Raw genomic sequence first — 56,124 nt, forward strand, 5'->3', positions numbered from 1 at the left:
ATTTGTGCAAATAAACACCGCCTCCCGGTGGTGTGTCAGTAGGGAGACGGTTAAACTGTCGGCCGATTCTAGCAGCATTCTTTTCATTCTGACAGTTCCAGAGGCCTCGTCTTGAGTAAGAAATTGATCAAATCCGGCATGATAGTGTCCGGAATGACGCTGGCATCCCGCGTAATGGGCTTGGTTCGCGATGTGGTCATCGCAAATCTGCTCGGTGCCGGGGTGGCCGCCGACGTCTTCTTTTTTGCCAATCGCATTCCCAACTTTCTGCGTCGTCTGTTCGCCGAAGGTGCCTTCAACCAGGCCTTTGTTCCCGTGATGACGGAGTACAAGAAAAATGGCGACGAGGGGGAAGTGCGTGAATTGCTGGCGGCGGTTGCGGGCACGCTGGGGGGCATAGTGACTGTGGTCACCCTGCTTGGTGTGCTGGGGTCGGGTGTACTGACCGCGCTGTTTGGCTGGGGCTGGTTCTGGGACTGGCTGCATGGCGGCCCTGCGGCCGAGAAGTTCGAGCTCGCCAGTCTGATGCTCAAAATCACCTTCCCCTACCTCTGGTTTATCACTTTTACCGCCATGGCGGGGGCCATCCTCAACACCTTCGGCCGCTTTGCGGTCTCGTCGTTTACGCCGGTGTTTCTCAACATCACCATGATTGCGGCGGCCTGGTGGATTGCACCGCTGATGGACAAACCGGAGATCTCGCTGGCGATTGGTGTCTTTTTGGGCGGTTTGGTGCAGTTTCTGTTCCAGTACCCCTTTTTGCGCCAAATCAACATGCTGGTATGGCCCAAGTGGGGATGGAATCACCCGGGGGTGGTGAAGATCCGCACCCTGATGATCCCGGCCCTGTTCGGGGTCTCGGTCAGCCAGATCAACCTGCTGGTCAACACCATGCTGGCTTCCTTCCTGGCGACTGGTGCCATCAGCTATCTCTACTACTCGGATCGCCTGCTGGAGTTCCCCCTCGGGCTGTTTGCGGTGGCCATCAGTACCGTGATCCTGCCAGCGCTGGCCAAGAAGCATGTGGATGCCGATCCGGCGGACTTCTCCCGCACCATGGATTGGGGCGTGCGGATGGTGATGCTGCTCGGCCTGCCCGCCATGATAGGCATTGCGGTGATGCGCGAGCCCATTTTGCGAGTGCTGTTCATGCGCGGCGAATTTGGCCTGCATGAAGTGAGCATGTCGAGCGCCAGCCTGCTGGCCTCCACTACCGGTCTGCTCTCCCTGATGCTGATCAAGGTGCTGGCGCCCGGTTACTACGCCCGTCAGGACACCAAGACGCCGGTGCGGATCGGGGTGATGTCGATGATTGCCAACATGGTCTGCAACCTCATCTTCATCTACCCGCTCGGTTACGTGGGGTTGGCGCTCTCGACCGCCTGTTCGGGTACCCTGAATGCGGCTTTGCTGTTCAAGGGGTTGTATCAGCAGAGCGTCTATCGTCCTTCCCGCCATACCGGCGTGTTCTGCCTCAAGCTGCTGGTCGCCAGCGTGCTGATGGGGGGCGTGCTCGCCTATCTGTCGCCGGATCTGACCCAGTGGGGGGCATGGAACATGGGTAAGGCCAGTTTGCAGCTGACCATGCTGCTGTCGCTGGGGGCTGCGGTCTATGCCGTAGTGTTGCTACTGCTGGGCATTCGGCCGCGTCACCTTAAATCGGGGCAGCAGTAGTCGTGATCCTGCGGTGCCATGGGGATAGTGCCTCATGGCGCCGCAGATGGGCGGGCTTGGGCCCGGATAGTTGAAATCAGGCTATGAGGGCTGACCCTGCCTGCTGCCTGATATATAATCCGCCGATTTCCATGGCAGCAACGCACAAGGCACTGATGGAGCTTATTCGCGGCATTCACAATCTCAAGCCCCGTCACCGGGGATGTGTATTAACCATTGGCAACTTTGATGGGGTTCATCAGGGGCACCATGCGGTATTGGCACGTCTCAAGGAGAAAGCGGCCCAGCTGGGATTGCCCGCCTGCGTCATGCTGTTCGAACCGCAGCCGCTGGAGCTGTTTGCCGGCACGGCAGCGCCCGCCCGGCTGAGCCGGTTGCGGGAAAAGTACGAAGCGCTGCAGGGGCTGCATATCGACCGCATGCTCTGCGTGCGCTTCAGCCACCGCTTTGCCGAGCAGGCGGCCTCGACCTTCATCGAGCAGTTGCTGGTGGAAAAGCTCGGGGTGCGCTACCTGGTGGTCGGCGACGATTTTCGCTTCGGCAAGGGGCGGGAAGGGGATTTCCACCTGCTGGAGGAGGCGGGTCATCGCTTCGGCTTCGAGGTGATCAGTACCCAGAGCTTCCAGCTTGAACGGCAGCGGGTCAGCAGCACCCTGGTGCGTGAAGCCCTCAAAGCGGGCCGGATGGCGGAAGTGGAGCTGATGCTTGGCCGCCCCTATACCATCAGCGGCCGGGTGGCCCACGGCGACAAGCTGGGGCGCACCATAGGTTTTCCCACTGCCAATCTGGCCCTCAAGCGCCAGGTGATCCCGGTCGGTGGCGTGTTTGCGGTGGAAGTGATATGTTCCGGCAAGACCTTCCCCGGTGTAGCCAATGTGGGTGTACGGCCGACCTTGAGCGGTACACAAGCCAGATTGGAAGTACATCTATTTGATTTTTCTGGTGATCTATATGGTCAGCAGGTCAAGGTGCTGCTTCGCCACAAGCTGCGCGCAGAGCAGAAGTTTGCCTCTTTCACTGCCTTGAAAGAGCAGATCGAACGAGATGCCCTGGCGGCCCGAGCCTGGTTCGGGCTGCCACAATTCAATTTACCCAGCACTCTTTTAGAAAAGAAGGGAACCCAGGACTGATGAGCGACTATAAACACACCCTGAATCTTCCGGAAACCGAGTTTCCGATGCGTGGCGATCTGGCCAAGCGCGAACCCAACATGCTGAAACGTTGGTACGATCAGGATCTCTACGGCGCTATTCGCCGCGCCAAAGCGGGCAAGCCTTCTTTCATTCTGCATGATGGCCCCCCCTATGCGAACGGCAACATTCACATCGGTCACTCGGTCAACAAGATCCTCAAAGACATCATCATCAAGTCCAAGGGCCTCTCCGGTTTCGATTCCCCCTATGTGCCGGGTTGGGATTGCCACGGTCTGCCTATCGAACTGAAAGTAGAAGGTATGGTCGGCAAGCCGGGCGAGAAGGTCTCCGCTGCCGAATTCCGCGCCGAGTGCCGCAAATACGCCAAAACCCAGATCGAAGCGCAGAAGACCGATTTCATCCGTCTGGGTGTGCTGGGCGACTGGGAACACCCCTACCTGACCATGGATTTTGGCACCGAAGCCAACATCATCCGCTCCATGGCCAACATCGTTGAAAACGGCCACCTGCACAAAGGCTCCAAGCCGGTGCACTGGTGTACCGATTGTGGCTCCGCGCTGGCTGAAGCCGAGGTTGAGTACTACGACAAGAACTCCCCCTCCATCGATGTGCGCTTCAAGGCCGCTGATGAGGCAACCGTTGCCGCCAAGTTTGACTGCGCCGAAGGCCACACCGGCAAGGGCCCGATCTCTGCGGTGATCTGGACCACCACTCCGTGGACCCTGCCAGCCAACCGTGCCATCGCCATGCACGCCGATCTGGATTACGCACTGGTGCAGGTTGAAGGGGAGCACCCCGAGCGTCTGATCCTGGCCGCAGAGCTGGTCAAGGATGTGATGGATCGCGCCGGTATCGAGAAGTTCCACAATCTGGGTTACGCCAAGGGCGCCGCGCTCGAGCTGCTGCGCTTCAACCACCCCTTCTACAGCTTCGACGTGCCGGTGGTACTGGGTGATCACGTCACCTTGGATGCCGGTACCGGTGCCGTTCACACCGCACCTGGCCACGGTCAGGAAGACTTCGTGGTCGGTCAGAAGTACGGTCTGGAAGTGGCCAACCCGGTTGGCAGCAACGGCGTCTATCTGCCGGATACCGAACTGTTTGCCGGCCAGCATGTGTTCAAGGCCAATGCCTCCGTGATCGAAGTGCTGACCGAACGCGGCGCCCTGCTGCACCACAAGGTGTTCAACCACTCCTATCCGCACTGCTGGCGTCACAAGACCCCGATCATCTTCCGTGCTACCCCGCAGTGGTTCATCAGCATGGAGCAGAAGGGTCTGCGCAAGCGCGCACTGGAGGAGATCGAGCGCATCGAGAAGGACGGTATTGCCCAGCAAGGCCAGAGCGGCTGGGTACCGGCCTGGGGTAAAAACCGCATTCAGGCGATGGTTGAGAACCGTCCTGACTGGTGTATCTCTCGTCAGCGTACCTGGGGTGTACCTATCTCCCTGTTCGTCCATAAAGAGACCCAGGAACTGCATCCGGAATCCGTGCGCCTGATGCATGAAGTAGCCAAGCGGGTCGAGCAGTCCGGCATTCAGGCATGGTGGGATCTGGACAAGGCTGAGCTGCTGGGTGCCGATGCCGACATGTACGACAAGGTGCCTGACACCCTCGACGTCTGGTTTGACTCCGGTTCTACCCACGCCTCCGTGGTCGATGCCCGTCCCGAGTTCAACGGCAAGCCGGCCGACATGTATCTGGAAGGTTCTGACCAGCACCGTGGCTGGTTCATGTCCTCCCTGATGATCGGTGTGGCCATGAAAGACAAGGCTCCCTACAACCAGGTGCTGACTCACGGCTTCACCGTGGATGGTCAGGGTCGCAAGATGTCCAAGTCCATCGGCAACGTGGTCAGCCCGCAAGACGTAATGAACAAGCTGGGTGCCGACATCCTGCGTCTGTGGGTAGCGAGCACTGACTACACCGGCGAGATGACTGTCTCCGACGAGATCCTCAAGCGCTCTGCCGATGCTTATCGTCGTATTCGCAACACTGCCCGCTTCCTGCTGGCCAACCTGAACGGCTTCAATCCGGCGACCGACATGGTGGCACCTGCCGACATGGTGGTGGTGGATCGCTGGGCTGTGGGTCGTGCCAAAGCGGTACAGGCCGAGATCATGGCGGCATTCGACGAGTACAACTTCCACGGTGTAACCCAGAAGCTGATGCAGTTCTGCTCCATCGAGATGGGCTCCTTCTATCTGGATGTCATCAAGGATCGTCAGTACACCGCCAAGGCTGACAGCCTGGCCCGTCGTTCTTGCCAGACCGCCCTCTATCACATCGCCGAGGCCATGGTGCGCTGGATGGCGCCGATCATGAGCTTCACCGCTGATGAAATCTGGGCCCTGCTGCCGGGTGAGCGCGGCGAGTTCGTCTTCACCGAAGAGTGGTACGACGGCCTGTTCGGGCTGGAAGCGGGTGAAACCCTCAACGACGAGTTCTGGGCCGAGATCCTCACAGTGCGCGGTGAAGTGAACAAGGCGCTGGAAGTGGCTCGTGGTGAGAAGCGCATCGGCGGCTCCCTGCAGGCCGAGCTGACCCTGTTCGCCAAGCCGGAGCTGGCTGCACGCCTGAATGCCCTGGCTGATGAGCTGCGCTTCGTGCTGCTCACCTCCAAAGCCAAGGTTGTGGAGGCTGACATTGCGCCGGAAGGCTCTGTGGCGACCGAGCGTGATGACCTGTGGTTGAGCGTGGCCCAGTCTGCTGCCGCCAAGTGCGACCGCTGCTGGCACCATGTAGAAGATGTGGGCACCATCGCGGGTCACGAAGAGATCTGTGGTCGCTGTGTGACCAACGTTGAGGGTGACGGCGAAACTCGTCAATTTGCCTGATGAACATGACTCAACATAAAAGCGGCCTGCGTTGGCTGTGGCTGGCAGTGCTGGCCTTTGTACTGGACCAGGCGAGCAAGCTCGCCGTGGTCAAGTTGCTGCCATTTGGTTACCCGGGGGTGGAGATCACCCCCTTCTTCAATCTGGTTCACGTCTACAACAAGGGGGCCGCATTCAGCTTTCTGGCTGATCAGGGGGGCTGGCAGCGCTGGTTCTTCGCGGTGCTGGCTTTTGCCATCTGTGGATTGCTGATCCACTGGCTGCGCAAGCAGTCGGTGACCCAGCGTTGGAGCGGTATCGCCTATTCACTCATCATCGGCGGCGCCCTCGGCAACGTCTTTGATCGACTGGTGTTGGGCCATGTGGTCGATTTCCTCGACTTCTACTGGCAGCGTGCGCACTGGCCGGCATTCAATCTGGCCGACAGCTTTATCTTTATCGGGGCCGCCATGATCGTGCTGGACGGTGTCCGTGGTGAGAAAAAGGAGCAGGCATGAGCCAGCAGATCACCGCTAACAGCAGCGTGCTGTTCCACTTCTCCATCAAGCTGGAAGATGGCTCGGTTGCCGACAGCACGGCGCTGCACGGCAAACCTGCCCGCCTGCGGATGGGCGATGGCAGCCTGACCCCCACCTTCGAGCAGTGTCTGCTGGGGCTGAGCGAAGGGGAGAGCAAGAGTTTTACTCTGGCGCCGGAAGAGGCCTTTGGTCTCTCCAATCCCGACAACATCTACCATCTCGACCGTGCCAAATTTGGCGCCGATGTGGAGCCAAAAGTCGGCACCATCATCCTGTTCGATCAGCCTAACGGCAGCGAGCTGCCGGGCATCATCCGGGCGGTAGCAGGGATGTCGGTCACAGTCGATTTCAACCACCCGCTGGCCGGTCATACCGTCACCTTCGAGGTGGAGATCCTGGGTGTTGATGATGAGGAGAAGGTGCATTAATGGATATTCTGCTTGCTAACCCTCGCGGTTTTTGCGCCGGTGTCGATCGCGCCATCAGCATTGTCGAGAGCGCGCTGGAGAAGTTCGGTGCCCCCATCTATGTCCGCCACGAAGTGGTGCATAACCGGTATGTGGTGAACAAGTTGAAAGATGCGGGCGCTGTCTTCGTCGAGGAGCTGGATGAGGTGCCTGACGACAGCATCGTCATCTTTTCTGCTCACGGCGTGGCCAAGACAGTGCGCGAGATGGCCAAGTCCCGCGCCCTCAAGGTATTCGATGCCACCTGTCCGCTGGTGACCAAGGTGCACATGGAGGTGCATCGTGCCAGCCGCAAGGGCTCCGAGGCTGTGCTCATCGGCCACGCCGGTCACCCCGAGGTGATCGGGACCATGGGGCAGTACGAGAATCGCGAAGGCGGCATGTATCTGGTGGAGACGCCTGAAGATGTGGCCAAGCTCAAGGTGAAGAATCCGGATGACCTCTGCTTCGTCACCCAGACTACCCTGAGCGTGGATGAGACCTCTGACGTGATCGATGCGCTGCGCAAGCACTTCCCCAAGATCCAGGGGCCGCGCAAGGATGACATCTGCTATGCCACCCAGAACCGTCAGGATGCGGTGCGGGAGATGGCGGGGCTGGTGGACGCCATGCTGGTGGTGGGGTCTCGCAACTCCTCCAACTCCAACCGTCTGCGCGAGCTGGCCGAGAAGGTGGGCGCCAGAGCCTATCTTATCGACGATGCGTCGATGATCGAGGCGAGCTGGCTAGAGGGTGTGAAGGCGATCGGCGTCACTGCCGGTGCGTCCGCTCCCGAGGTGCTGGTGCAGTCCGTGATTGCACGCCTGCGGGAGTTGGGTGGCAAGGTCGTCGCCGAGCATCCTGGCCGTGAAGAGAACGTGGTGTTTGAGGTACCACCCGAGCTGCGGATCCTCTGATCCCTCTCATCTCGCTAGATGTCGGTTTATTGCCAAAGCCACCTCGTTGAGGTGGCTTTTTTGGTCCCAACGAGTCCTTTGTGCATGTTCGCAACCAGATCGCAGCAAAAATTGATGATGTAGCTCGAACTTTTGCATTGCCGGGATTGAAACCCCAAGTGCCCGGCATAGACTGCCAGCAAGCCCTTATTCTGGCTTAGCACACATGGAGTGTGTCTGTCCTCCTGGAACAAATCAGAGCGAAACAGGATGTTTTTGCGTTCAGGTTTTAGCCTTATCGAGCTTATGGTCACCATAGCGCTCGTCTCTTTGTTACTCACGTTGGGGGTTCCTTCCTTCAACGCTTTGCTGCGCACTATTTCTCTCAATACTCAGGCTAACAACTTTGTTGCGGCCATCAACCTTGCCCGCTCAGAAGCCATTCGCCGCAACACGGTAGTGACCCTCTCCGCCTCTGCCGATAACCTGACCCAGCATCACTGGGAGGCTGGCTGGCAGATCTGGGTCGATGGCAACGGTAACGGCATACTGGATAATGGTGAGTTGTTGCGAGGCTTTCCCGATATGGGGAGTGGAGTCCTGAGCAGCAATACCTCCCTGCTGCGTTTCAATAGCGAGGGTTTTCTTGATGGTCGTACTCCCTTGGCCCGGGTATTTTCTCTGCGTCCCGATGAGTGCAGAAATGAGGCCTCCCGTGATATCAACATCACAGTCGCTGGTCGCCCCTCCATTACCGAGGCTAGTTGCCCATGATGCGAGAACGGGGTTTGTCACTGCTTGAAATCATGATCTCGGTACTGGTGCTCTCCATCGGTATTCTGGGCATGGCGACTCTGCAACTGCAGGCTCTCAAGAGTAACCAGTCGGCGCTGACGCGTACCGAGGCGACCCAGTATGCATACATGATCAACGACATGATGCGGGCTAATCGCAGCGCGGCTCTGAACGGGCAATACAATATCGACTTGGGCGAAACTGTCTCGGGTAGCTCTATGGCGGTTCAGGATCTGCAACACTGGAAGCGGGTCGTAGCCGAGCTACCAGGTGGCGATGGCGCCGTATCGGTCAGTGCCGGAAGGGCCACCATCACTATTCAGTGGGATAGCAGTCGGCTGTCGACTGATCCTGCGTCGCGCAGCATGATCCTGAGGACGGACCTATGAGCAGGAGCGGTTTGCCGCTACACCAGCACGGGATCGGCTTGGTCGAGGTGATGATCGCCTTGGTGCTCTCGCTGATAACGGTGGGGGTCATGATTCAGGTGTTTCTCGGCAATCACAAAACCTATCTCACTGGCGAGGCCATTGCCCGGGTGCGGGAAGATAGCGGATTTGCCACCAATCTGCTGCAAAAAGAGCTGCGTATGGTGGGCTATCAGGGGTGTCTCAGCAAACAGGGGGTCAATATCACCAATACCCTCAATAACAGTACGGCACTGCCCTACAACTTCACCACCTTTTTGCGTGGTTACGACAATGTGACGTCCACTTTGCCAGCCGAGCTGTCTGCTCTGTTCAGCGGTTCCGAGCCCAGACCCATGCCGGGTAGCGATATCCTGTTGGTTCAGGGGCCGGTTGGGGTTGGGGTTCCGCTCAGTCGTGATAATCATAACAGTGCCGCCCAGCTGTTTGTGCAGCAGCTATCCAGCAAGGCCGACTATTGTGGTTCCGGCGCACAGGGTTATAGCGATCTGTGCGAGGGAGATATCGTCATGGTCTCCGACTGTCAGAAGGCCAGAATATTTCAGGTCACCAAAGTACAGGGCGTGGCAGGGGGGCGTGAGGTCAATATCGTCCACTCCAATGACAACAAATATACGCCAGGCAATGCCAGCAGTTCCTGGGGGGGGGCCAGCAGCCCACCCGAGGAGTGGTTTGGTCTTGGCTCGGTCGTGAACAGGGTGGAAACCCGTCTCTACTATATCGCCCGCCCCTCAGCCAGCAGCCCCTATGCGCTTTATCGCAAGAACGGGGTGGCTGCAGGTATGCCCCTTATCGAAGGGGTGGCCAATATGCAACTTACATTCGGCGAGGATCAGAACCGGGATCGGGCGGCAGATCGCTATGTGAGCGCCGCCAGCAATCCAAACTGGAACAATGTACTGGGGATTGGAGTACAGCTTCTTATGCGCAGTAACCAAGGCAATGTGGTGTCGTCTCCGCAGGCCCTTAGCTTTGCCGGAGCCACCTTCCGGGCGACCGATCGCAACTGGTACTGGGTCGCCGAAACCACAGTTGCGCTGCGCAATCGGCTACCTTGAGGAGCCCAGTCATGATGGATCGACAGCAGGGGATGGCGCTGGTGATCAGCCTGATTTTTCTGGTCATGGTGAGCCTGCTGGGTATGGCCAGCATGCGTGGGGCGCAGTTGCAAGAGAAGATGGCGGGTAACCAGAAAGAGGCACTGCAGGCATTGCAGGCGGCAGAAGCGGGCCTGCGCGCTGCCGAGCGCTATATCGAGGCTGGCAACTCGGGTCCCTATGACAACAGCGCGGGCCTGTATGAATTTATCGACACCGCGGTGGATCCTGCCTCCCCTTCGACCGCCTGGCGTACCTATACCAACAGTGGTCTGGCGGGGCGCGCTCCCGAATACTTTATCGAACGGTTGCCCTATACCCAGGGGGGGAGCGAGGATCTGGCAGTCGATGAGCCCATCAGTGAGCGTCGTCTATATCGTATTACTGCAAGGGGATTTGGTCTCTCTGACGAGAGCCGGGTGCTGTTGCAATCGACCTATAGTCGCTAGGAGGCGGTGTATGGGCAAACTTGGTTTTGGCCTTTCAGTGATGCTCTGCTGTGCTTCGGCACAGGCGGCGCTCGATATTGCCCAGGTTCCCCTCTATCTCGGCACCCGGGCCGATCCCAATATCATGTTTACCCTGGATGATTCAGGCTCGATGCATTTCGAGTTGATGCCGGAGGGGTTGATCGAGAACAGCGCTCGCTACGTCTACCCCAGAGCCGACAATGTCTATGGCAGCGAGGATTATGACAACCGGACCGTGACCTTCACCAGCAATAACGACCGCAATGCCTATACCCGCTCAAGCAACAACAACAAACTCTACTACAACCCGCAGCAGAGCTATCGGCCCTGGGCCAAGGCGGATGGTACCCCGATGGCGAATGCCAGCATCAGCTGTGCACCGCACAACCCCTTCAATACCGCCGCCGGCTGTCGTGACCTGACCAAGAACAACCGCTCCAAGTCCCTGCGTTACTACACCGGATTCTCTTCCACCGATTACAACGATGACGAGACCTTCTGGCCAGCCGTCTACTTTGCCTACAAGGGCAGTGGTGACGTGAAGAAAGTGAGCAGTTATACCCGGGTCGAGATAAAGTCCGGCAGCACCTATGGCGGGCGGTCCAATCGCAGTGATTGTAAGAGCGCCCCCGTTTGTACCTATGACGAGGAGATCCAGAACTTTGCCAACTGGTATACCTACTACCGCTCCCGGATCCTAGCGGCTCGTGCCGGGGTCGGCCGTGCCTTTGCCAGCCAAGGGCAGGCCCTGCGGGTGGGGTTTGCCACCATCAACGCTAGCGGCAGTGTGATCCGCGGGGTGGCGCCTTTCTCCGGAACCGATCGCAGCGCCTTTTTCAGCGACCTTTACAGCCGCGATATTCCGGCCGCCGGCACGCCGCTGCGCACCAGTCTGAAGGACGTGGGGGAGTACTTCTCCCGCACCGACAAAAACGGCCCCTGGGCGGCCAGTGCCGGCAGCACCTTGCCCCACCTCACCTGCCGGCAGAGCTACAACATCCTGATGACTGATGGCTACTGGAACGGAAATTCTCCCTGGGTCGGCGATCAGGACAAAGATAGCATCGAGAATACGCTGGCCGATGTGGCCTACCAGTACTGGAAGACCGATCTGCGCCCCGATCTCGCCAACAAGGTGCCGACCAGCACGGCGGATCCGGCCAATTGGCAGCATCTGGTCAACTTTACCGTCGGACTCGGCGTCAACGGTTCCCTCAATCCTGCCAACGGTATCCCGAGCCGTTGGCCCAATCCCCATGATCCGGATGACAAGGAGTACAAGAATGCGACCTACATTCCGGAGTACAAGATTGATGACCTGTGGCACGCGGCACTCAACAGCAAGGGCAGTTTTTTCAGCGCGGGTGACCCCGACATCTTTGCCGCAGCTCTGAGCAGTACCCTTGCCCAGATCGCAGCGCGCAACAGCTCCGCCAGCTCGGTAACCGCCAACGCAACCCGGCTGGACAGCAATACCCACATCTACCAAGCCCGCTACAACAGCGGCGACTGGTCGGGGCAACTGGTCTCGATCCCGCTTAACAGCGATGGCACCCTTGGGGAGATCGCTTGGGATGCCGCTACCTTGATCCCCGAGCCTTCGGCACGCAATATCTTCACCCGGCAAGATGGTGTCGGCATCCCCTTTCGTTGGGATACGCTGAATGTGACCAACCGGGCTCTATTCAATGTCGCTGGTGACAACCAGGGAGAAAGCCGTGTCGCCTATCTGCGCGGTGATCGCAGTGGTGAGCAGCGCAATGGTGGTGCGTTTCGTAATCGTAGTGATCTGCTCGGCGACATCATCAATTCTGATCCCGTCTACGTGGGCAAGCGTGATTACGGTTACAGCAGTGCAGCCGGTCTGACCCAGACCGAGCGGGAGGGTTACCAAGCTTTTCTAAGCTCGACGGCGATTACCCGGCGCCCACCCATGCTCTATGTCGGTGCCAATGACGGTATGCTGCACGGATTTCGAGTCGCCGACGGTGTCGAGCGACTGGCCTATATCCCGTCCAGCCTGCTGGGCGAGCTGAATCAGTTGACCAGACCGAATTACAGCCATCGCTACTATGTGGATGGGACGCCCAGGGTAGGCGATGCCTATCTGGGCAGTCGCTGGAAGAGCATCTTGCTGGGATCCACCGGTGCCGGTGGCAAGGCGGTATTTGCCATCGATGTGACGGCCCCGGATAACTTCACCGCCGACAAGATGCTGTGGGAGTTCACCGATAGCGAAATGGGGGTTGCACTGGCGGCACCCACTCTGGTGCGGGTCAAAGCCGACAACAAATGGGTTGCTCTGGTTGCGAATGGTTACAACAGCACCAGTCAGACTGCGAGGCTGTTTGTGCTGGATCTGGCGACTGGCGCCATCATCAAAGAGATTGATACCGAGGTAGGGTCTTCCAGCGAGCCCAACGGTCTATCTTCCCCCTTGCCGGTAGATCAAGACGGGGACAGGGTTGTCGACTATGTCTATGCCGGTGACCTGCACGGCAATCTGTGGAAATTCGATCTGACTGACAAAAACAGTGCCCAGTGGGGAAGTGCTTTGAAAACGGGCAACAAGCCCAAGCCGCTGTTCCAGGCTTGTAATGGCAGCTGCAGTGCCGGTACGCGTCAGCCGATCACCATGCGTCCTTTGGCTATTCGGCACCCTAAAGGGGGGGTTATGGTGATGATGGGGACTGGCAGTTATTTTACCAATGATGACAAACTGGTTCCCGCCACGCCGAGGCTGGAAGCGGTGTACGGTATCTGGGATACGGGGGCTACCGTGCTCAGTAGCCAGCTGTTGCAGCAGAGCATCACCCATGAGTTTGTGGCCAACGGCACCACTATCAAGTTCAACGTGAGGGTTGTCTCCAACCGGAATGTCAATTACACCAGCCAAAAGGGTTGGTATCTGCTATTGAAATCGCCAAGCTTGAGCAAGGGGGTCGGTGAGCGGGCCGTCTCCGAGATGCTCTATCGGCATAAGCGATTGATCTTCAATACCTTGATCCCGTCGGCGGATGCCTGTGACTTTGGTGGCCGCTCCTGGCTGATGGAGCTGGATCCCATCTCGGGGGCCAGACTCACCTACTCGGTGTTTGATGTTAACGGCGACGGGGCCGTCAACGATGATGATTACGTCGCGATCGAGGATGAAGCCGGCAATGACATCAAGGTGCCGGTCAGCGGCAAGCAATTTGATGAGCTCACCACGACGCCAAGCGTAGTGGAAGATGCCGAGATGGAGCGCAAATATATCAGCGGCTCCAGCGGAAATATCTCGGTCACGCTGGAAGAGGGGGCTGGCGATCTGGGTGGCCGCCAGTCCTGGTTGCAACTGGAGTAGAGGTTGGCATGGAACGTGGTTTTACCCTGATTGAGTTGATGATAGTGGTCGCAGTGGTCGCCATTCTGGCCGCGATCGCGTATCCCAGTTACAACAACTACATGGCGGCTGCCAAGCGGGCCGAAGCCAAGGCAGTGTTGCTGGAAGCGGCGCAATATCTGGAGCGGGAGTTTACTGCCAATGGCAATTACGACGCCGGTAACCTAGCCTCTGCCGGCTTGGCGACCCTGCCGAGGGATGGGGGGGCTGCGTATTACAATGTAGCGCTCAATGCCAGTGGGGCCCGTTATACCCTGACCGCCATTCCGACCGGTGTGATGAATGGCGATCCCTGTGGATTGTTGACTCTCGATCAGAGCGGACTGCAGGGGGTATCACGAGCCACCATGACAGCCACCGAATGCTGGTAGCGTTCAGTTCCAGCACTCGGCAGGCGTCTTGATGTCGGCCTTGTTGATAGTCAGGGTATCACAGGCCGTATTGCCGGCCTTGTCGCCGACCTGGGCCCCCTTGCTGGTGGCCACCAGTGTGTAGGCGGTGGCGCTGGCGCCAGAAATGCTAAAGGTGTAGTAATCGCTGGTTGGGTTGCCCACACTGGCTATCGCACTGCTGTAACTGGCATTGGAGATGCGAAATTCTTCTTGTTTGAGCTGCATGGTCAGCAAGCCCTTGATGGCATCGGCTCGACGAGATTTACGCAGACCGTCAGTAAAGCTCGGGTAGGCGACAGCGGCAATGATGGCAACGATGGCAACGACCACCATCAATTCCAGCAGGGTGATTCCGGATTGTTTGATTCTCATGGGCGCGGCAGGGTTCGTTAAACAGATAGATACTATAGGATAGTACTGACATCATACTCTACTGGCATGTGCGAAAAGAAAGGAGTCTTTAGCCAATGGAATTCGCAGAGGGGCGCTCAGCCGGTTTTACCATGATTGAATTGATGATCGCCATGGCTCTGGTCGCCCTGCTGCTAACCGTAGCCATCCCCAGTTATCAGTCATTGCGCCAGGAGCAGATAGTCAAGGCGGCTACCCAAGCCGTTTACACGGATATCATGCTGCTCAAGTCTGAGGCTATCAAACGTAATAAACCGATAATCTTCAAGATATTCAATGCGGGGCAGGCCAATTGGTGCTATCGCATCGCTCTTGATTCGGCATGTAATAGCTGCTCGGATTCATGTTCTGCTATTGAAGGTCGCAAGGGCGTTGATGCCAGCGAGTTTAACGGCATTACTCTGACGACAAACTATGAATTATCCGGTTCTGAAAATGCTCTTGAAATCAATAACCGTAGAGGCTCATTCAAAGATCTTCACGGCAGTGGCGGTTTGGGCAATGGTTCTATTTGTCTGAAGAACGGGACCTCTGAGCACAGGGTTATTATTGCCACAAATGGGCGAGTGAGAACCGAGCCAGTCACGGGGAGCTCTCCATGCGATTAGGTCTAGCACGAGGCTTTAACATCGTCGAGTTAATGGTGGCCATGGTCGCAGGTCTGTTTTTGGTTGCAGCTGTAACATCCTTGTTCGCCACTATTCTCAAGGCCAATCAAACATCGATGCAGGTAAGTCGTCTAAATCAGGAGTTGCAAAGTATCACGGACATGATTGCCCGTGATGTACAGCGAACTGGTTACGATCAGGGAGCTACTGTGTTTCTCAATGCTGCATCAGGCTCCAGATCCCCCTTCTATTTTGATACTGGCAGCGACCTGATGAATGAGACGATCACTGGTTCCAAGATTTATCGCTGTATCCGGCTGAAATACGATGATGATAACAATGGAACCCTCGGTGCCAATGAGATCTTTATTTACAGCTACGACAGTACCGACAAAGGGGTGCAGCTCGGTACCAGTTGCAGCACGGGGAATTTACTCAGTACCGATGACACCATTGAGGTGACTGACCTCACTTTTTCGCTGCTTGGAAGCAGTGCGTCGGCTGGCGCGAGAACGGTGCGCTTGGCCATATCGGGTCAGTTAAAGGCAAATAGTGCACTTAAACTCACCTTGCAGCGTGATATCAAGCTGCGTAACGACGGGTATTGATGCCATGAAACGTTATCTTGGCTTTACCACATTCACTATTACGCTGCTGCTTATTGTGATCCTGCTTGGCATCTCTTTGCTGGTGGGCAAGCTGATGGTTGCTGACCGTCGTGTCAGTCTTAATGAAGTACAGTACCGGCAGGCGTTGGCACTGGCCGAGCTGGGTCTCTCGGATGGGGTCGGACGGCTTGCGCAGGATGCAGCTTGGCGCACCCCCAGTAGCGGTATATCTATCACTGTTTCGGCTGGCAATTATACCCTGTGGGCTCTGGATGAACCGACCGTGATTGTCGGTGGGGCGAACGTAGTTCCGGTTAAAGTGCGCACTATGGCAACCCTGGTGGACAGTACCGCCAATGCAGAGGTTGAGGTGAAGGCCATCAAGATAAGCGTGTTGGCCGGCACTCCCGCAGCCCCCCTGACAGTTGCCGGTGGTATGGCAGTATCCGGCAACTTCACTGTGGTGGCCAACCCTAACGGTGGGGGGCCAGGGGTTCCGCTATCTGTCTGGACGAATGGCAATGTGGATTTGACCAATGGTTCTGGTCAGACTTGCCACCAGGGAGACTACAGCGGCGGGTGCAGTACCTACATTAGCCAGAAGGGTGATAAGCAGTCGGACATCAAAGATAATGATACGGCATTCCCCACAGACCTGGTCTGGTATCTGTTTAACGAGAATGATGACGCTACGGGGTGGGCCAATCTGGAGTCACGAGCAGTACAACGGTTGAATAATTGCGACTCGCTCTCGACCGCCTCAAGCGGCCTTATTATCGTCGATGGAGACTGCAAACCGGGTGGGTCTATCGGCTCGGTTGCTGCGCCCGTGGTACTCATCGTTCGCAATGGCAATCTGATGGTCAATGGAAGCGCTACCCTCTATGGGCTGGTGTTTGCCTATTCATCCACGCCTGCTACGGCGACTACTGATATCAGCTTGAAGGGGGGGGCTATCGTCAACGGTGCCGTGGTGGCCAACTATCAACTGGGCAAAACGGCTAACGGCACCTTTGATGCCAAGTATGATCAGGCGGTGTTGAGCAATATCGAAAATGGGGCTGCGTTTCAGAGCATCAATCTGGTGCCTGGTAGCTGGCGCGACTGGTAGGAGCATGTATGAAACCGCACAAGGGATTTGGGCTGTTAGAGATTTTGATCACCCTGGTTCTGCTGGGAGTGGGGGTCGCAGGACTGGTGGCTATGTCTCGTTCGTTGCTCAATACCTCCCAGGATAGCCGCCGTTATGAGGTAGCCATGCGTCTGGCGGAGTCAAAACTAGATGCGTTTCGTACCTTCAATGGAGTGGTAAGCGCGGTTTCACCGCTTACTGCTTATAACAGTATCGCGGCAGGTTCCAGTTCGGCGACACCTCCTGATGGCGGTGGGACTTATGCCCTTAGTTGGAGCGTCAGTAATCAGTACTGGAATGGCTCTGGCTGGCAGACGGCTATCCCGGCGGGTTATTTGCATGCCTATCCTGGCCGAAAGGTGGTCAATGTCACTGTCAGTTGGAGCGACAGCGTCGGGCAGTCCCATTCCTTGTTGCTTTCCGGTGCGGTATCGCCTGCTGAGTCATTAACCCAGAATCAGTTTAACGGGGGGTTGGATACCAGTCGTGAACCGCCCCATGTGGTTTATACCCCCGGGGTCGCGCCCGATGTCATTTCCATCCAGATTGACCAGGAAGGACGCAAGCAAGAGACCAGCAAGCCATTGCCCACCGTGACCTCCAAGGATGGTTCTGTTGGCAAACTGGTGCAATTCGAGACTGTTACCTATAAGCCAGACAATGGTGGCAATACCCAACAGGTGCTGCAGGATCTGGCATCGGTCTCCTGTTCCTGCAGTTATGGCTCGAGTGTCAATGCCTACCTGCCCGGTAAGGCCATTTTGACCAGCAGCAACCTGTTGTACTGGAATGTGGGCTCCCAGGTTACCAAGCAGACCGGGGTACTCAACAGCAGTGTCAGAGATCAGCCGAGTCTCTGCACCAGTTGCTGCAAGGATCATTTCGATGGCAGCGGCAGCAGTTTCGAACAGTTTTACGCTCCACTCAATACCAGTCGACTGCGTTACAACAGTGGCCTCTCATCGGTCAATAGTGGTGATTATGTGGATGCCTGCCGCTTTGTCAGACTTGATGGTTACTATCGTCCGCTGCCTGACTGGAACCTGATAAAAGTTGTCGTGACCAGCGCTGATTTTCTTGCCAAGCCCGCAAACCAGACCAGCTACCAGAACTACATCAAGTACGTGGTTACTACCTACATCACCTGGCAGAAAAACACCCTGAACTGGACCGCAAACCCCACGGCCACGCCGCCGACGATCACCGAATTTGCAGAGTGGTTGCCTGCCAATGCTGCGACAGGGGGAGATACCAGCACCAAGATCACCATGAATACGGGGACCGCCCAGTTGATTGCTAGAGGTATCTACGTGGATCTGCTCGCGCCGGACAGTCTCTCGAAGCTCGATCTGACTTCTCAGGATCTGTTGGCCAAGGTCCCGTTTCAGGACATCAATCTGACCATGCTGGCGGAGTGGAGCTTGGTGCCATTGAGTGGCCAGTTGACTGGCAGTGCCTCTGACTATGTCGGTGTGACCAACGAGCCGGTCAAGACAGTCGTTGATCTTGGCAGCTATTATTTTGGTAGCTACAGCCGTGGTTATCTGTCCGCCAAGAAGAGCACCAAGGATGCATCCAACGTGTTGCAAAGTGCATCGATCAAGGTGACGGCCTACCAAGGTAACTCGGGGATCACAGCTTCACTTATCTCACCGGTAGATCGAAGTGAGGCCAAGGTCGCCACCATGCCTATCTCGATCGATACCAGCTCCCAGACTGTGCCAACTCTCACTGTATCGGGACGCATAGAGTGTCTTGAGCAAGGGAATGGCAACAATACTGCGCCAGTATCTTGCGGCAAAAATACCTTCAGTGGCTTGAATGTCAGTACCACAACTTCGGGGGCTACTTGCCGTATTGATAAACCCCAGGCTAACAACCAGCCGGCTACCTATGTCTGTACGGCAGCGCAAAATAGTAGCTTGGTGGTGAACTTCTCCTACAGTGCACAGGGCAATAAAACTTACTTGTTGAAACCTGCTTCCCTCAGCATCGCCATGACGCCACCCGCCAACGGTCAGGTGATTAGTGGTCCTTGTGCCCTGCTGGTGGATAATGGTGTAACCAATGCAGCTAATCTAAGTTGTACCCCTTGAATCCGGGGCGCTGGCACAGCCAGCGCCTTTTCTTTATCATTCCCCATCATTTTCGAATACAAGATGCATCGCCATGGCAAAAGCCCTCTCTCTGATGCTTGCCCAGTTGAATCTGACGGTAGGCGCCATCGAAGATAACACTGACAAAGTGCTCGCTGCGGCGGCTCAGGCCGAGCAGCAAGGTGCCGATCTGCTGGTCTGCTCCGAGCTGGCCCTGACCGGCTATCCACCGGAAGATCTGCTGCTGCGCGCCGATCTGATGATCCGGGTCGAAGCCGCGTTGGCTCGTGTTGCCGAATGGCAGGGCAACTGTGCCATTTTGGTGGGGCATCCCTGGCGTGAAGGGGAGGCGCTCTACAACGCGGCGTCACTCTATGAGCAGGGCAAGCTGATTGCCCGTTACTTCAAGCAGGACTTGCCCAACTACGGCGTGTTTGATGAGAAGCGCTACTTCACCGCGGCAACCGAGACCTGCGTGGTGCCGTTCCGTGGTCACCAGCTGGGGCTGCTCATCTGTGAAGATCTGTGGCAGCCGGGTCCGGCGCTGGCTGCCAAGGCGGCGGGTGCCGAGCTGCTGCTCACCATCAATGCGTCGCCATACGATCAGGAAAAACCCTGGATCCGCCGCGAGCTGATGGCCGAGCGCTGCGATCAGACCGGTCTGCCGCTGGTTTACCTCAATCAGGTATGCGGTCAGGATGAGCTGATTTTCGACGGCTGCTCCAAGGTGTTCAACAGCCAGGGCGAGTTGACCCACAAACTGGCCCCGTTTGCCGAAGAGCTGGCGCTGGTACGTTTTGCCGATGGCCAGCCGGTGAAAGAACGGGAGCCCGCTGCGCCGCTGGAACCCTTGGCCGAGACCTATCAGGCGCTGGTGCTGGCGGTGCGCGACTATGTCACCAAGAACGGTTTCCATGGTGCCGTACTGGGTCTCTCCGGCGGTATCGACTCGGCGCTGACGCTGGCCATCGCGGCCGATGCCATCGGGGCCGACAAGGTGCAGGCGGTGATGATGCCGTTCCGCTATACCGCCCAGATGAGCGTGGAGGATGCCAAGGAGCAGGCCGAGCGGATGGGGGTTGAGTTCAACATCATCTCCATCGAGCCGATGTTCGAAGGATTTATGACCCAGCTGGCGCCGTTGTTTGAAGGTACCGCTCGCGATACGACCGAAGAGAATCTGCAGGCCCGCTGCCGCGGCGTGCTGCTGATGGCGCTCTCCAACAAACGTCGTCGTATCGTGCTGACCACTGGCAACAAGAGTGAAATGGCTGTTGGCTATGCCACGCTGTACGGTGACATGGCTGGCGGTTTTGACGTGCTGAAAGATGTGCCCAAGACGCTGGTCTTCAAGTTGTGCGAATATCGCAACTCGGTCGACTATGTGATCCCGCAGCGGGTTATCGACCGCCCCCCTTCAGCAGAGTTGGCGCCGGATCAGGTGGATCAGGACAGTCTGCCGCCATACGACATCCTCGATGCCATCCTCAAGCGTTATGTGGAAGAGGATGCGTCCGTGGCCGACATGGTGGCCGAGGGCTTCGAGGAAGCGGTGGTGCGCAAGGTGATCCGCCTGGTGGATCTCAACGAATACAAGCGCCGTCAGGCGGCGGTCGGGCCCCGCATTACGGCTCGCAACTTTGGTAAGGATCGCCGTTACCCCATTACATCCGGGTTCGGCAAACAGAACTGGTAAGGAGTCACCATGAAGAAGATTGAAGCCATCATCAAACCGTTCAAGCTGGACGATGTGCGCGAGGCCCTGGCCGAGATCGGCATCAACGGTATGACCGTATCCGAAGTCAAAGGCTTCGGCCGCCAGAAGGGCCATACCGAGCTCTATCGCGGCGCCGAATATATGGTCGACTTCCTGCCGAAAGTGAAGGTGGAGCTGGTGGTGCAGGACGAGGATCTCGATGCCTGTCTGGAAGCGATCCAGAACACCGCCCGTACCGGCAAGATTGGTGATGGCAAGATCTTCGTCTGCGAGGTGGAGCGTGTCATTCGTATCCGTACCGGCGAAGAGAACGAAGACGCTATCTGATGTCGTTTTTGCCTCGTTATGTTCAGGAGAGCAAATCAAGTTCTGCTCTGATGTCCCGAAAGCGCATCGTGGCGGTGGCAGGCCTGCTGGCAGTACTCACTGCGTGCAGTACCCGCCCGCCGGCTCAGCCGGAAAACCTGTGCCAGATCTTTCGCGAGAAGCCGGAGTGGCACAAGGCCGCGCTCAAGATGAACGAGAAGTGGGGGACGCCGATCCATGTGGTGATGGCCATGATGTATCAGGAGTCCTCGTACGTACATGATGCTCAGCCGCCGATGCAATATTTCCTCTTCATCCCGACCGGGCGGGCCAGTTCGGCTTATGGTTATGCTCAGGTCAAAGATGAAACTTGGGCGGATTACCAGCGGGAAACCGGCAACAGCTGGAGTGACCGCGATGATTTTGCCGACGCCATCGATTTTATGGGTTGGTACACTAACAAAGCCCAGCGGCTCAATGGCACCTCCAAGTGGGATGCCTATGGCCAGTACCTCAACTATCACGAAGGGTGGGGTGGCTACCGGCGTGGCAGCTATCGCAGCAAGGGGTGGTTGATGAAGACCTCTCGCAAGGTGGAAGCTCGCGCCCAGCGCTACGGCGCCCAGTACCGTCAATGCAAGGATCAGCTCTCCCGTGGGGGCTGGTTCTGGTAACCAAATCAGGAGTCAGAAATGCCGTTATTGGACAGTTTTACCGTTGACCACACCCGTATGGAAGCGCCAGCGGTGCGTGTGGCCAAGACCATGCAGACCCCGAACAAGGACACCATTACCGTGTTCGACCTGCGTTTCTGCGTGCCGAACCAGGAGATCCTCTCCGAGCGCGGCATCCACACCCTCGAGCACCTGTTTGCCGGCTTCATGCGTGATCACCTGAACGGCAACGGCGTGGAGATCATCGATATCTCCCCCATGGGTTGCCGTACCGGCTTCTACATGAGCCTGATCGGCGCACCAGACGAAGCCCGGGTTGGCGCCGCCTGGCAGGCCGCCATGAGCGACGTGCTGACCGTGCAGGAGCAGGGCAAGATCCCCGAGCTGAACGAATACCAGTGTGGTACCTACAGCATGCACTCGCTGGAAGAGGCCCACGCCATCGCCCGTCATGTGCTGGAGCGCGGTATCGGCGTCAACCACAACGACGAGCTGGCTCTGCCGGAAGAGAAACTGAAGAGCCTTTGAGGCGGATGAGCTATCGCTCATCTGATAACCTCTTCAGGGAATCTTAAAAGAGCCGGTCAGCCATGCTGACCGGCTCTTTCTATCTCGACCGACCGCAAAAATGGTGATGGCTTGCTCCCCTTGTCGACTCTGATTAGGATGGTTTTTGACCTGAACCTGTTGGCGGAGGTGTGATGATGAAAGGGGTATTGCTGCGTTGGCTGGCCCGTTACGATGCGTGGTGCGAGGAGTGGGGGCTCACTCAGGAGAACCGGCGCTGCTGCACACCGGTTCGTTATGATGAGGACTCAAGCAAAGAGCGAGCTTGCGCAGAAGAGGCTGAGCTCAATCAAAATTGCGGGTCACGGCACCGGTAACACTGTTGTACTCGAAGCTGAGGCCGTCGGGGTGCTCCGGGAAGCGGCCGATAGAATCACGCAGGATATAGCGGCAGTTGTGATGCTCTAACCCTCCGATCTCAGTTTGGTCATCTGCAATAATAAGTTCGGAACTATAGTCAGTTTCAGTGTTGTTATTGTCTAAGTCAGGAACAGTCTGCTCTGTATCAAGTAATCCAGTGAAGAGTAGCTTGCAGTCATCTTCGTTGTTAACAGAGATCTGGTTTTCGTTAGAGCCAGGTGGAAATGTTGTATCTGGCGCTTGGTTATAGTCCTCTTTCGTGCCTACAGGCCAACCATAGCGATTAATATCAAGATCGCCTTTGCCAAAGCTACTCAAGTTGTAGAGCCCGATAGACTCCCCCTTCACTTTCACCGACCAGCCGGCATTTGCCAGTTGAACTGCACTGGCAAAGCTGCCAGCAGTCGCCGAGACCGTGCTTTTCAGGGCATCATCCTTGATATTGATAAAGCGTGGCAGGGCGGTGACGGCCAGGATCCCCAGCACTATGATCACCAACACCAGTTCAATCAGGGTAAAGCCGTTGTTTCTGTTGTTCATCATGTTCAATGACCCATTAAATACCGCAAACAGGTGTGAGTGATATGCAGCTGATAGATACCCATTGCCATCTCGACTTTCCGGTGTTCGACCAGGACAGGGAGGCGCTGCTGGCCCGTTGCCGGGCATTAGGGGTGACGCAGTATATCATTCCTGCCATCGCAGAGGATAACTGGACTCGTGTGATGGCACTGGCAGATCAGCATGACGGACTTTTTTATGGTTTGGGCATTCATCCCTGGTATACCGGTGAGCAGCGGGAGGGGGTGATGGAACGGCTGCGAGCGTTGGTGATGAGTCAACCTGCCAGGCTGGTGGCCATTGGTGAGTGCGGGCTGGACCTCCGTTCTCACGTGCCGCAGGAGGGGCAGCTTGCGCTGTTTGAGGCTCAGATCCGGCTGGCTGCAGATGCCGGGCTCCCCCTGATGATCCACTCGGTGCGCGCTAATGACACTGTGGCCAAGCTGTTGCGCCGCTTCAAGCCGCCACGTGGCGGGGTGATCCATGCTTTCAGCGGTTCGTTGCAGCAGGCGGAGGCCTTCTGGCAACTGGGCTTTCGACTCGGGGTGGGCGGGGTAATCAGTTTTGAACGGGCGAACAAGACGCGAGAGGTATTTCGGGCCATGCCGCTCGAGGCCCTGGTGCTGGAAACCGATTCGCCCGATATACCCTTACAAGGCGCACAAGGCACCCGGAATACCCCGGAAGCGCTGCCGAAAATAGCGGAAATATTGATGACCTTGCGGGAGGAATCATCGGCGGATGTTACCAAGGTGTTATTTGAAACTGCCCGGCATATTTTCCATCACGACCAATAGCCACGAAACAAATTCGCAACACCTGATTTAGTTGTCAGAAAAAAAAATGAGCGTAAAAATCGTTTGCTGTCTAATTTTGTGACACTTGGACATTTTGATAACGATAAAATGTGACCAGCATTCTATTTTATCGGACTTTAATTAGTATAATGCGCTCCCCTTGATTAGTTGGGTTTAATAACAACTCGCTAACAAGCCAGGTGCTACTAGAGGAAGATAATAATGAATTTGTTCATGGGTCTGGTAGGGATGGCGACGCTCGTCCTTATCGCGGTGCTGTTCTCCAGCAATCGCAAGGCAATCAACGTCCGTACCGTTGTCGGTGCGTTCGCAATTCAAGCCGGTCTGGGGGCGTTTGTTCTCTATGTTCCGGTTGGTCGCGATATCCTGGTCGGCGTGTCCGACGCGGTATCCAGCGTGATCAGCTACGGCCAGAACGGGATCGACTTCCTGTTTGGCGGTCTGGTCAGCAACAAGATGTTTGAAGTGTTCGGTGGCGGCGGCTTTGTCTTTGCCTTCCGTGTTCTGCCGGTCATCATCTTCTTCTCTTCCCTGATTGCAGTGCTCTACTACCTGGGCATCATGCAGATGGTCATCAAGTTGCTGGGCGGTGGTCTGCAGAAAGTACTGGGTACTTCCCGCACCGAATCCCTCTCTGCAACTGCCAACATCTTCGTCGGTCAGACCGAAGCGCCGCTGGTGGTTCGTCCCTACATCTCCAAGATGACTGACTCCGAGCTGTTCGCCGTCATGTGTGGTGGTCTGGCTTCCGTTGCCGGTTCCGTACTGGCCGGTTACGCCTCCATGGGCGTGAAGATGGAGTACCTGATTGCCGCCTCCTTCATGGCTGCACCGGGTGGTCTGCTGTTCGCCAAGCTGCTGGTTCCCGAGACCGAGACCCCGAACTACGATGAAAGCTCTGCCGATGCCGAGCTGGATGACAAGCCTGCCAACGTCATTGACGCTGCTGCTGCTGGCGCTTCTGCCGGTATGCAACTGGCCCTGAACGTCGGCGCCATGCTGCTGGCCTTCATCGGTCTGATCGCCATGATCAACGGCATCTTCTCCGGTGTGGGTGGCTGGTTCGGTTATCCGCAACTCTCTCTGGAACTGCTGCTGGGCTGGATCTTCTCCCCGCTGGCCTTCCTGATCGGTGTGCCCTGGAATGAAGCAGTGGTTGCCGGTTCCTTCATCGGTCAGAAGCTGGTAGTGAACGAGTTCGTGGCTTACCTGAACTTTGCTCCGTACCTGAAAGACGAAGTGCTGATCAACGGTGTGGCCATGTCCGATCACACCAAGGCGATCATCTCCTTCGCGCTGTGTGGTTTTGCCAACCTCTCCTCTGTTGCCATCCTGCTGGGTGGTCTGGGGTCCATGGCGCCGAACCGCCGCGGCACCATTGCACGCTTTGGTCTGAAAGCCGTACTGGCTGGCTCTCTGTCCAACCTGATGTCTGCCACTATCGCAGGCTTCTTCCTGGCACTGTCCGGCATGTAATCGCCGCCTGACTGACAGGGTATAAACACGAACGCCACGGCATCTGCCGTGGCGTTCGTGTATGGAGCGGTGACAACCGTTTTCCTATCTAAACTAATAATAAAATGAGTCAAATCGGAGGTTATATGAATGAAGTGCTACTGGCGATGGTGGCCGGCTTTATAGTTGGTTTGTTGTTTTCTTTCCTCAAATTGCCGATCCCGGCGCCTCCCGTTTTATCCGGGGTAATGGGGATCGTCGGGGTCTATCTGGGGGGATTGGCCTACTCCTGGATCCTGACTCGTTTCTTTTCGTAAGGCTTTTATAGACCTGGATTTGCCAGATGTGAGGTACCTCTGAAATTGGCAAATCTGGCTTGCAAACAGGGGGTATCTCGGCTGAAATAGGCGTTGCCAGCAGGGTGCTGGCAATGACTAATACTCGATGAAATCGGGTGTTGGCGGTCAAATGGAATTGATTGGGAAGTCGGGTCAGATGTTGTCGGCCATTCTCAAGTCTTCATGGAACCAAGTCCGCACTTTTGTAAGAAAGTGACAGGGCTCTTGCCTTATTTACAGTCGCAGTGCCTGCAGGGTGTTTTGAATAGCATCCCGATAGTGCCGGTACCTTCGCACTGTAATTCCATTCCCGTATAGCTGGGGATTACTGCCTGTGCATCCATCGCTGGATGGTATGGTGGTGCCCGGTTATCTGGATTAAATCGAGACTTTGGAGAACAGAATGACTGATCTGAAAGTGGCCGCTCAGCGCGCCCTGAACCTGATGGACCTGACCACCCTGAACGATGACGACACCGATCAGAAGGTGATCGACCTGTGCCATAAGGCCAAGTCACCGGCTGGCCTGACCGCCGCCGTCTGCATCTACCCCCGTTTTATCCCTATCGCTCGCAAGACCCTGCGTGAGATCGGCGCTGCCGACGTACGCATTGCGACCGTGACCAACTTCCCGCACGGCAACGACGATATCGAGATCGCCGTGGCCGAGACCCGTGCCGCTGTCGCCTACGGTGCTGATGAAGTGGACGTAGTGTTCCCGTATCGCGCCTTCATGGCCGGTAATGAACAGATCGGTTTTGATCTGGTCAAAGCCTGTAAAGAGGCCTGCGGTGCCAACGTGCTGCTGAAAGTGATCATCGAAACCGGCGAGCTGAAAGAAGAGGCGCTGATCCGTCGCGCTTCCGAAATCTGTATCGATGCCGGTGCCGATTTCATCAAGACCTCCACCGGCAAGGTGCCGGTCAATGCGACCCCAGAAGCGGCACGCATCATGATGGAAGTGATCAAGGCCAAGAATCCGAAAGTCGGCTTCAAGCCTGCTGGTGGCGTGAAAGATGCCGCCGTTGCCGGTCAGTACCTGGCCATGGCCGAAGAGATCCTCGGCAACGACTGGGTATCCGCCCGAACCTTCCGCTTTGGTGCATCCAGCCTGCTGGCCAGTCTGCTGGCCACTCTGGGGCATGGCGACAAGCCAGCCAACACCAGCGGTTACTAATAGGTTGATGAGAGGGCGGACGGCTGTCCGCCCTGTTAGCCCCCACCATGCGGTGTGCGGGCAAGGATTCAGGCTTGTGTAACGCCAGCAATGGCGGAGGGAATGAAAGATGTTTTTGCCTCAAGAAATTATTCGCAAGAAGCGCAACGGTGAAGCGCTCAGTACCCAAGAAATTCAATTCTTCGTTCAGGGCATTACCAACAACACCATCGGCGAAGGGCAGATTGCCGCGCTGGCGATGGCGGTCTACTTCAAAGACATGACCATGGATGAGCGGGTTGCCCTGACCTGCGCCATGCGCGACTCCGGCATGGTATTGACCTGGGATCACCTCAATCTGGGTGGCCCGATTGTCGACAAGCACTCCACCGGCGGGGTGGGTGACGTTGTCTCCCTGATGCTTGGCCCGATGGTCGCTGCCTGCGGCGGTTTCGTGCCGATGATCTCCGGTCGTGGTCTGGGCCATACCGGCGGTACCCTCGACAAGCTGGATGCCATTCCCGGCTACCAGACCTCGGTCGACAACGACCGTTTCCTGAAAGTGGTGAAAGAGGCGGGCGTGGCCATCATCGGCCAGACCGGCGATCTTGCCCCTGCTGACAAGCGTATCTATGCAGTACGTGACATTACTGCAACCGTCGAATCCATCGCCATGATCACCGGCTCCATCCTCTCCAAGAAGCTCGCCTCCGGGCTCGAAGCGCTGGTGATGGATGTGAAAGTGGGCTCCGGCGCCTTTATGCCAACCTTCGAAGCCTCCGAAGAGCTGGCCAAGAGCATTGTGGCCGTGGCCAACGGTGCCGGTTGCCGCACCTCTGCGCTTTTGACCGATATGAACCAGGTGCTGGCCTCCAGCGCCGGTAACGCGGTGGAAGTACGTGAAGCGGTGCGTTACCTGACAGGTGAATACCGCAACCCGCGGATCCACGAAGTGACCATGGCGCTGTGCGCCGAGATGCTGATCTCTGCCGGTCTTGCCAGCGACGAGCGCGATGCCCGCACCAAGCTGCAGGCGGTGCTGGATAACGGCAAGGCAGCCGAGATCTTCGGTCGCATGGTGACTGGTCTCGGTGGCCCGGCCGATTTTATGGAGCGTTATGACGCTTACTTGCCCAAGGCTGCCATCGTGCGCCCGGTCTTCGCGGCCAACAGCGGTTTCGTGACCGCCATGGATACACGCGAGCTGGGTCTGGCCGTGGTGGCGATGGGCGGTGGTCGCCGCGCTGCCGGTGACAAACTTGATTATGCGGTCGGTCTGACCGACTTTATCCGCCTGGGTCAAAGTGTTGATGCTGACAAGCCGATCGCGATGATCCACGCTCAGACTGAAGAGCAATATGCTCAGGCTGCCAGCATGGTGCAGGCGGCTGTTCGGATTGGTGGCGAGCGGCCGGAAGCACAGCCTGAAGTGTACCGCCGTATCACCTTGGCCGATTTGTAACAAGGGGAAGACCCATGAAACGTACCTTTATTCTGATGATGGACTCTTTCGGTATTGGCGCTGCTGCCGACGCCGACAAGTTCGGAGATGTGGGCGCCAACACCCTTGGCCATATCGCCAAGGCGTGTGCGGCAGGTGAAATTGAAGGCCGTGGCGCCCTCAATCTGCCGAACCTCAACCAGCTGGGTCTGGGCCACGCCTGCGAGCAGGCCTCCGGCTACTTCCCGGAAGGGCTGAAGAAAGATATCGAGGTGGTCGGTGCCTACGGCTTTGCTCAGGAGCTCTCCTCCGGCAAGGATACCCCGTCCGGTCACTGGGAGATCGCCGGCGTGCCCGTGCTGTTCGAGTGGGGCTACTTCAAGGATCACCACAACAGCTTCCCGCAGGAGCTGCTGGACGCCATCGTCGAGAAGGCTGGTCTGCCGGGCTATCTCGGTAACTGCCACGCCTCCGGTACCCAGGTGCTGGACGATCTGGGCGAAGAGCACATGAAGACCGGCAAGCCGATCCTCTACACCTCTGCCGACTCCGTGTTCCAGATTGCCTGCCACGAAGAGACCTACGGCCTCGAGAAGCTCTATGAGCTGTGCCACATAGTGCGCGAGCTGCTGGAGCCCTACAACATCGGCCGCGTGATTGCGCGCCCGTTCGTGGGCACAGGCAAGGGCAACTTCAAGCGTACCGGCAACCGCCACGACTACTCAGTGCTGCCGCCGGCGCCGACCGTGCTGGATTACATGAAAGATGCGGGTGGCCAGGTTGTCTCCATCGGCAAGATTGCCGACATCTATGCCCAGCAGGGCATCACCAAGCAGGTGAAAGGGACCGGTCTGACCGAGCTGTGGGATCGCACGCTGGAAGAGGTGAAAGCGGCCGGTGACAACACCATCGTCTTCACCAACTTCGTCGACTTCGACTCCTCCTACGGCCACCGCCGTGATGTTGCCGGTTATGCCGGTGCGCTGGAGTATTTCGATTCCCGCCTGCCGGAGCTGTTTGAGCTGCTGCAAGATGGCGACGTGGTGGTGCTGACTGCCGACCACGGCTGTGACCCGACCTGGGGTGGTACCGACCACACCCGCGAATACATTCCGGTGCTGTTCTTCGGCAAGCCGGTCAAGGCTGGCTCTGTCGGTCGTCGCGAGACCTTTGCCGATATCGGCCAGAGCATCGCGGCTTACCACGGCCTGCCGAAACTGGCGTACGGTACCAGCTTCCTGTAATTTACCCGCCCGCCACTTCGGCGGCGGGCAATTTATAAAACAATAAAACTCAACCTAGTGTGAAGGAATCAAGAGAATGGCAACTCCTCATATCAATGCGAAAGATGGCGCCTTTGCTGATACCGTGCTGATGCCGGGCGACCCCCTGCGCGCCAAGTACATCGCTGAAACTTTCCTGGAGAACGTCGAGCAGATCTGCGACGTGCGCAACATGTTCGGCTTTACCGGTACCTACAAGGGCCGTCGTATCTCCGTAATGGGCCACGGCATGGGTATCCCCTCCTGCTCCATCTACGCAAAAGAGCTGATCACCGATTACGGTGTGAAGACCCTGATCCGTGTGGGCTCCTGTGGTGCCGTGCGTGAAGACGTGAAACTGCGTGACGTGGTGATCGGTATGGGTGCCTGCACCGACTCCAAAGTAAACCGTCTGCGCTTCAAGGATCACGACTTCGCTGCCATCGCTGACTTCGACCTGGTTGCCAATGCCGTGCAGGCCGCCAAGAACAAGGGCGTTGCCGTGCGCGTCGGTAACATCTTCTCCGCCGACCTGTTCTACACCCCGGACCCCTCCATGTTCGACGTCATGGAAAAATACGGCATCCTGGGTGTCGAGATGGAAGCCGCCGGTATCTACGGCGTGGCCGCAGAGTACGGTGCCAAGGCGCTGACCATCTGCACCGTCTCCGACCATATCCGTACCGGTGAGCAGACCACCTCTGAAGAGCGTCAGCTGACCTTCAACGATATGATCGAAATCGCGCTGGATTCCGTCCTGTTGGGCGACAACTAATCCCGCAGCCTCTGGAACCATGCAAAAACGGCGACCTCTGGTCGCCGTTTCTTTATCCGTTTACTGCGCCACATCATTGTTGGTTGGCGGCGGGGAGGGTGGAGGACTTCGTTTTTTGTGCTTGCGCACTCGCATATAGTTGCGACGAATGCCATAGGAGATAAGCAGACCTGCCAGCAGCGCAATCAGCAATATCAGCCGCTGTTTCTCCTGAATCGTTTTGAGTCTGGTGTCCTTGTCCGCCAGCATCTGCTGCTCTTCCAGGGTGATGCGCAGGTAGCCCAGTGTCTGATCGCCATCCAGGACCTCCTGTACGAACTGGATCCGCCCCTTGCCTTGTTCCGGCATCGATTTGTTATTGTCACCGATGGGTAGCAGGCTCTCCAGCGGTACGGCCTGTTCCGACTGGGCGAGGGGAATGCCGCGTCCATCATAGAGTGTGACATCGAGGATCTCCGGCTCGGTCGCCAGATCCCGGGCCAGCCGTTCCAGCTCACTGCTGTTCTCCTCCTTGATCCAGCGCTTCATGTCGCGGGCAGCATAGGCGACCAGTGCCTGGGCGCGGTTGCGTGCTTCGGTGTGCAGCGCAGCCTGGCTCTCTCCCTGCATATGAAGGAGAACAACCAGTACCCAGCAGCCGAGCAGCAGGCCGGCTACCAGACTGAGTACACGTTTGATGGGAAGATGACGCTGCAAGCGCGAGACCTCATGCTGACAATGAGTGCCGGATCTTGGCGCTTGCCTGCGCAAAAAGCAATACGCTACTCTGGGTCAGCATTGTTAACCCCCTGATCACCAAGGAAGGCGTATCTCTTATGTTGTTGTCCCGGCTCCCCCCTCTGTTATCCGATTGGCCTGCGTTGTTGTCCGGCTCACCCTGTTGGCAGCTCAACGCCGATGCGTTGCAACCGACAGAGACCCCGCAGGCGGGCGGCTGGTTGGTACTGTTTGGCAAGGGGCTGGGCGCCTCCCATCTGACGCATCTGTCACCACTGTTGGCTGCGCAGGGGCTGGTGGCCACCCTCTATCCTCCCACCGAGGTGACGGAGGTGCCGCTGCTGCTGCTTGGCTGCGATCGCTTCTCTTCCGAGTTGGTGGCCGAGCTCAAGAGCGGTGAGTGGGAGATCGATCTCTGCCACCTGCCGGCACTACCCACCCTGAGCGAACCCGGCCTGTTGGTGATGGACATGGATTCCACCGCGATCCGTATCGAGTGCATCGACGAGATCGCGCGGCTGGCGGGGGTCGGCGATCAGGTGGCGGCGGTAACAGCTGCTGCCATGCAGGGCAAACTGGAGTTCTCCGACAGTCTGCGCAACCGGGTGGCCCTGCTGGCTGGAGCGCCGGTCACCATTCTCGACGAGGTGGCCGCCAACATGCCGTGGATGCCCGGCTTGCAACTGATGGTCGATACCCTCAAAGAGGCTGGCTGGAAGGTGGCCATCGCCTCCGGCGGTTTTACCCGTTTTGCCGGCGAGTTGCAGCAGGCGCTGGGGCTCGATGCTATCTTCGCCAACGAGCTGGCGGTGGAAGGGGGTCAGCTGACTGGCAAGGTGAGCGGGCGCATCGTTGATGCCAGCGTCAAGGCCGAGGTGTTACAGCAGCTTGCTCAGGAGTACGGCATTGCTGCCGCCCAGACCGTGGCCATCGGCGATGGTGCTAACGATCTCAAGATGATGGGCGTGGCAGGTCTTGGGATTGCTATTCATGCCAAGCCGCTGGTGCGGGCGCAGGCTGCGGCCACCCTCAATCATCACGATCTGGAGGGGGTGATCTGCCTGCTGGCGGCGCGGGCCTGCAGCGAACAACGCTGGGACAAGCGCTGACTGTGTTTCAAGGAGGAAACCAATAAAAATGGAATTGTTGCAGCAGTCTCTGTTTATCCCCTGTGGCGCCCATCAACTGCATGTTCGCCACATCAAACCCCGGGTCGCCGTGCATGGCGAGCCGATCCTGATGGTGCACGGCGCCATCGAGAACGGCCGCATCTTTTACACCGAATCGGGCAAGGGGCTGGCTTGTTTTTTGGCCCGCCACGGCTATCAGGTCTATGTGGCTGATTTGCGGGGACGGGGGCTCAGCACTCCGGCCATCGCCGAGCAGGCGGAGCACGGCCAGCACGAGCTAATCACCGAGGACTTGCCCGCCCTGCATCGCTGGATTGCCGAGCGCCATCATGGCTTCAAGGTGCACTGGGTGGCCCACTCCTGGGGTGGCGTCATCATGGCCTCGACCCTGGTGCGCTTTCCCGAGCTGGCGGAGCAGGTGGCCAGTCTGCTGTTTTTTGGTACCAAACGCGGCGTGTCGGTGCACAATCCCGAGCGCTGGCTGAAGGTGGATCTGATCTGGAATCGGCTGGCCCCCTGGCTGGCTCGCCGCCGTGGTTTTCTGGCTGCTCGCACTCTGAAGATAGGTGCTGACGACGAGCCGCTGCGCTATCTGCAGGAGACCATCCCCTGGGTCAAGTGTGGCCCCTGGCGGGATCCTCACGACGGTTTTGCCTATGACGAAGGGGCGGCACGGGTCAACTGGCCGCCACTCTGGATGATCTCTGCCAGAGCCGACAAGGTATTGGGCCATCCGACCGATGTGCGCCGTTTCAGCGACGAGATAGGCTCGGCTGCTCGTCACACCCGCCTGGGGCGTGATAATGGCAACCGGCTTGACTATGACCACATCAATATGCTGACCGCCCCGCAGGCGCAGGAGGATCACTTTCCCCGGATCCTGGAATGGCTGCTCAATCCGCAGGCAGCATGACAAAAAACAGGGCACATAGTGCGCCCGTGTCGATGGGATCAGCGGGGCGGCTGCGTGATGCCGAACCGGAACAGAGTTGCCTGGGTGGTGTCGGTCAGCTCGCCAACCCCCACGACACTCCACAACTCCTCTTCCAGCCGCTTTGCCTTGTGAATGGCGAACTTGGCGATGTAGTCCAGCTCATTGGCAATGAAGTTGGTGTCGGGGCGTCCGGTGCGGGAGATGCCGACCAGCACCGAGTAGAATTCTCCCTGCTGCAGTGCCAGCTCGATGAACTGGCGCTTCTCTTTTAGGTTGCTAAAGCTGCTGGCGAGGCGGCTGGTGAAGATGGGGAGGCCTGCCTTGGTCTGGATGCTGGCAATATAGACCTCATCTTCACGCGGTTTGTCCTCCCGCTCGATGGCTCGCAACGGATTCATCAGCAGCTCCTTGAACAACTCCCCCTGAAACAGCGGATAGAGGTTCTCCTGCTCAGGTTGCTCGGCACAGGCGGTTAACAGTTGTTGCAGGCTGCGCGGAGTGAGTGACTTGCCGATGGCGGCTGGCTTGGGGGCACCCTTCAGTTTGTTGATATAGACCGGTGAGTTGAACAGGTGGTGGGTGTAAATATTGCGCAGGGCTCGCGCCAGTCCGCGATAACGGCGCTGCTCCTGCGCCGCCTTGAGCTTGTTCTGGTTGCTCTCGATCAGCAGGCTGAAGAACTGACGACCGGTATGACGATCGGAATCCCCGTCGATACAGAGGTGCAGCACGGTGCGAGTCATGTTGAGACTAACCAGCCGGTAGGAGAGATGCTGCAGATCCATGCTCTTGGATAACTCCTGCAGACGGGGCAGGGCGATGGTCACCACATCGTTTTTCTCGCCGATAAAGGCATCTTCCAGCTCGACCTGCAGGCCATGGGCAGAAATATCTCGGGTCCAGCCAAGCCATGACTTGCCATTGTGATGGATGGCAACGGCTGTTTTGTGGATATAGCGCAGCTCCTTGCGCAACTGGACATAGTGCAGGGATTCAATCTCGAAGGGGGCAACGCCCAGCTCGTGACCAAAACGTTGCAATTCATTGGCATTATTGCCCAGCTCGCCCTCCGGGCGGAACTCCTCCCGTTGGGACTCCAGACTGATCTCCTGCAGCAGGCCGCAATACCCAATCAGTTTGAGACGTTCGAGTAACAGAATATCCTGCAGTTGCGAATTTTCGACCCCCTGCAACTGCCCTACATCTGCCTCCAGCGATTCACACGCCTCCAGTGAAAACTTGTAGACACGCCAGCTGGGACGTCGGGAGCCCACCTGGAAGAAGAGGGCGGTGAGACCACTCTGGCGCAGCTCTTCAGCAGTGGCAGAGAAGAAATAGATATGGCTGCGTACCGTGTGGGTGAAGCAGTAGATGAGGGTTTCGGTCGTGGTGCCGGGAGCAGGGCAGAGGCGTTTCATCCGTTTTGCTGAGAAGAGTCCCGCCAGGGCATCGCGGTTTTTCTCGTCGCGCCAATACTCCAGCAGGTGCTGGTTGTTCTCGGTGCGCAGTGCTATCTCGAGTGAGGGACAGTCTCCTGTGCTGAAGAAGAGCGGCATGCCGGTCATCCGTGGCAGGTAGAACTGCTCATATCCCTTGATGATGGCGGCGGAGAGCAGATAGTCGACGCTGACCCGATAGCGGATCTTGTTGGCTTCGATAAAGTCGCTGAGGAAGGCATCGAAGGCGGGCTGCTCACCGGAGCGTACCAGCCTCAGCCAATACTTCCCTTCCTTGCTCTCTTCACCGAGGATCTGGTAACCGACCGGCTGATGCAGCACCGGATTGGGGTGATCCCGCTCCAGACCGGTAAAGAAGACCTCGACCTGAGCGCCGGTCTGGTAATTGGGCAAATAGGGGACCGAGACTCTCATGCCGCCGAGGGAAAGATCGGAACTTTTGGCGAACAACTTCTCCCCGTCATGAAGTTTGATGAGCAAGGGCGAGCTGAAGTGCATCCGCTCTTGTCGTCGCCCGTAGTAACTGGCAAAGACGATGGTGTTGACGTCGTATTGCCGGAAGGGGCTGACAGGGGGTTGCAGCAGGCCATCCACCCGGGCGTGGTGATGGTTCTTTTGCCATTGTTGCAGCGCTTCGTAAACGCCAAGGGTATAGGCGTCACGGTAGAGATAGCACTGGGACTGAAACAGTCCGATGGCCTCGGCCGGCATAAAGTGGGTGATACCGTCGAACTCGTGCACCAGGCACTCGTCCTCCAGTTCATCGCGCATGTCGATAACCCTGCGGCAAGGGGAGCATTTGCGATTGAGCTCCATCTTGATCAGAAAACGGCCGTTACTGTTTTCGTCCTGGGTCAGACGGTTGAAGATCTCTTCGAAATCTTTCTCCCGCAGCAGGGGTACAAGTTGTTCAATCAGATGTTGTTGGTGTACTGAATCCATGTGTTCCTGCCACGGAAAGTCACTTTTCCGATTCTGGGTTTGATCTGTCGGTCGCAAACAAGTATATCAAGCAGGAATTCATCCTGTCCCCGAGTTATCAATGGCTAAAAATAAAACTGCTTATGTTTGTTCCGAATGTGGTGCCGACTTCACACGCTGGCAAGGTCAATGCAGCGAGTGCAAGGAGTGGAATACCATCACCGAGGTACGCCTTGGCTCCGTCACTCCCGCAGGCAAGAGTGCCCGTTACACCGGTTATGCCGGCGCGGTCGGCAGTCAGGTACAGACACTGGCAGAGATCGCCACCACCGAAATCCCCCGTTTTACTTCCGGTTTCAAGGAGTTGGATCGGGTGCTTGGTGGCGGTGTGGTGCCCGGCTCGGCGATTCTGATCGGTGGTAACCCGGGGGCGGGTAAATCGACCCTGCTGCTGCAGACCATGTGTGGTCTGGCAGAGCGGATGAAAACTCTCTATGTCACCGGTGAGGAGTCGCTCCAGCAGGTGGCAATGCGGGCCAACCGCCTTGGTTTGCCTACCGACAAGCTACGGATGCTCTCCGAGACCAGCGTTGAGCAGATCTGCCTGATTGCCCAGCAGGAGCAGCCGCAGATCATGGTGATCGACTCCATTCAGGTGATGCATGTGGCGGATGTCCAATCTTCTCCCGGTTCGGTCTCACAGGTGCGTGAGGCAGCAGCGTTACTGACCCGTTACGCCAAGCAGAACCATGTGGCCATCTTCATGGTGGGTCATGTGACCAAGGATGGCAGTCTGGCTGGCCCCAAGGTACTGGAACACTGCATCGACTGCTCTGTGCTGCTTGACGGTGGCCATGACTCCCGTTTTCGGACTCTGCGCTCTCACAAGAACCGCTTCGGTGCGGTCAACGAGCTGGGGGTCTTTGCCATGACTGAACAGGGGATGCGCGAGGTGAGCAATCCCTCCGCCATCTTCCTCAGTCGGGGGCAGGAGCAGGCGCCCGGTTCCATCGTCATGGTGATCTGGGAGGGCACCCGGCCGCTGCTGGTGGAGTTGCAGGCGCTGGTGGATTACTCCCAGCTCTCCAACCCGCGTCGGGTAGCGGTGGGGATGGATCACAACCGGCTCGCCATGTTGCTGGCGGTGCTGCACCGTCACGGTGGGCTGCAGATGGCGGATCAGGATGTCTTCATCAACGTGGTTGGCGGGGTCAAGGTCGAGGAGACCAGTGCGGATCTGGCGCTGCTACTGGCGATGGTCTCCAGTTTCCGGGATCAGGCGCTGCCCAAGGATCTGGTGGTGTTTGGCGAAGTGGGGCTCTCAGGGGAGATCCGTCCTGTCCCCTCTGGTCAGGAGCGGCTGCAGGAAGCGGCCAAACACGGTTTTCGTCGTGCCATCGTGCCGCACGCCAATGCCCCCAAGCATCCTATCGAGGGGATGGAAGTGGTGCCGGTCAAGAAGTTATCAGAGGCGCTCGAGGCGTTATAACCGTAGCAATAGAGGCTGAATGAACAGAAAAGAGCACCATGTCTGGCCGGGCGTCGTTACGACTGGTTGTGCTCCTGATGCTCGTTCAACAGCTGTTCCAGCTCCCGATGCAGCAGCTCTTCGTCACCTACGTTGAGCTCTATCATCCGCTTGAGGTGGGTGGCACTGTCGATGTCGATGTGGTGGCAGTAGAACCCCAGCTTCTTGCTGGCTTCATGGGTTAGCTCGACCTGCATCTTGATCTCGATGTCGCTGCCACTCAGGACAAAACTGAGCTGGTACTCCTTGTTGTCACGGCTCTCCCAATCATCCGGTCGGATTAACAGGGCGCCCTGCAGGGATATGTCGACAAGCTGAGTCTGCCACTTGTGCTCCCCCTGGGTGAGTTCGGCCGTGGTCAAATAGAGGATCCGTGCAAAACGGCGGCGCTCAGACATGCTCATCTCCTAGTTTGGAATCAGCTGGACACAGGGAATCATTGCTCTGAGTGTAATGCACCTTGGCTGCCAGTATCTTGAACTTGCTCCGAAAATAGCAATCAGGCTTGCTGGGCACTGAGGAACTCCACCACATGGAGTGCCTTGACCAGACGATCTTCCTGTTTGAAGCGATCCTCCAGTACCGGACCCAATTCGTTGAGGTCATCATCGAGCAGTAGCAGTTGGGCCTCGTCGGCATCACTGTATTTGTCGTTGAATTCGAGGGCAAACTCGGTAGTGGCACGAATATGGGGATAAATGCGCTTGGCCAGCTCCAGTGTTTCGCCGCTGGCTTGCTCGAAGGCGGTGACGACGTGGTGGTAGATCTCGAAATGGCCCGCGCTGACATAGTCGACTAGGCGGTCGCAAAACTGATGCAGCTCTTCTGTTTTGGGCAGGCTGCGTTGCTTGGTCCGCGCCGGAGTAAGGCCTGCCAGCTGCATGTATCCAACCAGCAACGCTTGCCTTGCATCCAGCCAGTCGTCGATAGCTTTATGCTTGCCTGCCAGCGCCTGCTTGGTCTGTTCCAGTTTCGTCAACATAATCCCTATCCCTCCGTGGGGCAAAGGCTGGCCGATTGTTCGGTATTCCGAGCCGTTTGAGCAGTGACACAACCTATAACTAGGGAAAATCTGGGCAAGCGTCAATAGCCATGGGGGGATAATGTTAAGTGGCGAAGAAATAGTCAGCGGATTGTGTCTGCGTGCTAGCAGGTTTCAGGCCTGCTCACGGTTTTTCGCGTGTGGAATGTGACTATTTCCGCAGATCTTGATGAAAACCCCAGCGTTTGACGCGTTCGGCTCGATAAAGGCTTTGCCTGTGCGTTTTTTTTTGCATAGAGTGACCCAGCGCTAAATGCCCGATCATAAAGGAAATGTTATGAACAAAGCTCAACTTGTCGATGCGATTGCCGCCAAAGCAGATCTGAGCAAAGCTCAGGCCAAAGTGGCTCTGGAAGAGATCATCAATGGTATTACCCAGAGCTTGAAAGAAGGCGATGCTGTGCAACTGGTCGGTTTTGGCACCTTCAAGGTCACCCACCGCGCAGGCCGCACCGGTCGTAACCCGCAAACTGGTAAAGAGATCCAGATTGCTGCTGCCAACGTGCCTTCATTCGTGGCTGGCAAGGCTCTGAAAGACGCCGTCAAGTAAGTCCGAAAGTCTGTTTTGTCCAATGCCAGTCAGCTTGCTGACTGGCATTGTTTTTATGGGATTCTCCCATCCTTCCTGACTTTTCCTTTTGTCGGCCTCGTTGCGGCTGAGGCCTTATGCCGTTTGCGGGTTGGATGGCAGCGGCCAGATCCGCTCATAGGCCCAGGTAAAGACCATGATGTAGACGAGGTAGAAGGCGACGAAGCCGAGATCCAGCATCAGGGCGTCCCACACTCCCAAATCGAGCCAGAACATGACGCAGGGGAGGGAGAGCATCATAAAGCTCGCCTCATAGCCAAACGCGTGCAGGAAGCGGTCCAGTGGTCGCTTGTTAGTGCGTCCGCAAAGTTTGAGCAACCCCTTGTCGAACAACAGGTTCCAGCCGTAGGTCCAGGCGGTGGCGACGATGGAGAAGAAGATGGCCAGTGAACCGACCTCGGCGACGCCCTGACCGAACAGCTGGCTGATCAGCGGTGCGACCAGTGCCAGCCCGATGCCTTCGTAGAGAACCAGATAACGAAGTCGATCGGGGGTGGTGCGTAGTTGGGTACTACTCATGGGGATGTGCCTCCTGTGGGAGGCGCATTCTAATCAGGGAGTGGTTAAAAGAGAAGCATCGGCCCGTCATGACGGGCGTTGAGGGGCATGATGATGCCCCCTCATTTGCGATACGTCTCTATTGCCAACTTGGGCGTTAGCCCTGAGTGGTCAAGTCTGCGACTCAGGCGCCGGTTGGCGTGACCCGGGTCAGCATGGCAAAGCCCTCTTCCACTTGAGTGAGCTCTACCTTGACCTCTCCCAACTCGGCGAGCGAGGCAACATGGGTGCCGCCACAGGGGATGGTGACCTCCTGGCCTTCCAGCGAGCAGTGCCAGTAACGGGAGTCGATGATCGCCTCGCCGGCCCGGCTTCGGCGAATGTCAGCTCCGCTTGCTACCCAGTCGGCCAGTTGTTGGTTGACTTTCTCTTCAATCAGCGCCAGATCTGCCAGCAGCGCCTCGCTGTTGACTCCTTTCTTGCGCAGGCTCTTGCCGATTCGGTACTGCTCCCACGATCCGCAAGGCTCGACCCGCGAGCTTTGAATAGCAAGACGATCGAAGTCGGGCTGGCCCAGTGCATCGCGCTCGCTTACCTCCTTGCGCCAGTAGGGAGTCAGTACTCGATTGAGCGCCAGCGCGGCCAGATGGCAGCCGCTATGGCCCAGACTCAGGGCGTGGCGGGCAGCGCTATCTACTTGCAATTCGACCTGGCTGCCAACGGCTAGCGCGTGGTCACCGGTCATTGGATGGACCACCACGAAACGCCACCCTTCAGCCCCCCGTTTTACCGGAATCGCAGTATCGACAAACAGCTTGCCATCCGGGCTGATAGCCCCCATCCGGCAAGGGCCAATGGCGGCTTCGCCCCCTTCCCAGCGAGCATGGCCCACATCCCCCGGCTGATCGGGCCAGAGGTGGCTCTGGGGATGAAAGGGGGTGAGGTCGGTGACCAGCAGTGTGGTGTCGCCACGCTGACAGCAGACCACGCTGGCTTGCTCCTGATGATGGCCCAGCACGAAGCTGACTCGGGTATGTTCCATGGCAAGGCTCCCGCAACGATAAATGAGAAAAGAAAGCGGCAGCATACGCCAAAGTGCGAAGAGGCTCATTAACCAGAGTTAATGAGCCCCTCTTCTCGGTTTGACGGTTCGCTAGATCATGGCGACCAGCAGGTAGGCGTTGAGCCCGATCACCAGGGCGACGATGAGGCGGCCGACCGCCTGGGTCACCGGGTGGTTGCGATACTCCCCCATCAGGGCGCGATCGCCGGTCAATATCAGCAGCGGGATGAGCGCCAGCGCGATGCCGAAGCTCAGCACCACCTGGCTCAGCACCAGGATCTCGGTGGTGTTGAGGCCCATGGCGATTACCACGAAGGCAGGGGCCATGGTGATGGCGCGGCGCAGCCAGAGCGGGATGGTGAAGCGCACGAAGCCCTGCATCACCACTTGGCCGGCCAGCGTGCCCACCACGGTAGAGCTGATGCCGGAGGCGACCAGCGAGAGGCCGAACAGAGTCGCGGCCGCCTGACCCAGCAGCGGGGTGAGGGTCTGGTAGGCCGACTCCAGCTCGGCTACTTGCTGGTTGCCGGAGCTGTGGAAGGCGGCCGCCGCCATGGCCATCATGGCCAGATTGACGAAGCCGGCGATGGTCATGGCAATCGCCACATCGACCCGGGTGGTGTGCAGCCGCTGGGGGACCGAGCCCTGATCCTGGGTGTGCTGGGTCAGTGCCGAGTGCAGGTAGATAACGTGGGGCATCACGGTGGCGCCGAGCACGCCGGCCGCCAGATAGACGGCGTCACTGTTGGGCAGGCCGGGGAAGAGGGCGCCCTCCAGCAGGCTAGGCAGATGGGGGCGGGAGAACACCAGCTCGACGATGTAGGCCGCCGCCACGAACAGCAGCAGGCCGCCCACCACGAACTCCAGCGGTTTCTGGCCGCGGGATTGCAGCATCAGGATCCCCCAGGTCACCACGGCGGTGATGCAGGCCCCTTCAAGCAAGGTCACGCCAAGCAGCAGCTTGAAGCCGACGGCGGCGCCGATAAATTCGGCGAGATCGGTGGCCATGGCGATGATCTCTGCCTGCACCCAGTAGGCCCAGACCGCCGGTTTCGGCAGTCGGTCGCGGATGTGCTCCGCCAGATTTTTGCCGGTGACGATGCCGAGTTTGGCCGAGAGGGTTTGCACCAGCATGGCCATCAAGTTGGCCCATACCACTACCCAGAGCAACTGGTAGCCAAAGGTAGAGCCCGCCTGAATATTGGTGGCGAAGTTGCCCGGGTCGATATAGCCGATGGCGGCGATAAAGGCAGGCCCGAGCAGGGTCAGTTTGAATTTGCGGGCTGGAATCGTAGTCGTCAGTGCGGGTTGCATGGCATCACCCTCCATAAGGATATGGAGAGAGAATAGATCTAAATGATAATCGTTATCAATTGTTGTTTCTGATGATTTCCATCGGGAAAAACATTTAAGGCGGTCAGTTGCAGTGAGGGATGTGATTTCGTACAATACGCCGCCCTAGAAAAGCAGCGACTAAACACCTTTATGTTCCTTGCCTCCGAGGTCTGGCTGCACCTGGGCGGAGGCTGAATTAATCCGTAAGGAGCTAAAATGCGTCATTACGAAATCGTCTTCATGGTTCATCCGGACCAGAGCGAGCAAGTTCCCGGCATGATCGAGCGTTACACCGGCGCCATCACCACCTCCGGTGGTACCATTCATCGCCTGGAAGATTGGGGCCGTCGTCAGCTGGCTTACCCGATCGACAAACTGCACAAAGCCCACTACGTTCTGATGAACGTAGAAGCAGAGCAAGCCGTTATCGATGAGCTGGAAACCAACTTCCGCTTCAACGATGCCGTTATCCGCAACATGATCATGCGCACCAAGCACGCCGTGACTGAAGTTTCTCCGATGGCCAAGGCCAAAGAAGAGCGCTTCACCCGTCGTGACGACGAGCGCCGCGAAGAAGCTACTGAAGCTGCTTCCGAAGAGTAATTCTGGATCACTGACTAGAGGATAAAGGCCATGGCACGTTATTTCCGTCGTCGTAAGTTCTGCCGCTTCACCGCCGAGAACGTTACCGAGATCGACTACAAAGATATCGTTACTCTGAAAAACTACATCACTGAATCTGGCAAGATCGTACCGAGCCGTATCACCGGTACCCGCGCCAAGTATCAGCGTCAGCTGGCACGCGCCATCAAGCGTGCTCGTTACCTGGCTCTGCTGCCGTACACCGATCTGCACAACAAGTAAGAATCGGCCCGGCACTTAAGCCTAACTCAACGAAATTTATAGAGGAAAGGTAATGCAAGTTATCCTGCTCGACAAAATCGCCAAACTGGGCGGTCTGGGTGACCAAGTTTCCGTGAAATCTGGTTATGCCCGTAACTACCTGATCCCGCAAGGCAAAGCTGTTATGGCCACCAAAGCCAACATCGAAGCTTTCGGTGCTCGTCGCGCTGAGCTGGAAGCCAAACTGGCTGCCAACAAAGCTGCTGCTGAAGAGCGTGCTGCCAAGCTGGCCGAACTGGCTACCGTGGTTATCGCTTCCAAGTCTGGCGACGAAGGCAAGCTGTTCGGTTCCATCGGTACCCGTGACGTGGCTGAAGCCATCACTGCTGCCGGCGTAGCCGTTGCCAAGAGCGAAGTCCGCATGGGCAACGTTCTGCGTAACACCGGTGACTACGAAGTTGCTGTTCAGCTGCACGCTGACGTTAAAGCAACCGTACAGATCCAGGTTGTTGCCCTGTAATAGCGATTCGCTTTTGCAGAAAAAACCCGCGCTCTTGCGCGGGTTTTTTATTTTCCGGCCCGGGGGTAGAGTGAAGGTCTGTTCCACTGGAGGAGATCATTATGGCTTGGGTAGAAGGTCGCGTCATCGAACGCATCGAATGGACACCCACCCTGTTCTCCCTGCGGGTAGCGGCCGAGCTGGTCCCCTACAAGGCAGGCCAATTCACCAAGCTGGCCCTCGAGCAGGGCGATCGCCGCATTCAGCGCGCCTACTCCTTCGTCAATCCCCCCTCTGCGCCATACCACGAGTTCTATCTGGTCGAGATCCCGAGCGGTGAGCTGACTCCGTCCCTTGGCTTGCTGCAAGCGGGCGATACATTGCTGGTGCAATCCCAGGCCACCGGCTTCCTGACGCTGGATGAGGTGCCCGCCGGGCGCGATCTCTGGCTGCTCTCGACTGGCACTGCCATCGGCCCCTTCCTCTCCATGTTGGCAGATGGGGAAGCCTTCAACCGTTTCGAGAATCTGGTGCTGGTGCACGGGGTGCGCAAAGGCGAAGAGCTGAGCTATCAGGATTTGATCGCCAGCTTTGCCGAGCAATATGGCGAGCGTTTTTGCTATGTCCCCTTTGTCAGCCGCGAGCCTTGGCCCGATGCAATGGCAGGGCGGATCCCGGCGACTATCGCCAATGGTCAGCTGCAGGCTAGAGTGGGGTTGGAGTTCTCACCCGAGCTGAGCCAAGTGCTGATCTGCGGCAATCCGGAGATGGTGAAAGAGACCCAGCAAACCTTGCTGGCGCTGGGGTTGGCCAAGAATCTGCGGCGGGCACCGGGCAATATCAGTGCGGAGAATTATTGGTAAAACAATCAGCACAGGGGCGCCAGGCCCCTGCTGGATAAGGAAAGGGGAGGTCAGTTTTTCTTGCCGTTACCCTTGTTTTTATCCTTCTGTTTGTCGTGACCCTGTCCCGGGTTATTGCCGCTGTGGATGCTGCGGTTGTAGTGATCCCGGTACTTGCCATCCATCTTGTCGCAGTTGAGTTTGATCCGGCTGTCGCCAATGCCAAGATCCAGACAGTTGTCTTGCCACCAGTCGTACTCCTTGTCATCCCAGTCGAGATTGATCTTGATGTCATCACCGGAGATCTTGATGCCATCGCTATTTTTGCTTGGCGGTGCCGCAACCGCGATGCCGTGCGCCATGAGCAGGGAAAGCAGCAGGGCGCCGCGTCGGATAACGGGGTTGTGTTTAGCTTGGGTCATCGCAAGGGTACTCCTGTTGTTACTGGTCGCTCTGCGAGTTGGCAGGGACCTGGTTGGTTTTCGGTGGCTGGTTGCGATTCTCTTCATCTTCCAGATTGAATTTGACCGCCTTGCAGTCGACGGTGGAGGTCTCCCCGATATCCAGAGTGAGGCAGTCGTTCTGGGTCCAGCCGAACTGTTTGTCATCCCAGTCCAGATTGAATTTAAGCTCATCGACGGAAAATTCGGTGCCACCGCTCTCTGGATATTGCTGTGTCGCAGCGGCGCCGCCGGTAACCAGAAGAAGGGAGAGTAGCAAGGTGGTCGTACTGTTCATGATGGCCTCGGATAATTGCAACGGTGGATGAGTGTACGGATCTGGGCTGAACCCGGGCGGAATCGCACCTCATCTCACCACATGATCAAGTCAGGGAGGAATTGTATCGCTTTTCTGCTGCCGATTTGTCCGTTTTGGTCGCACTCTGGGCAGCTGGTTGCCAATCTGAAGGAATTCAGTCATTTGCCCTTCTCTGTGCGAGTCTGGCGACTATAATCGGCAGCCAACTGTTCCTGCACAGCACACCCCTTCATCATGACCACACAGGACTCCTCCACACAGCGCTACCCCAAGGGGTGGTTCGCTCTGACGACGGTATACAGTTTTACCGGATTGGCCATTCTGGCCTCCATTATCTTCTCCCTGCTGCTGTTCCTCTCCATCGATGACAACCCGATGATGAAGTGGCTGTTCGGCGGCTTGGCCATCATCTTCGAGCTGGGCAAGTTTTACGTCTGGTACGAGTACGGCGAGCGCAAGGCGCGGCGGGATTTGAGTGGTGCTCTCTGGTCGCTGCTGTTTTACAGCGTGCTGGCGGCCATATCCATCGGCGGCAGTATCGGTGGCATCAACAGCGCCACCAATACGGTGTTGAGCCAGCAGGCGCGCCACGAGCGGGAGCTTGCCCGTTTCGACGAGCAGATCGCCAGCATCGAGCGGCAGATCCAGCTCAACGAGGAGGCGGCCCGCAAATATATCGAGCTGGAGCGCATCTCCAGTGGCGTCTCCTCGTTGCAGCACGCCAACACCAAGCTGCGCTTGCAGCAGGATGAGCTGCGTCAGCAGCGCGATGCCAAGCCGGTCAACGAACAATCCTCCATGCTGGGGCTGATGAGCAGTCTGGCGGACGGGGTAGGGATGAGCATCAGTCAGGTGCAGTTCCTGCTGGTCTGCTTCCTCTCGGTGCTGCTCGACGTGTTCGGTGCCTTTTTCGTCAGCCTGATCGGCGAGGAGAACCGCTTTCGCCGGATGTGGCGCTGGCAGCAGGATCAAGCTCGCAGAGAGGCGCAGGAGGCGTTGGCGATGGCAGCCCAGCCTGAGCCCATGCTGCCGCCCGAGCCCGCCCCCGAGGTGCTGGCGCAGGTGCGCGGTGCGCTGGTGAGCGGTGAGCTCAAGTGCAGCAAACGCTCGGTGGCACAGGCTTTGTCACTCTCGCTGGAGGAGGTGGATCGTGTGTTCCACCATCTGCTGTCGCAAGGGGTGCTGGGGCAGGGGAGCAATCGACACTACTACCTAAATCCGGCGCTGGAGCAGCAACCCGGATAGTGAGAAGGCCACCGGAACGCGGTGGCCTTTTTCGTTATCGAGTGGCTGTGGCACTCAGTGAGTCAGCACCATCATCAGGCTGAGGAAGGCGGCCAGTCCGCCACCGATGCCGATGATCCAGTAAAACCCCTTGGCCCCCTGTTTGAGCGGGATGCGGAAGTAGAGCAGAAACGCCCACCACCCCAGTGCCAGCAACAGAGGAATAAGAAACATTCGAGCCATGGTGTCCTCGCTGTTATTCTGTTGACCCTTGATCAATCAACAGGACGGATTGTGCAATGACGCAACTACAGATTACCGCATTCGGTGACCCCTCGGTACTCAAGCTCAACCCTTCCCTCGATAAGGTGCCAGCCGATGGCGAAGTGCGGGTGCGCATCTGCTTTGCGGGGGTCAATCCCATCGATGCCAAAACTCGCGCCGGTCTTGGCTGGGCGGCTGCCCAGAACAAGGACAAGCTGCCCTGGACACCGGGTTATGACGTCTCCGGCGTGGTGGAGAAGCTGGGCCCCGGCGTGACCTCGCTGGTCGAGGGGGATTTGGTGTGCGGCATGGTCGGTTTTCCCCTCGCAGCCGGTGGCTACGGGGAGTCTGTGGTGGCAAGCGAGAGTGAGCTGGTCAAGCTCGACGGGGTGAGCCTGCAGCAGGGGGCGGCGCTGCCGCTGGCCGGTCTCACCGCCTGGCAGGGGCTGCTTGAGCACGGCGGCCTCCAAAGCGGTCAGCGGGTATTGATCCTCGCCGGTGCCGGTGGGGTCGGCCATCTTGCGGTGCAGTTTGCCAGCGCCTATGGCGCCGAGGTGGTGGCCACCGCCAGCCCCGACAACCATGGCTTCCTGCATGCACTGGGGGCGCGCTGGATGGTGGATTACCATGATGCGAACTGGCCAGCACGGGTGGTGACAGAGGCCGGCCAGGTCGATCTGGTGCTGGATCTGGTGGGCGGCGAGAGCGGCAAGGCGGCGCTGGCCTGTGTCAAGCCGGGTGGCCGTCTGGTGACGGTACCCACCATCACTGCCCAGCAGATCAAGGATGCAGGGGCAGCGGCGGGTATCGAGGTGGTCGGCATGCTGGTTCACCCTGACCAGAAGCAGCTGGGTCAGATGTTGATGCTGCTGCGTCAGGGGGAGGTGAAGGTCACCCTCGCCGGTGAATTCCCCCTGGCCGAGGGGGCGCTGGCCCATCAGGCCATCGAAGGGGGCCATGTGCGCGGCAAGCTGCTGCTGCGGATGTCTGCGGCCGATGGCTATCCCGGATGAGCGAGATGATGGATATGGGGCTGGGGTGGCTCTTTTTAAGTGCATTCACCTCCGCCACCCTGCTACCCGGTAGCTCCGAAGTGCTGCTGGGGGCCATGGCGGCCAAGGGGGAGTGGAGCATGGCGAGCCTGCTGCTGTGGGCGACGCTGGGCAATACCCTCGGCTCCATGACCACCTGGTGGCTCGGCTGGCTCGCCACCTTCAAGAAAAAACCGGAAGATTTTCAAGGCCGTGGGGAACAAAAAGCCCTCGGCTGGCTCAAACAACATGGTCACTGGTGTCTGCTGCTTGCCTGGACACCGGTGGTCGGTGATGGTCTCTGTCTGTTGGCCGGTTGGCTGCGCCTCTCCTTCTGGCGCTCTTTCATCCTGATCGGGCTCGGCAAATTGTTCCGTTATGCCCTGGTTTTTCTGCTGGCCAGTCACATTTTCTAGCCTGTTTTTGTCACTCACGAGGTTACCGTGAACAAAGTCATACCTTTAACGATTCTGCTGGGCTTCACCCTGCCGGTGCTGGCGGCACCGACCCTGATCGCCGAACAGGGCAAGGAGGAGGGCAAGCTCGCCATCCCCTACCAAATGTACAAGCTGGACAACGGCCTGACCGTGATCCTGGCCCCCGATCGCTCCGATCCGCTGGTGCACCTCGATGTGACCTATCACGTCGGTTCATCCCGCGAGACGGTCGGCAAGTCCGGTTTCGCCCACTTCTTTGAGCACATGATGTTCCAGGGCTCGAAACACGTCGGTGATCAGGAGCATACGCGGATCATCAACGAGGCCGGTGGCGACATGAACGGCACCACCAACAAGGATCGCACCAACTACTACGAAACTGTGCCGGCCAACCAGCTGGAAAAAGTGCTCTGGCTGGAGGCGGATCGGATGGGCTTCCTGCTCGATGCGGTGAGCCAGAAGAAGTTCGAGATCCAGCGCGCCACCGTCAAGAACGAACGGGCCCAGCGGGTCGATAACCAGCCGTACGGGCTGGTGAGCGAGAAGGTGGGGGAGGCGCTCTATCCGCGTACTCACCCCTACTCCTGGCAGCCTATCGGTTACGTGGAAGATCTCGACCGGGTCGATGTGAACGACCTCAAGCAGTTCTTCCTGCGCTGGTATGGCCCCAACAACGCCACCCTGACCCTGGGCGGCGACTTTGACAGCAAACAGGCCCTCGAGTGGATCGAGAAGTACTTCGGCTCCATCCCGCGCGGCCCGGACGTGGCCGAGCCGACGCCAAAGCCGGTGACCCTGCCCGAGACCCGCTACGTGACGCTGCAGGACAAGGTGCACTTGCCGCTGCTCTATATCAGCTACCCCACCGTCTCCCTTGGCGATCCGCAGGAGCCTGCGCTCGACATGTTTGCCGACGTACTCGGCGGTTCCGCCAGCTCCATGCTCTACCAGTCGCTGGTGAAAACCGGCAAGGCGATCGATGTGGGGGCGTCCCACTACTGCGAAGAGCTGGCCTGTACCCTGACCGTCTACGCCTACCCCAATCCGTCACAGGATGGCAGCCTCAAGACCCTCAAGGGGGAGGTGGACAAGGTGATCGGCGAGTTCGCCCAGCGCGGCCTCAAGCCGGAAGATCTGGAGAAGGCGATCGCCAAGTACCGCGCCTCCGCCATCTGGGGTCTGGATAGCGTATCCGGCAAGGTGAGCCAGCTCGCCATGGGTCAGGTGTTTGCCCAGGACCCCAACTATGTGTTCAAGACGCTGGATGCCATCGGCAAGGTGACACCGGAGCAGGTGAAGGCCGCCTACGACAAGTTCATCGCCGGCAAGCCGGCGGTGGTGCTGAGCGTGGTGCCCAAGGGCAAGACCGAGTGGCAGGTTGCCACCCCGAACTTTACCCCCGCCAAGCGCGAGCTGCCGGATTACAGCAAGCATGACGAGGCGCTGGCCGAACGACCGGTAAAAGACAATTTCGATCGCAGCATGCAGCCCAAGGCGAGCGAGGCGGTGAGCGTCAAGGTGCCCGCCATCTGGCACGGCAAGCTCGACAAGAACATCGAGATCATCGGCACCAAGAGTGACGAGATCCCCGCGGTCTCCATCATGATTGCCCTGCCGGGCGGCATTCGTGCCGAAGATAAGGGGCAACTGGGGCTAGCCAATCTGACTGCCGCCATGATGGGGCAGGGCACGGTGCGCCTGACCGAGGCTCAGCTGAGCGACGAGCTGCAAAAGCTGGGGTCTTCCATCGATGTCTCCAGCGCCCAGTACAACAACCTCATCACCGTCAGCTCGCTGGCGGACAAGTTGCCCCAGACCCTGGCGCTGGTGCGCGAGGTGCTGGAGCGCCCGGGCATGCGGGAGGTGGACTTCGAGCGGGTCAAGGCGCAGCTGCTGCAAGGAATGCAACAGGCCCAGCAGCAACCCGAGTGGCTGGCCGGGCAGGCTTTCCGCGAGCTGGTCTACGGCAAGCAGAACCGCCTCGGTCAACCTACCGACGGGGTAGCGGCCGATGTGGCCAAGCTGACCCTGGCGGACGTGAAGCACTTCTATCAGGCCTACTACAACCCCACCAACGCCAAAGTGGTGGTGGTCGGTGATGTGGACCAGAAGCAGATCGAGGAGCAACTTGGCTTCCTGACCGAGTGGAAGGGGGCAACGCCGACCCTGGGAGATCTCAAGCTCAAGGGTGAGCAGGCCAAGCCGGGCATCTATCTGGTTGACAAGCCGGGGGCCCCCCAGTCGGTGATCCGCATCGGTCGTCGCGCCATGCCGTTCGATACCACGGGGGATTACTTCACCGCCGGGCTGATGAACTTCAACCTGGGTGGCAACTTCAACAGCCGCATCAACCTCAACCTGCGGGAAGACAAGGGCTACACCTACGGCGCCAGCTCGGGTTTCTCCGCCAACCGCGAGGTGGGCACCTTCGCCACCGGCGCCAATGTGCGGGCCGATGCGACCGTGGATGCCATCCGCCAGTTCCTCAAGGAGATGGACAACTACCGCAAGAGCGGCCCGACCCCGGTCGAGCTGGCTTATATGCGCAGCGCGGTCTCCCAGCAGGATGCCCTCTCTTACGAGACCTTGGGCCAGAAGGCGGGCTTCCTGCTGCAGATGGTGATGTATGACCTGAAGCCGGACTATGTGCAGGCCCAGAACAACCTGATCAAAACGGTGTCGCCCGAGGCGCTGAAGGCCAGTGCCGCCCGTTGGCTCAATCCGGCCGACATGGTGATCGTGGTGGTGGGAGACAAGCAAAAGCTTGAAAAACCCCTGAAGGAGCTTCATCTTCCCATCTATCCGCTGCAGTTGCCGTAACTGACGCTTTATAAAAATCAAGAGCCGCCCCGGATGGGGCGGCCTCACATGAGCCGTGAATATGACTACAACAAGCTTGTCGCTCACCGAGTTGCTGAATGCGTTGGGATCACCGGAGCGCCTCACCGCGCTCAAGGGGATCCGGCGCGGGATCGAACGTGAATGCCTGCGCATCACGCCGGATGGCCGACTCGCCCAGAGTGACCATCCCCGGGCGCTGGGCTCGGCCCTGACCCATCCCAATATCACCACCGACTACTCGGAGAGCCTGCTGGAGTTCATCACCCCGGCCACCGACTCCATCGACAGCCTGATGGAGCAGCTCGGCGACATCCATCACCATGTGATTCAGCATCTGGGTGACGAGCGGATTTGGCCGCTCTCCATGCCCTGCTTCGTCGGCGGGGAAGAGAGCATCCGGCTGGCCCAGTACGGCAGCTCCAATATCGGCAAGATGAAGACCCTCTACCGTCAGGGCTTGAAGAACCGCTACGGCAGCCTGATGCAGGTGATCGCCGGGGTGCACTTCAACTTCTCCATGCCGGACAGCTTCTGGAGCGAGTGGCAGGAACTGGAGTGCGTCGGTTGTTGCAGCCAGCGCTTTATCTCCGACAAGTACATGGGGCTTATTCGCAACGTCTACCGTTTCGGTTGGTTGGTCCCCTATCTGTTCGGCGCCTCTCCGGCCATCTGCGAATCCTTCCTCAAAGGGCGCAAGAGCAACCTGCCGTTCGAGAAGACCGGCAAGGGTACCCTCTATCTGCCTTACGCTACCGCGCTGCGTCTCTCCGATCTGGGCTATACCAACAGCGCCCAGGCGGGGCTCAAGATCAGCCACGACAGCCTGCCGGCCTATGTCAGCAGCCTGCGCCGGGCGATCAATACCCACAATCCCGACTTTGCCAAGATCGGGGTCAAGGTGGATGGGGAGTATCGTCAGCTCAATGACAACGTGTTGCAGCTGGAGAACGAGCTCTACGCTCCAATCCGTCCCAAGCGCACCCCGCGCAGCGGCGAGAAGCCCTCGGATGCGCTGGATCAGCGCGGCATCGAATACATCGAGCTGCGCACCGTGGACGTCAACCCCTTCACCCCGCTCGGTATCGATGCCGACCAGATCCGCTTCTTCGATCTGTTCCTGGTCTGGTGCTTGTTGCGCCCCTCTCCGGTGCTGAGTGACGAGGAGATTGCCCGCAACCGCCGCAACCAGAACAAGGTGGTGCTGGAGGGACGTCGTCCCGGCCTCGAGCTGGAGGACGAGCAGGGTCATGCCATTGGCCTCAAAGAGTACGGCCTCAAGCTGTTCGACGAGCTGGCTCAGGTGGCCGAATTGCTGGATCGCTGCTGCGGCCGTAACCACTATCGCAAAACGCTGGCAATGCACCGTGAGAAGCTGCTCAATCCGGATTTGACCTACTCCGCCCGCATGCTCAAGGAGCTGCTGGAGAGTGGCAAGGATAACGGCTGTTACGGCGACAAGCTGGCGACCCGCTATCGCGAGGAGCTGCTGGCAGGGGAGCTGCAATACTGGGATGAGGCCTACTTTGCCGGTGAGGCGAAGGATTCCCTGGCCAAACAACGGGAGCGCGAGCGCAGCGACAGCCTGTCATTCGATGACTTCCTGGCCGACTACTTCGGTACCAGTACCACCACGGCCTGAAGGCGGGTTCGTACCGACCCAAGTGCCAGCAAAAAGCCGCTCGAGTGAGCGGCTTTTTTATTTCTCTGAACCTGAGCGATATCAGACGTGGTTATACATGGCCTCGATTTCGCTCTGGTACTTGGCCTCGATGATCTTGCGGCGCAGCTTCATGGTGGGGGTCAGCTCACCCAGCTCCATGGAGAAGGCGCTCGGCAGCAGGGTAAACTTCTTCACCTGCTCGAACTTGGCCAGCTCTTTTTGCAGATCGGCGATGCGGGCTTCGAAGAACTCCATTACCCGGGAGTGGCGCAGCAGCTCGGTCTTGCACTGGTACTGCAGGTTGATGGAGCGGGCGTACTCCTCCAGCGACTCGAAGCAGGGGACGATCAACGCCGAGACGAAGTGGCGGGCATCGGCGACGATGGCGATCTGCTCGATAAAGCGATCCTTGCCGATGGTCCCTTCCACCAGTTGCGGGGCCACGTACTTGCCGTTGGAGGTCTTCATCAGCTCCTTGAGGCGCTCGGTGAAGTAGATATTGCCCTGGCTGTCGAGCTCACCGGCATCGCCGGTACGCAGGAAGCCATCCTCGGTCATCACTTCGGCGGTGGCGTCCGGCTTGTTGTAGTAGCCGCGCATCACTGTGGGGGAGCGCACCAGCAGCTCGTTGTTCTCACCCAGCTTCACTTCGATGCCGTTCAGTGCCGTGCCGATGGAGCCGAGCTTGAACTGGCTGTCTTCGTAGCAGCAGACGGTGGCGGTGGTCTCGGTCATGCCGTAGCCGTACTTGAGGTTGAGCCCCATCGCCTGGAAGAAGAGGTTCACATCGTCGGCCAGACGGGCGCCCGCCACCGGCAGGAAGCGGGTGCGGCCGCCGAAGCGGGCGCGCAGCTTGCGAAACACCAGTCGCTCGGCGAGCCAGAGCTGGCCGTAGAGCAGCGGGGAAGCGGACTTGCCCGTCTGACGGGTGGCAACCATCTGCTTGCCGACACGGGTTGCCCAGCCAAACAGGGCGCGCCGCAGAGCCGGAGCCTGAGCGACTTTGGCCTGGATCATGGCATAGGCCTTCTCGTAGAGGCGCGGCACGGCGCACATCACGGTCGGCTGCACCTCGCCAATCACATCCATCACCTTCTGCGGATCGCGGATATAGACGTTCTCGGCGCCGCAATAGAGCACGTAGTAGCTCCAGGCCCGCTCGAATACGTGGCTGAGCGGCAGCATGCAGAGCGACACATCCTGCTCGTTCAGATCGAGGCGGCTGTTGTGCATCTCGAAACAGGCGGCGATGTTGTTGAAGTCGAGCATGACCCCCTTGGGCTCGCCTGTGGTGCCGGAGGTGTAGATCAGGGTCAGCAGATCATCCATCCGGTACTGGGTTTCCCGCTCGCGCAGCTCCTGCTCACTGGGTTGATGGTTGCCGGAGACCAGAAATGTCTGGAAGTGGCTCGCCTGCTCACAGCCGCGCAGGTTGACGCTGCCATCGAGGGCGACGATCTGGCGGATCTCGCCGCTTTCAATCAGTTTCAGCGCCTGATCGAACTGGGGTTGCTCGCCAACGAACAGCACCTTGATGCCGGCATCTTTGACGATGTAGCGCAGCTGATCGAGGGTGCTGGTGGGATAGATAGGGACGCTGACACCGCGGGCGGCCAAGATGCCGAGATCGGCCTGGGTCCACTCCGGCATGTTGCGGGCATAGATGCCGACCATCTCGGTGGGCTGGTGGCCGGCACGGATCAGCGCCTGTGCGCAGTAGTCCATGGCCTGGCCCAGAGTACGCCAGCCGATGGTGCGCCACTGGCCATCTTGCTGAACCCGCAGGGCAGCCTTGTTGCCAAGCTGGGCAATACGTTCACGCATCAGTCGAACCAGATGAAGCTTCGGCATCAGTTAAACATCCTTTAATTACAGTTGTACGCCCGCAAGGGCACTAAAAATCGGGCTAGAGTTTAAACTCCAAGATTACAGCTTACAAGTGTTCGCTGTTTGTCTTGGATCACAAAGAGTGCAAATAGCTCTTCCTTTGTGCAGAGTGGCCGATACTGCAAAGGAGCAAAGGGAGAGTTAACGATATGAATCTATGGATGAAAGGGGCATTGGCCGTGATCGTGCTCATGATGGTGGGGGGCGGGGCGGCCTGGTACTTTCTGGGCAAGACACAGCAGCCTGCGAATCCCTGGTATGAAGGGGCGGAGGGATACCAGCAGGCCCAACAGCAGGCATTGGCGCTGGGCTATCCGCTGCTCTATGTGCTGGAGACCCCCAAGTGCCGTCGCTGCAAGGCATTGAACGAACGCTTCTGGCGCAGTGAAGAGATGAGAGTGCCGTTGAGCCGATTGGTCAAGGTGCGGCTCAATCCGGGCAAGGGGGATGGTAGTGAACAGATCCTGCGCCGTTTTCCCAAGGTGGCCACACCGCCCGGCATCTATATCCAGCAGCCGGGTCAACCCCTCAAACCGATCAAGATAGTGGTGGATATACAGCAGATATGGATGCCGGGGAAAACCTGGCTGCGGGGCTTCTATATGCCGCTTTCCGCCGCAGGATTCGAGGCGGTGGTTCACACCACTCTCTCCTTGCAGGATCCGGCGATGGATAACGCCCCCCTCGATTGAGGCGGGATCAGCTGAAGTCGAACAGGCGGGACATCAGTACCGCATCTTCCCGATCATTGCCGGTGCCGTAGTAGTCGGCGCGGCGGCAATACTCGGCAAAGCCGGCGCTCTCGTAGAGGTTGATGGCGGTCTGGTTGCCTGCCCGCACCTCGAGAAACCAGGCCTCTGCCCCGGCTTGTTTGCTGCGAGTCAGGTAGGCTTGCAGCAGTGTCCGTCCCAACCCCTTGCCCTGAAATTCGGGGTGGACACAGATATTCATCAGCGAGCTGTCTCCGGCCACCAGATCCGAGATATAGAAGCCGGCCGGGCGACCATCGACCAGCATCAAGCCGTTGAGATAGCGAGGACCGAAGCAGGATAGCAGGTTGGCCTGGCTCCAGGGCTCCTTGTGGGCGGCCTGCTCTATGGGATAGACAAGGTCGAAATCGGCTTCGAGCAGGGGACGAAACTCAGGCATGTTGACTCCGGGTGACTGGGTGGAGGATGTCGGGGTTGGCAAAGACGACTTTTGTAAAATCAGGTAAAAAGAGCGGCTTCCAAGAGGGCGTTGAAGGCATGATGCAGGATCATGCCGTACTGTTCGCCAGGTGTCGGCGTAGTTGTTGCCACAGGGCGCGCTTTTGTGCGGCACTGGGGGCCAGCGGACAGATCAACGCATCGGGTCGTTCCGGGTTGGCCTCCGTCAGCCAGAGCAGCGGTGAGGCATCCGCCGTTTGCAGGTTGGCAGGCGGCAGCTCGCTGAGCAGTGAGACCTCGTCGGGGGTCATGCCGAGCAGCTGGCAGATATCCGCCAGCAGCGTGGTGGCAGGCAGCTGAGGCGCCAGCAACCAGAGTTTGCCGCTGGGCAGCGGAGCGCGGGTGGCCGGTGCTGTCTGGTCGGGCTGCACGGCATCTTGCGCAAGCTCGGGTACGAGATCTGCACCCAGCAATGCCGGACGACGCAGTTGCCAGCTTTGAATGCCCATGCGGGCCAACATGCTCTGACGAACGGGATCTTGCATCTGGGGCGACTCACTCTTGATCTGCGTTGGGGAAAATTGTGTTGCGCAGGGTACACTCGAACCGCTTTTGCTGCACCCTTTGCAACGCATCATCTGGCGCATGCGGGCATGGTGCCATCACGACACTGGCTATGCATGGGCGCAGCACGCTGCCGATACGGTATCGCACTGCCTTTGCGTTTTTTCCTGCCAGAGGCGGGTATTGTGCGGCAAGAGATACCAGAATAAACATCATAACAAGACAAAACCCAAGGTCGAGCAAATGGATATCACGCCTTGGGGCTAACATCATCCCAGCTTCGGAACACTCTCTATGTCGTCTTTAGCTCAAGCCCAGAACCCTGCGCGTCTTATTCCCATCCAGGAGCGCCTGCCCCGGCTGCTGGCAGCCCTTGGTGAGGGGCTTTATGAACGGCAGGATGCCCTGCGCCTCGGTCTGCTGGCAGCCCTCAGCGGTGAGAGTGTCTTCTTGCTGGGGCCACCCGGTATCGCCAAGAGTCTGATTGCCCGTCGCCTCAAGCTGGCCTTTCACGACGCCCGCCACTTTGAATATCTG

The 56,124-nt window shown here is 58.2% G+C and carries 57 protein-coding genes (1 of these 57 cut by a window edge); 42 read left to right on the top strand and 15 right to left on the bottom strand.

The features are described 5' to 3' along the window. The first annotated feature begins 111 nt into the window (after nt 1-111). The 12 genes from murJ (at nt 112) to tppA (ending at nt 14,068) form a co-directional block, all read left to right on the top strand. On the top strand, nt 112-1,674 hold the full coding sequence (gene murJ / locus G5193_RS12070) for a murein biosynthesis integral membrane protein MurJ (RefSeq protein ID WP_204382200.1): 1,563 nt from the start codon (nt 112-114) through the stop codon (nt 1,672-1,674). A gap of 155 nt (nt 1,675-1,829) precedes the next feature. Continuing rightward, entirely contained in the window at nt 1,830-2,804 is a 975-nt protein-coding gene (gene ribF / locus G5193_RS12075; RefSeq protein ID WP_421206115.1) for a bifunctional riboflavin kinase/FAD synthetase, read from the top strand. Further along, nucleotides 2,804-5,665 (top strand): isoleucine--tRNA ligase, encoded by a 2,862-nt coding sequence (ileS, locus tag G5193_RS12080; protein WP_421206084.1) that lies wholly within the window; start codon nt 2,804-2,806, stop codon nt 5,663-5,665. Before ribF ends, ileS begins: the two co-directional genes overlap by 1 nt. Beyond that, nucleotides 5,665-6,162, top strand: coding sequence for a signal peptidase II (gene lspA / locus G5193_RS12085; protein ID WP_129504761.1), 498 nt, complete (start codon nt 5,665-5,667; stop codon nt 6,160-6,162). Before ileS ends, lspA begins: the two co-directional genes overlap by 1 nt. After that, entirely contained in the window at nt 6,159-6,611 is a 453-nt protein-coding gene (fkpB, locus tag G5193_RS12090; protein ID WP_005341354.1) for an FKBP-type peptidyl-prolyl cis-trans isomerase, read from the top strand. Before lspA ends, fkpB begins: the two co-directional genes overlap by 4 nt. Beyond that, nucleotides 6,611-7,546 (top strand): 4-hydroxy-3-methylbut-2-enyl diphosphate reductase, encoded by a 936-nt coding sequence (ispH, locus tag G5193_RS12095; RefSeq protein ID WP_421202924.1) that lies wholly within the window; start codon nt 6,611-6,613, stop codon nt 7,544-7,546. Before fkpB ends, ispH begins: the two co-directional genes overlap by 1 nt. A 249-nt stretch (nt 7,547-7,795) precedes the next feature. After that, entirely contained in the window at nt 7,796-8,299 is a 504-nt protein-coding gene (gene tppE / locus G5193_RS12100) for a type IVa pilus pseudopilin TppE (RefSeq protein ID WP_421206085.1), read from the top strand. A gap of 14 nt (nt 8,300-8,313) precedes the next feature. After that, a complete protein-coding gene (gene pilV / locus G5193_RS12105) occupies nt 8,314-8,709 on the top strand; it encodes a type IV pilus modification protein PilV (RefSeq protein ID WP_272950156.1) in 396 nt (131 codons plus the stop codon). Next, entirely contained in the window at nt 8,706-9,806 is a 1,101-nt protein-coding gene (locus G5193_RS12110) for a PilW family protein (protein ID WP_421206086.1), read from the top strand. The genes pilV and G5193_RS12110 overlap by 4 nt, the downstream gene beginning before the upstream one ends. 11 nt (nt 9,807-9,817) lie before the next feature. Next, the gene (locus tag G5193_RS12115) at nt 9,818-10,294 is read left to right on the top strand and encodes a pilus assembly PilX family protein (RefSeq protein WP_123173790.1); all 477 of its coding nucleotides are present in this window, start codon (nt 9,818-9,820) and stop codon (nt 10,292-10,294) included. A gap of 10 nt (nt 10,295-10,304) precedes the next feature. Continuing rightward, nucleotides 10,305-13,658 carry a pilus assembly protein gene (locus G5193_RS12120; RefSeq protein ID WP_421206087.1) on the top strand — a complete coding sequence of 1,118 codons (3,354 nt, stop codon included), beginning with the start codon at nt 10,305-10,307 and terminating at the stop codon, nt 13,656-13,658. Nucleotides 13,659-13,666: 8 nt separating this feature from the next. After that, nucleotides 13,667-14,068: a type IVa pilus pseudopilin TppA gene (tppA, locus tag G5193_RS12125; protein WP_100654567.1), complete on the top strand. Its 402-nt coding sequence runs from the start codon at nt 13,667-13,669 to the stop codon at nt 14,066-14,068. A gap of 3 nt (nt 14,069-14,071) precedes the next feature. Here tppA and G5193_RS12130 read toward each other — a convergent pair whose 3' ends face one another. Further along, nucleotides 14,072-14,461, bottom strand: coding sequence for a type IV pilin protein (locus G5193_RS12130; protein ID WP_100654566.1), 390 nt, complete (start codon nt 14,459-14,461; stop codon nt 14,072-14,074). 95 nt (nt 14,462-14,556) lie between these two features. Between G5193_RS12130 and G5193_RS12135 the strand changes: the two genes are divergently transcribed. From G5193_RS12135 to luxS, 8 genes are all read left to right on the top strand, one after another. After that, nucleotides 14,557-15,108 (top strand): GspH/FimT family pseudopilin, encoded by a 552-nt coding sequence (locus G5193_RS12135; RefSeq protein WP_216952860.1) that lies wholly within the window; start codon nt 14,557-14,559, stop codon nt 15,106-15,108. A gap of 20 nt (nt 15,109-15,128) precedes the next feature. Further along, on the top strand, nt 15,129-15,716 hold the full coding sequence (locus tag G5193_RS12140; RefSeq protein ID WP_216954532.1) for a PilW family protein: 588 nt from the start codon (nt 15,129-15,131) through the stop codon (nt 15,714-15,716). 4 nt (nt 15,717-15,720) lie between these two features. Then, complete coding sequence (locus tag G5193_RS12145) at nt 15,721-16,827, top strand: PilX N-terminal domain-containing pilus assembly protein (protein WP_216952861.1); 1,107 nt, start codon at nt 15,721-15,723, stop codon at nt 16,825-16,827. Nucleotides 16,828-16,835: 8 nt separating this feature from the next. Continuing rightward, the gene (locus G5193_RS12150) at nt 16,836-18,944 is read left to right on the top strand and encodes a type IV pilus modification PilV family protein (RefSeq protein ID WP_421206088.1); all 2,109 of its coding nucleotides are present in this window, start codon (nt 16,836-16,838) and stop codon (nt 18,942-18,944) included. A gap of 73 nt (nt 18,945-19,017) precedes the next feature. Continuing rightward, entirely contained in the window at nt 19,018-20,640 is a 1,623-nt protein-coding gene (locus G5193_RS12155; protein ID WP_113740109.1) for an NAD+ synthase, read from the top strand. A 9-nt stretch (nt 20,641-20,649) separates the two neighbouring features. Then, nucleotides 20,650-20,988 (top strand): nitrogen regulatory protein P-II, encoded by a 339-nt coding sequence (glnB, locus tag G5193_RS12160; RefSeq protein ID WP_005308848.1) that lies wholly within the window; start codon nt 20,650-20,652, stop codon nt 20,986-20,988. Between the two features lie 50 nt (nt 20,989-21,038). Then, the gene (locus G5193_RS12165; RefSeq protein ID WP_041233948.1) at nt 21,039-21,641 is read left to right on the top strand and encodes a lipoprotein; all 603 of its coding nucleotides are present in this window, start codon (nt 21,039-21,041) and stop codon (nt 21,639-21,641) included. An 18-nt stretch (nt 21,642-21,659) separates the two neighbouring features. After that, complete coding sequence (gene luxS / locus G5193_RS12170) at nt 21,660-22,169, top strand: S-ribosylhomocysteine lyase (protein ID WP_033135492.1); 510 nt, start codon at nt 21,660-21,662, stop codon at nt 22,167-22,169. Between the two features lie 324 nt (nt 22,170-22,493). Here the strand turns inward: luxS and tppF are convergent, their stop codons facing one another. Beyond that, nucleotides 22,494-23,111 (bottom strand): type IVa pilus pseudopilin TppF, encoded by a 618-nt coding sequence (gene tppF / locus G5193_RS12175; RefSeq protein ID WP_421206089.1) that lies wholly within the window; start codon nt 23,109-23,111, stop codon nt 22,494-22,496. A gap of 41 nt (nt 23,112-23,152) precedes the next feature. Here tppF and G5193_RS12180 point away from each other — a divergent pair, with 41 nt between their 5' ends. From G5193_RS12180 to deoD, 7 genes are all read left to right on the top strand, one after another. Then, entirely contained in the window at nt 23,153-23,926 is a 774-nt protein-coding gene (locus G5193_RS12180; RefSeq protein WP_421206090.1) for a TatD family hydrolase, read from the top strand. Nucleotides 23,927-24,148: 222 nt separating this feature from the next. Further along, nucleotides 24,149-25,423: a NupC/NupG family nucleoside CNT transporter gene (locus G5193_RS12185; RefSeq protein ID WP_019445565.1), complete on the top strand. Its 1,275-nt coding sequence runs from the start codon at nt 24,149-24,151 to the stop codon at nt 25,421-25,423. A 125-nt stretch (nt 25,424-25,548) separates the two neighbouring features. After that, nucleotides 25,549-25,719, top strand: coding sequence for a XapX domain-containing protein (locus G5193_RS12190; protein ID WP_005340467.1), 171 nt, complete (start codon nt 25,549-25,551; stop codon nt 25,717-25,719). Nucleotides 25,720-26,143: 424 nt separating this feature from the next. Beyond that, on the top strand, nt 26,144-26,917 hold the full coding sequence (gene deoC, locus G5193_RS12195) for a deoxyribose-phosphate aldolase (protein WP_005340468.1): 774 nt from the start codon (nt 26,144-26,146) through the stop codon (nt 26,915-26,917). A gap of 109 nt (nt 26,918-27,026) precedes the next feature. After that, nucleotides 27,027-28,358, top strand: coding sequence for a thymidine phosphorylase (deoA, locus tag G5193_RS12200; RefSeq protein ID WP_421206091.1), 1,332 nt, complete (start codon nt 27,027-27,029; stop codon nt 28,356-28,358). Between the two features lie 14 nt (nt 28,359-28,372). Next, nucleotides 28,373-29,581 carry a phosphopentomutase gene (locus G5193_RS12205; RefSeq protein ID WP_421206092.1) on the top strand — a complete coding sequence of 403 codons (1,209 nt, stop codon included), beginning with the start codon at nt 28,373-28,375 and terminating at the stop codon, nt 29,579-29,581. 76 nt (nt 29,582-29,657) lie between these two features. Further along, nucleotides 29,658-30,374 (top strand): purine-nucleoside phosphorylase, encoded by a 717-nt coding sequence (gene deoD, locus G5193_RS12210; RefSeq protein ID WP_040096807.1) that lies wholly within the window; start codon nt 29,658-29,660, stop codon nt 30,372-30,374. 60 nt (nt 30,375-30,434) lie between these two features. On the opposite strand, the gene G5193_RS12215 is transcribed toward deoD, so the two are convergent. After that, entirely contained in the window at nt 30,435-31,070 is a 636-nt protein-coding gene (locus G5193_RS12215) for an AhpA/YtjB family protein (RefSeq protein WP_421206093.1), read from the bottom strand. A 119-nt stretch (nt 31,071-31,189) separates the two neighbouring features. Here G5193_RS12215 and serB point away from each other — a divergent pair, with 119 nt between their 5' ends. Then, complete coding sequence (serB, locus tag G5193_RS12220) at nt 31,190-32,200, top strand: phosphoserine phosphatase SerB (RefSeq protein WP_216952868.1); 1,011 nt, start codon at nt 31,190-31,192, stop codon at nt 32,198-32,200. 28 nt (nt 32,201-32,228) lie between these two features. Next, nucleotides 32,229-33,134: an alpha/beta fold hydrolase gene (locus tag G5193_RS12225; RefSeq protein ID WP_216952869.1), complete on the top strand. Its 906-nt coding sequence runs from the start codon at nt 32,229-32,231 to the stop codon at nt 33,132-33,134. 38 nt (nt 33,135-33,172) lie between these two features. Here G5193_RS12225 and G5193_RS12230 read toward each other — a convergent pair whose 3' ends face one another. Then, entirely contained in the window at nt 33,173-35,554 is a 2,382-nt protein-coding gene (locus G5193_RS12230) for a PilZ domain-containing protein (RefSeq protein ID WP_421206094.1), read from the bottom strand. 100 nt (nt 35,555-35,654) lie between these two features. Between G5193_RS12230 and radA the strand changes: the two genes are divergently transcribed. After that, nucleotides 35,655-37,022: a DNA repair protein RadA gene (gene radA, locus G5193_RS12235; RefSeq protein ID WP_005341318.1), complete on the top strand. Its 1,368-nt coding sequence runs from the start codon at nt 35,655-35,657 to the stop codon at nt 37,020-37,022. Nucleotides 37,023-37,078: 56 nt separating this feature from the next. On the opposite strand, the gene G5193_RS12240 is transcribed toward radA, so the two are convergent. Further along, complete coding sequence (locus G5193_RS12240; protein ID WP_216952871.1) at nt 37,079-37,459, bottom strand: PilZ domain-containing protein; 381 nt, start codon at nt 37,457-37,459, stop codon at nt 37,079-37,081. A 101-nt stretch (nt 37,460-37,560) separates the two neighbouring features. Next, nucleotides 37,561-38,043 carry a sigma D regulator gene (gene rsd, locus G5193_RS12245; RefSeq protein ID WP_216952872.1) on the bottom strand — a complete coding sequence of 161 codons (483 nt, stop codon included), beginning with the start codon at nt 38,041-38,043 and terminating at the stop codon, nt 37,561-37,563. A gap of 337 nt (nt 38,044-38,380) precedes the next feature. Here rsd and hupA point away from each other — a divergent pair, with 337 nt between their 5' ends. Beyond that, nucleotides 38,381-38,653, top strand: coding sequence for a nucleoid-associated protein HU-alpha (gene hupA / locus G5193_RS12250; protein ID WP_005340484.1), 273 nt, complete (start codon nt 38,381-38,383; stop codon nt 38,651-38,653). Nucleotides 38,654-38,767: 114 nt separating this feature from the next. On the opposite strand, the gene G5193_RS12255 is transcribed toward hupA, so the two are convergent. From G5193_RS12255 to G5193_RS12265, 3 genes are all read right to left on the bottom strand, one after another. Beyond that, on the bottom strand, nt 38,768-39,211 hold the full coding sequence (locus tag G5193_RS12255; protein ID WP_005358045.1) for a PACE efflux transporter: 444 nt from the start codon (nt 39,209-39,211) through the stop codon (nt 38,768-38,770). Nucleotides 39,212-39,374: 163 nt separating this feature from the next. After that, nucleotides 39,375-40,232 carry a hypothetical protein gene (locus tag G5193_RS12260; protein WP_227341919.1) on the bottom strand — a complete coding sequence of 286 codons (858 nt, stop codon included), beginning with the start codon at nt 40,230-40,232 and terminating at the stop codon, nt 39,375-39,377. Nucleotides 40,233-40,343: 111 nt separating this feature from the next. Then, a complete protein-coding gene (locus tag G5193_RS12265; protein WP_227341920.1) occupies nt 40,344-41,567 on the bottom strand; it encodes an Nramp family divalent metal transporter in 1,224 nt (407 codons plus the stop codon). Nucleotides 41,568-41,804: 237 nt separating this feature from the next. Here G5193_RS12265 and rpsF point away from each other — a divergent pair, with 237 nt between their 5' ends. From rpsF to G5193_RS12285, 4 genes are all read left to right on the top strand, one after another. Continuing rightward, entirely contained in the window at nt 41,805-42,191 is a 387-nt protein-coding gene (gene rpsF, locus G5193_RS12270) for a 30S ribosomal protein S6 (protein WP_005308887.1), read from the top strand. A gap of 30 nt (nt 42,192-42,221) precedes the next feature. Next, a complete protein-coding gene (gene rpsR, locus G5193_RS12275) occupies nt 42,222-42,452 on the top strand; it encodes a 30S ribosomal protein S18 (RefSeq protein ID WP_005308890.1) in 231 nt (76 codons plus the stop codon). 52 nt (nt 42,453-42,504) lie between these two features. Then, nucleotides 42,505-42,951 (top strand): 50S ribosomal protein L9, encoded by a 447-nt coding sequence (gene rplI / locus G5193_RS12280; protein ID WP_005340490.1) that lies wholly within the window; start codon nt 42,505-42,507, stop codon nt 42,949-42,951. 101 nt (nt 42,952-43,052) lie between these two features. Continuing rightward, nucleotides 43,053-43,793: a ferredoxin--NADP reductase gene (locus G5193_RS12285; protein ID WP_421206095.1), complete on the top strand. Its 741-nt coding sequence runs from the start codon at nt 43,053-43,055 to the stop codon at nt 43,791-43,793. 50 nt (nt 43,794-43,843) lie between these two features. Here G5193_RS12285 and G5193_RS12290 read toward each other — a convergent pair whose 3' ends face one another. Beyond that, nucleotides 43,844-44,194 (bottom strand): hypothetical protein, encoded by a 351-nt coding sequence (locus G5193_RS12290; RefSeq protein ID WP_042053367.1) that lies wholly within the window; start codon nt 44,192-44,194, stop codon nt 43,844-43,846. A 19-nt stretch (nt 44,195-44,213) separates the two neighbouring features. Then, nucleotides 44,214-44,510 carry a hypothetical protein gene (locus G5193_RS12295; RefSeq protein ID WP_139494910.1) on the bottom strand — a complete coding sequence of 99 codons (297 nt, stop codon included), beginning with the start codon at nt 44,508-44,510 and terminating at the stop codon, nt 44,214-44,216. A 255-nt stretch (nt 44,511-44,765) separates the two neighbouring features. Between G5193_RS12295 and G5193_RS12300 the strand changes: the two genes are divergently transcribed. Next, complete coding sequence (locus G5193_RS12300) at nt 44,766-45,776, top strand: Preprotein translocase subunit SecY (RefSeq protein WP_421206096.1); 1,011 nt, start codon at nt 44,766-44,768, stop codon at nt 45,774-45,776. 54 nt (nt 45,777-45,830) lie between these two features. Here G5193_RS12300 and G5193_RS12305 read toward each other — a convergent pair whose 3' ends face one another. Then, on the bottom strand, nt 45,831-45,998 hold the full coding sequence (locus G5193_RS12305; RefSeq protein WP_005308905.1) for a hypothetical protein: 168 nt from the start codon (nt 45,996-45,998) through the stop codon (nt 45,831-45,833). A gap of 56 nt (nt 45,999-46,054) precedes the next feature. Between G5193_RS12305 and G5193_RS12310 the strand changes: the two genes are divergently transcribed. From G5193_RS12310 to gshA, 4 genes are all read left to right on the top strand, one after another. Further along, complete coding sequence (locus G5193_RS12310; protein WP_421206097.1) at nt 46,055-47,032, top strand: NADP-dependent oxidoreductase; 978 nt, start codon at nt 46,055-46,057, stop codon at nt 47,030-47,032. Then, nucleotides 47,029-47,466, top strand: coding sequence for a YqaA family protein (locus G5193_RS12315; RefSeq protein ID WP_421206098.1), 438 nt, complete (start codon nt 47,029-47,031; stop codon nt 47,464-47,466). Before G5193_RS12310 ends, G5193_RS12315 begins: the two co-directional genes overlap by 4 nt. A gap of 27 nt (nt 47,467-47,493) precedes the next feature. Beyond that, nucleotides 47,494-50,307: a M16 family metallopeptidase gene (locus tag G5193_RS12320; RefSeq protein ID WP_421206099.1), complete on the top strand. Its 2,814-nt coding sequence runs from the start codon at nt 47,494-47,496 to the stop codon at nt 50,305-50,307. Nucleotides 50,308-50,368: 61 nt separating this feature from the next. Further along, nucleotides 50,369-51,967 (top strand): glutamate--cysteine ligase, encoded by a 1,599-nt coding sequence (gene gshA, locus G5193_RS12325; protein ID WP_421206100.1) that lies wholly within the window; start codon nt 50,369-50,371, stop codon nt 51,965-51,967. 81 nt (nt 51,968-52,048) lie between these two features. Here gshA and G5193_RS12330 read toward each other — a convergent pair whose 3' ends face one another. Next, nucleotides 52,049-53,839 carry an AMP-dependent synthetase/ligase gene (locus G5193_RS12330; protein ID WP_421206101.1) on the bottom strand — a complete coding sequence of 597 codons (1,791 nt, stop codon included), beginning with the start codon at nt 53,837-53,839 and terminating at the stop codon, nt 52,049-52,051. 227 nt (nt 53,840-54,066) lie between these two features. Here G5193_RS12330 and G5193_RS12335 point away from each other — a divergent pair, with 227 nt between their 5' ends. After that, complete coding sequence (locus G5193_RS12335; protein ID WP_406596058.1) at nt 54,067-54,567, top strand: hypothetical protein; 501 nt, start codon at nt 54,067-54,069, stop codon at nt 54,565-54,567. 7 nt (nt 54,568-54,574) lie between these two features. Here the strand turns inward: G5193_RS12335 and rimI are convergent, their stop codons facing one another. Together rimI and G5193_RS12345 are read right to left on the bottom strand one after the other, a co-directional pair. Further along, nucleotides 54,575-55,024: a ribosomal protein S18-alanine N-acetyltransferase gene (rimI, locus tag G5193_RS12340; protein WP_216952883.1), complete on the bottom strand. Its 450-nt coding sequence runs from the start codon at nt 55,022-55,024 to the stop codon at nt 54,575-54,577. Nucleotides 55,025-55,133: 109 nt separating this feature from the next. Further along, nucleotides 55,134-55,568, bottom strand: a complete 435-nt coding sequence (locus G5193_RS12345; protein ID WP_227341928.1) for a DNA polymerase III subunit psi — start codon at nt 55,566-55,568, stop codon at nt 55,134-55,136. Nucleotides 55,569-55,881: 313 nt separating this feature from the next. Here G5193_RS12345 and G5193_RS12350 point away from each other — a divergent pair, with 313 nt between their 5' ends. Further along, a protein-coding gene (locus G5193_RS12350; protein WP_266134770.1) for an ATPase RavA domain-containing protein crosses the window boundary here: on the top strand, nt 55,882-56,124 show its 5' end (the start). Its footprint extends 1,371 nt past the window's final position; only the first 243 of its 1,614 coding nucleotides appear in the window; its start codon is at nt 55,882-55,884; its stop codon lies off the right edge, out of view.

Source organism: Aeromonas sp. 601027, from assembly GCF_049174455.1.
GTDB lineage: Bacteria > Pseudomonadota > Gammaproteobacteria > Enterobacterales > Aeromonadaceae > Aeromonas > Aeromonas veronii_A.

What these genes read in the sequence shown, in the direction of transcription:
- ribF (WP_421206115.1), top strand. Translation starts at nt 1,830, where the DNA reads ATGGAGCTTATTCGCGGCATTCACAATCTCAAGCCCCGTCACCGGGGA.
- ileS (WP_421206084.1), top strand. Translation starts at nt 2,804, where the DNA reads ATGAGCGACTATAAACACACCCTGAATCTTCCGGAAACCGAGTTTCCG.
- lspA (WP_129504761.1), top strand. Translation starts at nt 5,665, where the DNA reads ATGAACATGACTCAACATAAAAGCGGCCTGCGTTGGCTGTGGCTGGCA.
- fkpB (WP_005341354.1), top strand. Translation starts at nt 6,159, where the DNA reads ATGAGCCAGCAGATCACCGCTAACAGCAGCGTGCTGTTCCACTTCTCC.
- ispH (WP_421202924.1), top strand. Translation starts at nt 6,611, where the DNA reads ATGGATATTCTGCTTGCTAACCCTCGCGGTTTTTGCGCCGGTGTCGAT.
- tppE (WP_421206085.1), top strand. Translation starts at nt 7,796, where the DNA reads ATGTTTTTGCGTTCAGGTTTTAGCCTTATCGAGCTTATGGTCACCATA.
- G5193_RS12110 (WP_421206086.1), top strand. Translation starts at nt 8,706, where the DNA reads ATGAGCAGGAGCGGTTTGCCGCTACACCAGCACGGGATCGGCTTGGTC.
- G5193_RS12115 (WP_123173790.1), top strand. Translation starts at nt 9,818, where the DNA reads ATGATGGATCGACAGCAGGGGATGGCGCTGGTGATCAGCCTGATTTTT.
- G5193_RS12120 (WP_421206087.1), top strand. Translation starts at nt 10,305, where the DNA reads ATGGGCAAACTTGGTTTTGGCCTTTCAGTGATGCTCTGCTGTGCTTCG.
- tppA (WP_100654567.1), top strand. Translation starts at nt 13,667, where the DNA reads ATGGAACGTGGTTTTACCCTGATTGAGTTGATGATAGTGGTCGCAGTG.
- G5193_RS12130 (WP_100654566.1), bottom strand. Translation starts at nt 14,461, where the DNA reads ATGAGAATCAAACAATCCGGAATCACCCTGCTGGAATTGATGGTGGTC.
- G5193_RS12135 (WP_216952860.1), top strand. Translation starts at nt 14,557, where the DNA reads ATGGAATTCGCAGAGGGGCGCTCAGCCGGTTTTACCATGATTGAATTG.
- G5193_RS12145 (WP_216952861.1), top strand. Translation starts at nt 15,721, where the DNA reads ATGAAACGTTATCTTGGCTTTACCACATTCACTATTACGCTGCTGCTT.
- G5193_RS12150 (WP_421206088.1), top strand. Translation starts at nt 16,836, where the DNA reads ATGAAACCGCACAAGGGATTTGGGCTGTTAGAGATTTTGATCACCCTG.
- G5193_RS12155 (WP_113740109.1), top strand. Translation starts at nt 19,018, where the DNA reads ATGGCAAAAGCCCTCTCTCTGATGCTTGCCCAGTTGAATCTGACGGTA.
- glnB (WP_005308848.1), top strand. Translation starts at nt 20,650, where the DNA reads ATGAAGAAGATTGAAGCCATCATCAAACCGTTCAAGCTGGACGATGTG.
- G5193_RS12165 (WP_041233948.1), top strand. Translation starts at nt 21,039, where the DNA reads ATGTCCCGAAAGCGCATCGTGGCGGTGGCAGGCCTGCTGGCAGTACTC.
- luxS (WP_033135492.1), top strand. Translation starts at nt 21,660, where the DNA reads ATGCCGTTATTGGACAGTTTTACCGTTGACCACACCCGTATGGAAGCG.
- tppF (WP_421206089.1), bottom strand. Translation starts at nt 23,111, where the DNA reads ATGATGAACAACAGAAACAACGGCTTTACCCTGATTGAACTGGTGTTG.
- G5193_RS12180 (WP_421206090.1), top strand. Translation starts at nt 23,153, where the DNA reads ATGCAGCTGATAGATACCCATTGCCATCTCGACTTTCCGGTGTTCGAC.
- G5193_RS12185 (WP_019445565.1), top strand. Translation starts at nt 24,149, where the DNA reads ATGAATTTGTTCATGGGTCTGGTAGGGATGGCGACGCTCGTCCTTATC.
- G5193_RS12190 (WP_005340467.1), top strand. Translation starts at nt 25,549, where the DNA reads ATGAATGAAGTGCTACTGGCGATGGTGGCCGGCTTTATAGTTGGTTTG.
- deoC (WP_005340468.1), top strand. Translation starts at nt 26,144, where the DNA reads ATGACTGATCTGAAAGTGGCCGCTCAGCGCGCCCTGAACCTGATGGAC.
- deoA (WP_421206091.1), top strand. Translation starts at nt 27,027, where the DNA reads ATGTTTTTGCCTCAAGAAATTATTCGCAAGAAGCGCAACGGTGAAGCG.
- G5193_RS12205 (WP_421206092.1), top strand. Translation starts at nt 28,373, where the DNA reads ATGAAACGTACCTTTATTCTGATGATGGACTCTTTCGGTATTGGCGCT.
- deoD (WP_040096807.1), top strand. Translation starts at nt 29,658, where the DNA reads ATGGCAACTCCTCATATCAATGCGAAAGATGGCGCCTTTGCTGATACC.
- serB (WP_216952868.1), top strand. Translation starts at nt 31,190, where the DNA reads ATGTTGTTGTCCCGGCTCCCCCCTCTGTTATCCGATTGGCCTGCGTTG.
- G5193_RS12225 (WP_216952869.1), top strand. Translation starts at nt 32,229, where the DNA reads ATGGAATTGTTGCAGCAGTCTCTGTTTATCCCCTGTGGCGCCCATCAA.
- G5193_RS12230 (WP_421206094.1), bottom strand. Translation starts at nt 35,554, where the DNA reads ATGGATTCAGTACACCAACAACATCTGATTGAACAACTTGTACCCCTG.
- radA (WP_005341318.1), top strand. Translation starts at nt 35,655, where the DNA reads ATGGCTAAAAATAAAACTGCTTATGTTTGTTCCGAATGTGGTGCCGAC.
- G5193_RS12240 (WP_216952871.1), bottom strand. Translation starts at nt 37,459, where the DNA reads ATGTCTGAGCGCCGCCGTTTTGCACGGATCCTCTATTTGACCACGGCC.
- rsd (WP_216952872.1), bottom strand. Translation starts at nt 38,043, where the DNA reads ATGTTGACGAAACTGGAACAGACCAAGCAGGCGCTGGCAGGCAAGCAT.
- hupA (WP_005340484.1), top strand. Translation starts at nt 38,381, where the DNA reads ATGAACAAAGCTCAACTTGTCGATGCGATTGCCGCCAAAGCAGATCTG.
- G5193_RS12255 (WP_005358045.1), bottom strand. Translation starts at nt 39,211, where the DNA reads ATGAGTAGTACCCAACTACGCACCACCCCCGATCGACTTCGTTATCTG.
- G5193_RS12260 (WP_227341919.1), bottom strand. Translation starts at nt 40,232, where the DNA reads ATGGAACATACCCGAGTCAGCTTCGTGCTGGGCCATCATCAGGAGCAA.
- G5193_RS12265 (WP_227341920.1), bottom strand. Translation starts at nt 41,567, where the DNA reads ATGCAACCCGCACTGACGACTACGATTCCAGCCCGCAAATTCAAACTG.
- rpsF (WP_005308887.1), top strand. Translation starts at nt 41,805, where the DNA reads ATGCGTCATTACGAAATCGTCTTCATGGTTCATCCGGACCAGAGCGAG.
- rpsR (WP_005308890.1), top strand. Translation starts at nt 42,222, where the DNA reads ATGGCACGTTATTTCCGTCGTCGTAAGTTCTGCCGCTTCACCGCCGAG.
- rplI (WP_005340490.1), top strand. Translation starts at nt 42,505, where the DNA reads ATGCAAGTTATCCTGCTCGACAAAATCGCCAAACTGGGCGGTCTGGGT.
- G5193_RS12285 (WP_421206095.1), top strand. Translation starts at nt 43,053, where the DNA reads ATGGCTTGGGTAGAAGGTCGCGTCATCGAACGCATCGAATGGACACCC.
- G5193_RS12290 (WP_042053367.1), bottom strand. Translation starts at nt 44,194, where the DNA reads ATGACCCAAGCTAAACACAACCCCGTTATCCGACGCGGCGCCCTGCTG.
- G5193_RS12295 (WP_139494910.1), bottom strand. Translation starts at nt 44,510, where the DNA reads ATGAACAGTACGACCACCTTGCTACTCTCCCTTCTTCTGGTTACCGGC.
- G5193_RS12300 (WP_421206096.1), top strand. Translation starts at nt 44,766, where the DNA reads ATGACCACACAGGACTCCTCCACACAGCGCTACCCCAAGGGGTGGTTC.
- G5193_RS12305 (WP_005308905.1), bottom strand. Translation starts at nt 45,998, where the DNA reads ATGGCTCGAATGTTTCTTATTCCTCTGTTGCTGGCACTGGGGTGGTGG.
- G5193_RS12310 (WP_421206097.1), top strand. Translation starts at nt 46,055, where the DNA reads ATGACGCAACTACAGATTACCGCATTCGGTGACCCCTCGGTACTCAAG.
- G5193_RS12315 (WP_421206098.1), top strand. Translation starts at nt 47,029, where the DNA reads ATGAGCGAGATGATGGATATGGGGCTGGGGTGGCTCTTTTTAAGTGCA.
- gshA (WP_421206100.1), top strand. Translation starts at nt 50,369, where the DNA reads ATGACTACAACAAGCTTGTCGCTCACCGAGTTGCTGAATGCGTTGGGA.
- G5193_RS12330 (WP_421206101.1), bottom strand. Translation starts at nt 53,839, where the DNA reads ATGCCGAAGCTTCATCTGGTTCGACTGATGCGTGAACGTATTGCCCAG.
- G5193_RS12335 (WP_406596058.1), top strand. Translation starts at nt 54,067, where the DNA reads ATGATGGTGGGGGGCGGGGCGGCCTGGTACTTTCTGGGCAAGACACAG.
- rimI (WP_216952883.1), bottom strand. Translation starts at nt 55,024, where the DNA reads ATGCCTGAGTTTCGTCCCCTGCTCGAAGCCGATTTCGACCTTGTCTAT.
- G5193_RS12345 (WP_227341928.1), bottom strand. Translation starts at nt 55,568, where the DNA reads ATGCAAGATCCCGTTCGTCAGAGCATGTTGGCCCGCATGGGCATTCAA.